Genomic DNA, 57,671 nt, shown 5'->3' with positions numbered 1-57,671 from the left:
AGCATGCCGACGAAACGGCCGAGCAGGCCGAAGTTGGCCAGCGTCTTCATTTGCGCCACCATTCCGTCTCTCGTATCGTTGAACCACCAAGCGGAGCCGAGTTGAATTTTGCCTGGTATGCCGTCGCCTTGGAAGCTGCCGATGATTGAGGCTAGCACTTCATTATCCCTGGCGTTCAGCGAATAAAGGATGGTGCGCGGCAGCTTGTCCGCAGACGCGAGCGCGTCCAGCAGCCTAACGAGCGGGCCGGCGACGAGGCCGTCACCGATCGAATCATGGCCGATATCCGGGCCAAGCTTCGCGAACGAAGCCGAATGATTGTTGCGGTGCGCGTTAATATGCAGCTGCATCGCCCAGTCGTGCTCAGCGTACAGCCTGCCTAGAAATACAAGCGTATACGTTTTATACTGCATTTCCTCCTCAAGCGTCACCGAGCCTCCGGCAAGCGCTTTGGCGAAAATAGCAGCGGCCTCCTCTTTTGTTGCTTTCGCATAAGGAACGTAGTCGAGCGCGTGGTCGGATACGAGACAGCCAGCTTCATGGAAAAAGCGCACTCTCGCTTCCAGCGCTTGCAACAGCGCATCATAACTATCAACGGCATTCCCAACGGCTTCCTCCAGCTGCGCCAGCCACGGCAAGAACGTCGCACGGCTAATTTCTAGTGCTTTATCCGGGCGGAATGAAGGCAGAACCGACACATTGAAGTCGGGCAATTCTTTTATTTTCAAATGGTATTCAAGCGAATCGGCAGGGTCGTCGGTCGTGCAAATCACTTCGACCTTCGATTTTACGATCAAATCGCGAGCCCGGAAGCCCTCTCCAGCCAGCTGCCCGTTTACTTTATCCCAGATAGCAGGCGCATTTTTCTCGTTCAGCACCTCCGTCACGCCAAAGTAACGGAGAAGCTCCAAATGCGACCAATGATACAGCGGATTGCCGATCGCCTGCGGTACTGTCGCAGCATAAGCAGTGAAACGATCATAATCAGATGCTCCCTCGCCGCCAGTCACATACCGCTCCTCCACGCCGTTCGCCCGCATTGCACGCCATTTGTAATGATCGCCGTACAGCCACGCTTCGGTTAAATTGGAAAAACGGATATTATCATAAATTTGCTCTGGGCTGAGATGGCAATGATAGTCGATAATCGGCAGCTCTTTTGCATGATTGTGGTATAAATGAATTGCCGTTTCGTTCGTTAAAAGAAAGTTGTCGTCCATAAACGCTTTGGCCATTTCGCTGCTTCCCTCCATTGACTCCTCGCGCTTCGCAAGAGCCGCTAAATTGCTTTGTCTCTATACGGTACCATTACTCCCGCTCCGCCTCAATACCGGGCGCTTGACTGAAAATGTTCATTTTCGGCCTCCATTTGCCTGTAAATCGCTCAGTTTCTCCAAGGCGCTAACGATGATATAATGAACGTCAATAGACGGCTTATTCCAGTCGACGAAACGGCTTTCGGCAGAAAGAGGAATTGAGATGAAAACGGAATTGCAGCTCATCGTCCGTCCAACGGAGATTGATGTAAACGGTCATGTGAACAACGCAAAATATTTGGAGTATTTAGAGTGGGGCCGCGAAGAATGGTATGAAGCTCATCAGCTTCATTACGACACGCTGCGGGAGATGGGCGTGCAGACGGTGACGGTCAACATTAACATCAGCTATCGGCGCGAATGTGTGCAAGGAGACCGGCTGACGGTGACGACAGCGCCAAAATCGGTCGGCAACAGCAGCTACGTGCTAGAGCAGCTTATACATAACGAGCGGGGCGAGCTATGCACCGAAGCGCTCGTTACGAGCGTTGCCATGGACCCGGCGACGCGAAAAAGCCGTGCGGTGCCGGACGAGCTGCGTCGTATTTTCGGCTAATGCAAGAAGCACTAAAAAAAGCTTTTCAAGACGAGCCGCGCGGGCGGACCGTTTCAGAAAGCTTTTTTGATACCATGGCTAATTATTAATCGTTCCGTAATTCCCGGCAGCCCTTGGGAACTTCTATGCATCCATTGCGACTCGAAAGCCACAATGACCGCTTGAGCTATCCGGTGTATTCGAGCTTCGAGCAGCCACCCTGTAGCGATTGCAGTAGGAACGGTGGCAAAGATAAGATCCTCCTCTCATCGCTTTATGTCCTGTATCGACGTTAAATATCGGATTCACATTTTGCGTCTGTTGGTGGTAAGCCGGGCTGAACCAGTCCATGCACCACTCCCAGACGTTGCCTGACATCTGATATAAACCATAGCCATTCGGTTCGAATGTATGAACCGGAGCTGTACCGATATAACCGTCGCTTGCATTGTTTTTAACAGGAAACTTTCCTTGCCAAATGTTGCACATGTGTTTGCCGTCAAGCTTCAGTATGTCTCCCCACGGGTATCTTTTCCCTTTCAATCCGCCGCGAGCTGCGTATTCCCACTCCGCTTCGCTTGGCAGCCTTGTCCCTGACCATTTGCAGAACGCTATTGCATCATTCCAAGTGACATGAACGACCGGATGATTCATTCGATCCGTGATGCCGCCCTCTACTCCTTCCGGCCTTCTCCAATCTGCGCCTTCTACAGCCAACCACCAGGGCGCCTGCTGCGAGGAACCCTTCACTTTGCTCCTTGTCTCTTCGGATACCAGAAGATGAAATACATAAGACCAACCGAATTTCTCCGCTTCCGTTATGTAACCCGTAGCCTCAACAAAAGCTTGATATTGCGCATTAGTGACTGTACAAGCCGAAATGTAAAACGGATGAATCTCAATCTTTCGAGCTGGCCCTTCCCCATCGTTCGGAAAGCCTTCCGAGTCATTCGTTCCCATCTCGAACGTACCGCCTGTTAAACTTACCCAGTCAAATCGGAGACTAGACGGAGCACCGAGAGTGCATGGAGTCGCAACCGGTTCTGCTGCTTGTATAAGTTTATCATTCATATGCTGTCTGCTCACCGAGCAGCATGCTTTGGGAATTGGATGGTTCATCTTTATCTCTCCTGTCGCAGTATTCAAATATGCAAAAGTTCCCTGGCCGTACAAACGGACAGGGAGCTTGAATTTAACTGTTATATAGCCGGTACACTTGGGCGCTGTTAAGCGCAGTATTGTATAGCTGGAAATCATCTACGCTGCCGTTCCAATAGGCGTTGGCATCGGTAGGCGATTTATGGGCCCCGATGCGGAACGGGGCAGTTTGCGATTCAATAGTGCGTGTTGCCGATCCGACTGGTTGTCCGTTTAGATAAAGCGTGACGGCTCCGCCCCGATTTACAACCGCTACATGCGTCCATTCTCCTGTAGGAATCGTCTCGGATGAGAGCAAGGCGCTTCCGCCAAGAAAAGTACCGAGTTGGCCGGTCGAAGTTACTCGGTATAGTAATGTGCGCCCCGAAGCGCCCTCCTGTTGAAAAATAACTTGGTTAACGCCAGCCGCAGTATCCAGCTTGACCCATCCCGCAACGGTAAAATTGCCTGAACCCGGATTCAGTACAGCCGGTACGCTCACGTAATCGCCGCTGCCGTTCAGCTTGAGCGAACCGCCGACTTTGCCATTGTTGTTCCAGACCGGGTTGCCTATCAAACTGCCGTTATTCGTACCTGCTGCATCAGTGGCCGTGACGCCGGTTCCTTCATCGAGCTTGAAATGAGCAAGCGGACTAACGATTGCAGGTGCAATTCCTGGCCCTTGATAAGCTCCGATATTCGGCGCTGTCGCAGAAGAAACAGCATTGCCAAAATAATCTCGGCCACCGTTTGCAGGGATCACAGCTCCTGCATTCAGTGCCGCCGAGCCGGCTCCCAGCTTGTAACCTGCCTGGTCGAGACTGCCGGGGCCGTTCAGCCAAGGGTCAGCGGTTACCGTATTGGTCGCCCATGCTAGAACCGGCACGCCGAAAAACGCGTTATTGTCGATAACGAAATTCAAATCGTCCAGCGTCCATGTAACCTGACCGCCACCCTCGTTGTAAATGAGGTTGTTCCGGAACTGAATCGCCTGCCGCTGATTCGTCGTCTCTTGATAAATAACGGGCGCAAGGCCGGAACCTATATACATTGTATTATTGTAAATATGGCTTGAAACCACCTCGCCGCCGCAGCTTTGGAACATACGCGCCCCGTCGTTGACCGAAATATTGTATCGGATCACGAAGTTGACCGCCTTACTGTTTCCCTGGGCGCAAATCAGAAAAAATCCGCCTTCGTTTCCATGGGAATAGTTGTATTGGAATGTGACGTTGCTTGTAGAATGATCGACGTCGTAGGCCATACCATCCTTGGTCGTTTTGCCGCCGGACGTGTCGTTGAATTGAAAGGTGACATTGTTTGCGTTCGCCGTCCACATGCCTGCGTTCGGCGAGTCGGATCGCATATTGAAACCGGTTAAGGTGTTGGATTCGACCAGCGCCCCGTCAACCGTCATTGGTGCGATTCCGTCTCCGCCGATATCCGAGAGCGTATTGCCGCTAATGTAGAGGTCGGTCATTGGCTTCCACGACCCGTTGCACAAACTCCCCCAAAACTCCACCAGTCCCGGTCGTTGGCAATAATTAGACCAAACGTAAATCCCTTGACGGTCTACGCTTGCAATCTGATTGTTCAACACTTGCACCTGATGAAAAGCGGTCGGCACCGCTGTGCCAAGCACCTCAATAACGATACCGCCTGAAGCGTTCGCGTATTTGCCTGTGCCGTGATAGTTGCCGCTGACCGTTGAAGGCATGTAGCCGCGAACGTCGTGAATATATAAGTTTCGCAACGTAATGCCGTACAAGTCGCCTGCGTTTTCGCCAAGAACGTGTACCCCACGTCTAGCCGTCTTGTTATCGCCAGAAGCTGTCAGTTCGAGGTCGCTTAACTCTATATATTGCAAATTACGCAGCAAAACAGCGTCGGTCTGACCATTCGCGTTAATAACGGGTCTTGCCAAGCCCGGACCGTAGGCGGCAATCGTGACAGGTGCGGCGAAACTCCCGCTTCCTACCGGCGCAAAAGTGCCGGAGCAGATCGACCCGCGTTTGAACAGAACAGAATCACCGGGGGTTAGTTGAACCGCGTTGATTGCGGCCAAATTGTGAAATGGAGCGGCCTCCGTTCCCGTGCCGGCTTTCTCAGCAGCACAATCCACATAATAGGAAACGCCGGCTGCGAAAACGGAGGGTACGCGCTCTATCGGGCCAAAGACGGGAATTAACAAAGCTAATAGAACCAACAATCGGACTAGTTGACGAATCATTTTGGAAAACAGCTCCTTCGTTCAGTGTAGGTTTAATCGCGCTGCGGCACTCTCTGCAAGGCAAACGAGAGATTTGTACCGCAGCTGCGGGCTTCACCGGCAGGTAGCGAAAGGCGCGCCCGTCACGGAAGGAGACCAGTACTGGTAATTAAGTTCAAGCGATGTGAGAAACGATCTGGCAAGAAAGACAGCGACCCTTTTCCGTTGTCAGCTCCGCGCTTCCTGCAACGAAACATGACGCTGGCCTCCCGGCACGGCAGGCGCCGGCCGGATGATCGGCACGCCCTCCCCTGCAGCCGCCATGCGGTGCAGCAGACGGCCTTGCAGGATATCCGCAGCCTCGCGATGCGAGTCCAGACCAATCAGGTTCGTTAGTTCATACGGATCAGCATCAAGATCGTACAAATAAGCCTCGATATACTCCTCTGAGCCGGCCTGCTCGCTGCCGTCCTTGCCCTCGGCGACGACACAATATTTCCATTTTCGCGTGCGGATCGCTCGAGCGATGCTGCTTTCGCTGATTTGCACGAGCACCTCCTCCTGCCAAGGCTGAGAAGAGCCCGCGCCGTTCAAGAGCGGCATTATCGAGTTCCCTTGCATCTGGGCAGGAACCTTAATTCCTGCGGCATCCAGCAGTGTAGGCGGCAGGTCGATCAGACTGACAAGCTGCCGCAGCTTGCGGCCATCGCTAAATCCAGGGCCGCTAAAAGCTGTAGGCACGCGAATCGAGCTGTCATGGCAAGAACGTTTGTATTCCTCGTTTCGCGTCTTGAAATGATTGCCGTGATCGGAGGTAAACAGTACAATGGTTTGCTCGTCCAGCTCCAAGCTTTTAAGAGCATCGAGCACCCGGCCGAGCGCTTCGTCTAGCCGTTTAACCATGCCATAGTAACCGCCGATATGCTGATGGACGGTGCCTCCTAGTGCCGCGAGGTCGGGCGGAATCCAGCGGCCGCCATATTGCTCACGGTAGCCAACTGGAGCCGGATAGTCGTCAATATGATTCTGATGATGAGGCTCCAAATAGGATACAAACAGAAAGAATGGATTTTCCCGATGGTTGTCGATGTACCGGATCGCAGCATCGGTAAGCGCATCAACCCGGTATCCCGGCAGCCGCACCGGATTGCTTTCATTATCGTACATAACCGTTCGGTAGCTGTCCGACGAAAACTCGAGCACGTTCGAGGCAAGCCAATAATCATAGCCACCACGTTGGGCCGCAGGCACCGGCTCCTCGTCCGCCAGATGCCATTTCCCAATATAGCCAGTCTGATAACCAGCCTGCCCGAAATATTGTCCGAGCGTCCCTAAATGCTCCGGCAATGGAATACCGTTCTTGTAGCAGCCGGATGTAGTGCCGTAAACACCGGTTTGCAGGCTGGAGCGTGCTGGACCGCATACGGGCTGGCAAGTGAAGGAATGCTCCAAATGCGTACCGTATGCAGCCATTCGGTCGAAATTAGGCGTCAGCCCCAGTGGATTGCCATGGATACCCGTGGTGTCCCAGCGCTGTTGATCGGTGAAAAAAATGAGGACATTCGGTTTGCTGACGGTTGTCATACTTCTTCTCCTTTCAAGCATTCTGCTTATTCTTTAACTCCTCCTGCGGTTAAGCCTTCCACCATATACCGCTGCAAAAACAGAAACAATACGAGCAGCGGAGCTGTAGCCGTGACAGCTGCTGCGGCCGCCCCAGACCAGTTGGTGCTTAATTCGCCAAGGAAGGTAAGGGACAGCCCCGGACTGAGAGTCCGCATATGGAGATCACGAACAAGCGTCATGCCAAACAGAAAATCGTCCCACGCGACGAGAAAACAATAGATGGTTACTGCCATGATCCCTGGTTTGGTCAACGGCAAAACGATATAGATAAGCGCCTTTAGGCGTGTCGCGCCGTCAACCTCCGCGGCCTCTTCCAACTCGCCGGCGATCCCGTCCATAAAAGTTTTCATCATCATAATAGAGAAAGGCAGCGCTGTCGTTGTTGCGGCTAGCATCAACGCAAGCAGGGTGTTGAGCAAATGAAGCTTGCTGTAAAGCGTGTACAGCCCGATCAATAACGTCACGGCGGGGAACATTTGCGACGATAGAAAGAAGACGAGCAGTAGACGGCTGCCCCGGAACCGGAAGCGCGAGAGGCCGTATCCGGCGAGAATCGAAACGGCGATTGAAAGCGCTGTTGATCCGGCCGCGACAATCGCGGTGTTTTTGTAAAAAGTAAGAAAGTTCGCCGAGAGCAGGACATCCTTATAGCTTTGCAGCGTCAGCTTGAACGGAACCCATTGGGGCGGAAACTGAAACAGATCGCCGTTTGTCTGCAGTGAGACTGATACCAGCCAGTAAACCGGAAATAGAAACAACGAGAGAATAACCGCAAGCAGGGCATAAACACCGATATTGCTCCGGTGCAGCGGATGACGTCGAACAGCGGGAAGCCGATATGCGCCCTTCATGACATGCCCCGATTCGCCACACGGTTAAGTGGAATAGCGATGAGCAGCAGCAACAGCATCCATATAACGCCGATTGCCGAGCCCTTACCTAGATCGTAGGACTGGAACGCCGTTTCGTACGTGTAAATAGCCAATGATTGAGTCGCGTCCGCCGGTCCGCCTCCGGTAAGAGCATAAAATAACGTGAACATTTGAAAGTTGGCAACGACCATCAACAGCGTCACATTAGCGAGTACAGGTTTCAAAGCGGGAAGAGTAATATACAAAAATGTTTTTAATTTGCTTGCACCGTCTATTGTTGCAGCTTCATACCAGTCGCGCGGGACGCCCTGCAGTCCGGCAAGCGTCATGACGGCGGCCAGCGGCGTCTGGCGCCAAATCGCAACGCCCATGATGCCATACAGCGCCAAGTTTAAATCATTCAGAACGTTCAGCTTCTTGTCCGTTAATCCGCTCTGGATAAGCAGGCCATTCAGAACTCCATAATCAGCCTGATAAATCAGTAGGAAGACAAGCGCTGCGACAAGTGTTGGGATCGCCCAAGGGATGAGCAAAATGCTGCGGAAGAACGCCCGAAATCGGATACGGCTGTTTAGCAGCAAAGCGCTCGCGAGTCCAAGAACAACCTCAATGCCGACCGTGCATGCAACATACCGAAGCGTAATGGAGAGCGCATGATAAAATTCTTGTCCCGATAACAGCGCCTTATAATTGGCCAGACCGATAAAGGGCTGTTCTGCCGACAGCAACGAAGCTCCCCGAAAGCTCGTCGAAATGGAACGAGCCAACGGGATAAGAATCGTCACAGACAACAGCAGGGTCGCGGGCGCGACAAGCAGCATGCCGAACGCCTGATTTTTAAGGGTGCGAGACCATTTGATTGACATAGCTTGCCTCCCCCCTTAGCTTATAAGTGTTTGAAATAAAGGTTTGCCATTGCTTACTTCGCAGCATACAGTTCTTGAAGCTTCGGCAGTATCTTGGCGATAATAGCCGGAATATCCTCGGATGTTGTAGTCGCCAGCACGGTCAAGTTGGACGTTTCTTTCATAGCCTGTTCGAACGCAGGGTTGCCTGTCGGGAATGGGCTGGCCGTTTTCATCTGCTCATTGAATACCTTGGCATAATCGTCCTCGTTCAGCTCAGGCAGCGATGCAACTGAAGCGCGGGAGGACATGACTCCGTTGAGTTTGTGGTACAGAATCATGGCATCCTTTGATACCAGATACTTCACAAACTCAGCGGCTGCTTCCGCATGTTTGGTCGACGATGAGATAAGCAATTGATGCTCGGTGAAGACGGTCTCGGAGCGTCCGGTCTCGCCGACAGGCACGGTTGTTACGCCCCACTCTTTATCGAAAGCCTCCCCAATGCCACTAGTGGTTCGGAACGTGTTTCGGCCGAAGTCGCCGTCGACGAGCATGCCCAGCGAACCCGTCCCGAACATGGCGCGCAAATCTTTGATCTCGGCGCCGACCGGGGCAACATTCTTATTGGCAATGTCGCGAAGGTATTGCAGCGATTCTGCGAGCGCCGAGCCTTGGTCGACGATCAGCTTGCCCTGATCATCAACGAACTTACCGCCATGAGAGAGCGTTATACGGAGCAGCATTTGGCCGGTGTAAGCTCCGGTTTTATTTGCTTCGCCGATACCATAGATCGGGTTGCCTTTATCGTCTTGCTTAAGCGCTGCGACCGCCTCCGCATATTTCAGAAGCTCGTCCCACGTCTTTGGCGGCGCATTTGGGTCGAGACCCGCTTTGGCGAACAGCGTCTTGTTCCAGAACAGCGCATTGGGATGCGGCGCCCACGGCATGGCGATCACTTTGCCGTTAAAGGTGACTCCTGCTTTGCTCGAAGGTAAAATATCGTCGATGATGTCATTGCCAAGCAGCGTTTCTAACGGCTGTACGATGTTTGCACTGCCGAATGCCGGCGTGAAGCTCTGGTTCGCCATCAGCACATCCGGCGTATTGCCTCCGGTAGAGGCAATGAGTACCTGATCTTTGTATTCGTTGAACGGGATGCCGAGTGACTTGATCTTGATGTTCGGATGGGCGTTTTCAAAACCTTCTACTAACTGGTTGTAGGCGTCCTTCGTTGCATCCTCCGTTGAAATCCAGTTAGCAAATGTTAGTTCAATATTTTCTTCCGATGAAGCTGGTTGTTGTTGATTATCTTTTGAAACGTTGCCTGCCTGATTGACTGACTTTACGCCGTTATTACTGTTGCCCGAGCAGGCGGTAACGGTGGCTAATATTGCGGCGGCGAGAGATAAAGATACTATTTTCCATAATTTCATGACATTCCATCTCCTTTGAATTTGTTAACGGCTGAGCAATATCTCATGGGTGTAGCGTTCTGGATTGCAATAAGACAAGGAATATTGCAAAGGCTGATCGCGGTTGTTGAACAACAGCGTCTGTATGACTAGCAATGCGGTGCCTTCGGAAACTTCGAGCAGTCTGGCGATGCGAGCGTCGGCATTGACTGCTGAGTAGCTTTGCGAGCCTTTCTTGACATTCACTCCGCTCTGTTCCAGCAGATCGAAGACCGTTGAGCGTCCAAGCCGCTCTTCCGTTATGACTCCGGATAAATTGATGTTGAAATAGTTTTCATCGACGATCACATGACCGCTGGATACCGCAATTCGTCTAACCGTACGGATCATCTGCGTAGATGCCGGAATGCCGAGTGCCTGTGATACAGCGGCCGGCGCTTCGCTGTGTCCGAATTCCGCGATTTCAATGGTCGGGTACAGTCCTTGGCTGCGAAGCTGCTCGACAAGTCCGACCAGCTTCGTCGTAACGGCGGCGGAAGTACGCTGCGCAACAAAAGTGCCTTTTCCATGTTTGCGTTCAAGCCATCCCTCCGCAACAAGTTCTCCAAGGGCCTGACGGATGGGCGTACGGCTCAATCCCAACAGTTTCTCCAGTTCCCGCTCGCTTGGAATCGCGATACCTGGCTGCCATTGGCCGCTCTCGATTTGTTGTTTGATATACGTTTTGAGCTGGTGATACAACGGTACCACCTCTTGCAACAGTTCCAAGACTATTCCCCCTTTAGGTCTCTCTCTCGATCAAGTGGTAATCTGGTAATTACCAGTAAACGAAAAAGAGACACTATTCGCATAAACGAATAAGTGTCTCCAGTGGTCTGGTCAACAAAGTAATACATATAAATCGAACCCGATTAGTTGGAATTATACGGGGCAATTGTATTTGGTGTCAATCTTTTTTTAAGTGAGGGGTATTTTATAAAGATAATGTGACTTAGAGAGAGGAATTGCTTCACGCTCTCGTATGGAGAGCGACATAGTATCAGCTATAAGTTCCAGTTCAGTATACCATTTCAATCAACGCTCTCGCATAGAGAGCGACCAAAACCACATTGACCCCGGCAGCACAGGGCTTGGAATTTCAATCCACGCTCTCGCATGGAGAGCGACAAGAAATGGAAATGCTGCAAGGTACATCGGTTTGATTTCAATCCACGCTCTCGTATGGAGAGCGACCAACGTCGACTGGCGGAGCTGTCGACGAAGCTGCATTTCAATCCACGCTCTCGCATGGAGAGCGACTTGGCAACCAAAGTCATACCCTTGATACCATCCATATTTCAATCCACGCTCTCGCATGGAGAGCGACGCATCGCTACGGCACGTATGCGGCTGGACATACAATTTCAATCCACGCTCTCGCATGGAGAGCGACAGGAAGAAGCGGACCCAAACGACTCTAACACGTACATTTCAATCCACGCTCTCGCATGGAGAGCGACCGTGAGTCAAGACCACGTTAAAAGATTGTGCAGAATTTCAATCCACGCTCTCGCATGGAGAGCGACGAACTCCTCGAAGAAATGCTCTGCCAACAGTTTGATTTCAATCCACGCTCTCGCATGGAGAGCGACTATGCGCAGATAAAACTCAGTTCAAACCGCGGCATTTCAATCCACGCTCTCGCATGGAGAGCGACGTAATAACGCCAGTCCAAGCAGGGCCAAGCATGGCATTTCAATCCACGCTCTCGCATGGAGAGCGACTTTAAACAATTCAGCTCATCGCCGCTTGGGCTAGATTTCAATCCACGCTCTCGCATGGAGAGCGACTACCCCTATGTCCGCTTAACCGTTGAAAACGGAATTTCAATCCACGCCCTCGTATGGAGAGCGACAGCATCGCTCAGAAGCCTTGTCCAGCAAGGCTTCTGAGCGCTAAAAGTGCGAATCGATTTTATTTACTCGAAAAGCAATAGACCATTCGCTCACCTAATACGTCCATCCCTTATAAATCAACTGGTGCGAATGTCCCGGGATTTTCATGGGAGCTTGGGGTTCGCACCAAGCCTCTTATTAAACATTTCCACATACGCCAAATGCGGAAAAAACATGGGATTATTAAGCAACATAAGCAATTGATTGAGTTGAAATGTTAGTGTCAGCAATGTAACTTCTTTATCCTTTGCTCCCTCGCTCTTTTGAGCAGGATCTCTGTCACCTTGGCTTACAACATACTTGTCAAGCCCCACAACCTTTCCTTCGTAATCTCTAATATATTCATTATACTGCTCTTCTGCATGATTCAACGTTTTGTACCAATATTTAGTATCTGAATTATCAGGAAGAGACCATAACTTCAATCGTTCATCTTTAGGGGCAATTACGAAGTCAAACCATGATTCCTCAGTTCCTGCATAACTTTCATTTAAATGACACAAAATTCGTAATGGCCGCGTTGACGTCTGTGTCAAACTTTCTTTCTTAACATTAAATCCCTCACTAACAACCATTCCCTGTGTTCGCGTAATCGACTTGTTGGAGGTTTTTAATGCTTGAATACTCTCCACCCACTTTTTCAAGTCACCATTGTCCAAACTCTTACTCTTGCACTGCACAACCACTGCTACAGCCTCAATCGGAATGTATTTCAACTTCCCAAAACGAAAAATGTAAGGCGTATATTGCTCATCAAAAATCGCTAAGTCCACTTCATTCGAGATGTTGCCGTTAGAATCGATGATAAAGACAGACTGTTCAACGGAAAATTTGCGCGGCACAATTTGTTCGAACATGTTCTTCCATATTTCCTCGCGAAAGCTGCCGGTGGTCAGATGATGCTGACTGCTAAGACGCAGTTGGGCAACCATCGCTTTTTCCAGTTGAATGTAGTTGTCCGCGATTTTTCGAATAATCTCATTATTAGTTTGCCTCACACGCTCATCATGCTCTGCTGTTGCCATTAGCCTGTCCCCTCCTCGCCAGAGACTCTCACGATTCTTCCGTAACCAGTATTCGTTTTACCGCCTATCCCCTCTTGCTCAAGCGCGTATAAAACGATTTGCTGTGCGACTCTCAACCAGTTTTGCGCCTCTGGATCGTCTTGCTCGCCTCCCCATCCCAAAGCCATTTGAAATTGGCCTTTCACCGACAGGAAGTGTACGGGAATTGGGGAATCGTCATCTCGCGGAGGATCGATCTCCCTACGGGCCCCAGCATGTCCAGCCTGATAGTATTTCTGGTGATGCGGCGTTAGGACATCCAATCGCAACGTTTCAGATAGCTTTTCTTTTAACGGCAATGCATCGTAATAAATGATTTTCGCCGCCGCTTCTTGACTGCCGAATAGCACCTTATGGTACAACCCTTTTTTCTTGAAATTTTCATCCTCACTCAAATAACGATGGCAATAGTGCGCAGCAACTCCTTTTATAGCTGTCCCCGGCAAATAAGGAACCCCATAGGTGTGATGCAGCGTCAAATGAGCTTCCAGCACAGATTGTCCCCCATTGCCAATTACCAATGGAGAAGCTGTTTTCACATAAAATATTTCAGTTTGTGCAGTATGCTGAAGCCCGCTATAATACCGGTCGAAGAAAGTGGAATAAATGCCATGGGCCAAGCTGCCTACTTTCCAATTCTGCACATATTCTTTTAAAGTCTCCTCGTAAAACTGCGCTCTCCTGTCACCGTTCTTCACGACTTCCTCTATTCGGCCCTTCTGGCTTTTCGTCAGCGCCAACCGCAAATTCATGTCTACCTCCTATTCTGCAGCTTCAAGCTCCTGCGCCTCTGTCACTCCAAGTATCGCTTCCGCGTATCGCTTATACCATACTGCCGCTTTCAACGCTTTTCTCGTCTGTTGACGGTATTGAACAGCAGAATCAAAATTTAGAGACTTCAATACCAATACCTCTTTTAAATCCTCGATAAATTGGTTATAAGCCTGCGCTATTGCAGTATCTTTACCAGCAGATCCCTTTGCTTCAAAAAATACAACCGTCAAGCGCAACCCATTCAGCAAAACCATTGAAGGAAACCGATGACACAAGGACCCATAGGCTCGCTGAAGTCCCGGATATTTCTGTTCCTTCTCTTTTATCTGTTGAACGTGGAGGTAGGCTGCAGAGGCAAATGTTTGATCGATCGATTTCACTTTTTATGCCCTCCCTCCTGTATAATAGGTGACCAAGCCTTTCCCGACGCTTGCGTTACCCCCGACTTGAAGAGTGCGTTCCCTTTGCAACTGATCCAGCAAGCTCTGCGGCGTTAGCTTAGAATTATTTCTATAAATATAATCACTCCACAAAGTACCATATAGGATCGCTTCGGCCGGAATATACTCCTCTTGCCAAAGCGCGCCATTAACTGTTGTTTTTAAGTTATCATCGATTCGAATACGCGGTACAATCTCGCAGCACATCGTCGTAAAATACTGAAAGGCGTCATCGGATATTATAACGAGCCGCTGCTTCAATCTTTCCGCCATATCCTGCTGTGAGCCTAGGCTGGCGCCTACCCACTCGGCAAACCTAGTCACCTGCTCATGCGGTACTGCATGAAACTCAAACTCATCGAGAGTTACTGTCTGAGAACCCGCATCATATGAATCTACCACTACTGCTTTGCTTATATCGGCAATCCAAGCTTCTCCTTCAGCCAGGAGGTCAAGCCCCGCTATATCCGGTGTCGGTAGACCTACAGCCGTGCAATCTTGTTGCAGTCGCTTGAGCGCAAGAGGGCACGTTACGTAGGCAAAGACTCCGAAAAAGCTGGCAACAGGGAAGGCGAGCATTTTTGCATCTGAGAATACAAGTGCTCCAGCATTTCCTTCCTCTTCATTGCCCTGTCCAGCTTCATTCCGCGTACCAAAAGCAGCCTTCAGCCATTCTTCTTCGCCGTTCCTCCGAAAATACTCCCGATGCACCCCTTTCGACGTGCTTCCCGGGATGTATGGCCATTCCGTTATTCGTTCCCTAATGATCGGCATATCAATAACGCCAATGCCTTGTCCCGCCCCAACGTGAACGGGAGATAAGCAGTGGACAAAAAAGAGTTGACTTGCGTTTCTCATTCCAATGGCTCCTCTCTAAATTAAACTTCGCTGCTCGATGGCTCCCATGTCCCCCACATCGCCAATCCAAACCCATCATCCTTGTCGAATGCAGCTTTACGACGGTTGTCATCCGAAACAGATGCCAGCCACAGCTTGTCCGCCAGCTCTTCTGCAGTTCCTCCGTCGATGATTTCAAAAAAATAAACGCTTCCCGCCGGAACCATCCGCCGGACTGATTTTTCCGACCCTTGGCTATAACTCCAGCCTGATACAGGCTGCCAACGCGGAACACAAGCCCATCTTAATTGCAGTCTTATATCACCTAAAAAAGTCCTCGCACGCTCATTCGTTATCAGATCCGTCCCTAGCCAACGCGGGAGCCAGCCGTTATCGAAATACGCAGGGGTTGCCAGTACCATTCGAACGTACTTTTTCTTGCCCGCTAACGCCTCTCTGATCTCTTCCGGACAGCTATCAAAAGTAGGCTGATCAACTGAATGAAACTGCGCCAGACGTCTTTTGCCTCCAATTGAATGTATCGTATAACCTTCGCTGCCCCATCCCAAATCAGCCTCCAGATCGTCGATCTGGACAATCATACTCATCCCTTTCGGAAAAACGAGCCCTTCTGTCGAATACAGCTTCGTTTCCTCTGCCCTATTCGTACCGGGCTTGATAGCAGTATGGGTCCGTTCTTCCTTGACAAGCGCAGGTAAAAAATGTAATTTATCTAATTCCGCCTCACGAAGCCGCGATTCGTAGTGGCACCAGTACGCAAGAGGCTCAGCCCAATCTCCCTCTTTCAATTCGCCTGCCAAATAACGAGTCATCCATTCTATGCTGATAAATGCAGGCATTTTCTGCGCAGGCTTGCCTCGCAGTTTGGGAGCAATTGCCGGCCACATATCCTCGTGTCGGAATTCATTTCCTGTACCAAGAAAACCTGTACCCGGAGGCAAAGCCTGCGGTCGTCGATAACAAGCCTGAAGCTCTCCATCCTGATTTTCATAAATAGCGACATCGTGAGGCATTGGAACAAATAATTTCTGGTGAAAAAGGTACAACGGGCCGCGAATTGGCAGTTTCGTCAAATCAGGCATTGACTCCGACTTCACAGCCATTGTCCGCAGCGTACCCGCTACAACGCTAGGCGGCACATAATCCAAGGAGTGCGCTCTAATACCAGGCGTCATGCGAAAGGTCCGGCCATCCCGCATCATCAAGGGCTCCAACGGAATAATCTCAATCATTTTCGCCAATGAGACCGCCTCCTTCCCGAAATAGTTCAGCCGCAATAATAGCCAGTTCCGCGATTATCTTCAAACTCTCCAGTGGCTCATTTTGCTGGGCAATATGATTCAACATATTAGTTACTGGCAAAATATTTTCTTCAGCCTGCTGTTTGTCCATCGTTTCTGGTCTTTTCTTGACAGCAAGCCGAATAATTTCCTTCACTAATAATTCAAGCAGCTCCGCTCCTTCAATCCAACGTCCATGTCTGAACATATGGTTGTACTGTAAATAGAGCTCGCGCAATTCGTAAGCATATTTATGAGATAATGATTTCGATCGAAACTTTTCTTGAAACAATAGAATTTGTTTATGAGGAGCAAGCTGGAAAGGGACGCTGATTTTCATTTGGCTGCCTCCACTCCGCTTTTGAAACCAGATGGCCAAGCTGTCCCGCTTCTCCTTTGCCAACTTTTCCACAGAGGCTGCTTGACTTCGAACTTGTTCCAATGGCTCGAACATATGAGCAACTGCCATACCGACAGAAAGCGTTACCTCAGCACCTTCTTTCCCATCATTCAAAAGAGCTTTAAATGTCTTCTGTAGTTGATCGATTGCCGCAAGACAAGTGTCGAGCGGCAGCAAAGCCATCACATCGTCGCCGCCGCTATAAATTAAAATCCCATTCTGCTGTCTGACAACATCTTCAGCTTGATCGGCAAACTCGGATAATTTCTCCGATAATTTCTGATGATTTTCAGGAGTCGTAATTTCCTGCAACCGCTTGTGCATATGATCCCCATCGCATAACACAAATGCATAGTACGGAGTTGGCTGAAGACCCGTTTTCGCATAGAAGTAGGCTAGTTCTGCCTCTATGCGAGTCATTAGACGCTTGAATGGCCCTTCGTCCAAGTCACCGACAATCTCTAATAAGTTGTCTTCCAGCCGATTGGAATAGAACATCCACGAATGATACTTTTGTGTTGAGAGCTCAATATCTTTTCCTGACTCAAGCTTGATAAGCTTCGCTACTCTCTGCTGATATTCTAATGCTGCGCTTCGTCGTTGTTCCTCTGCAGCTATTTTTCGTTGCAGCGGCAGAAAAGCGATGTCGCATACAGAAAGAAATCGCTCTGAGTCCCGCTCTACATAATGTGCCAGCCGCTTCACCAAGGAAATGGCGTCCAATTCTTCGTTTCGCTTGATGCCAAATCGCCCATATACAGGATGCTTGTCCTGCCATAATACCGATTCCCTTCCCGCATCAAGATCCGATTTTGACTCGCCGTACAATTTACCGGGTTCATTAGCTTTGAAATCGCGCATTGTTTTTCTAGCTGCCATTAATAGCTCTGCTTGTTTTAATGCCTCGCTATATCCTTGCTCCCCCTCCACATCGACCCATACCGCGTAAAATTCTAAAAAATCTTTGATTTGTCTCTCCCATGCCCCTTCGTTAATGCAAGAAACCAGCTCTTTTTTAGCGAGTTTTGCATATTCGTACCAGCAATTCCGCGCTGCGGTACGGGCCATAATCGCAAGATCCCGCTCTGCTCCTCTGTCAACCAGAGCAACGATTTTGTTCGCTACCTTCTTTTGTTCTTCGCGAAAATGGGGAAAAATCAGATTCGCTCCGTGCTCGTGCAATTTTTTTGCGGCCTCATAACTAAGCTTCGAAAGGAGATGGGAGCCAAACCATAAATCCCTCGTCCGACGTGCCTGAGCTATAAATTCTTGTACCGGACCCAGTGTGAGAAGCAATACCGATTGCTGCTTGCTGCCTATTGACGAGGATGTTTGTTCGTTTGTTTGTGTGAAGGCGGTGTCCCGATCGCATCTTGCCATTCTTTAACCCCCTTAGATACAAGAAATGCCTCAATTGCATTGCTATTCACTTTATTGGTATCTGGATGAGCAAGCGGGTTGTTGTCATATTTCTGATTGTTGTAGATCGCTTCATGATAAATTTTACGCCCTCTTAGCCTGTCGCGAATAATGCGAATACTTGCCTCATTCCCGCTCTTCTCAATAATCTCCAGCTTTACCTCTCTTATTTGGGGCTGATTAAGCCTAATAAATGCGCTGTAGCCTTGCTCTTTACTAACTGCTATCGTTTTCACGACCAACGGCGATGCCAGCCGGTCCCGGTTATTCGGAGTAAGCTGGCTATCGTAGGGATCGCGCCCATGATGATTATTGCTCTTGTTATCTTTGAAATGAAAAATAATCGGCATTCCGAATTGCGAGCGCGGGAAAGCGAGTTGCGCCTGTTTAGGAGGAAAAGGTTCAGAGTGATTTTTAATCGACATTTTTGTCATTCCGCGTATGGCATCCGCTTCCGGCCAGTAGCTGCGGCCCTGAGGTTTGCCGCCACGTAAAGTGGCCCGCCTACGAAAGTATTGATAAGTTGCTACCCCCGCTTTCCATGCCTCCAAATGATTCGTATATCCTCGCTGAACCATAATTCCCCCAAGAGTCGTCCATTCGCGGGTCACGTTGCTGAGTATTCCATTATTCCGCAACTTGCCGTAGAACCAGTCTATGAACGCTTTATTATCTGAAGCCTCTTTACTATTCGGTGAAAAGATCTCGCAGTACAAGCTTCCGAATCCCCTGCGTGTCCGTGCTCCGATTCCTCCGAAATTAACCCATGCCCATAACGCCGCACACATTTCTTCCTTCAATTGTTCAACAGATAATGCGCCTTCCTTTGTCTGCTGTTCATATTGAATATTCAGCGTGAACGTGAATCCCGTCTGCATTGGGAAATAGGTGTTATTCTCTTTCTTATCCTGAAATGGAAAGGCGACATAACTCAAGCTATTAAGTTCATTACACAAAGCCGATACAAGTCTCCCCTTCGAATTCACTATCATTTGTGCAGTAGGGGAGGATGCCTTCTTCTTAGAGTCGACCCAAATCTTCACGGGAGCAGGCTCGCTACTGCTGCCGAAAATTAGCTTTTCTTGGGCAAACAACTCCTTTGCGGTCGTATATTTCGTTCCTCTTGTTGCACGCCACCAAAACCGCAAATGCCCCCTTACAGAGGCACCTTTAATAGGGGCTTCCTCCTCCACCTTACCCGAATAGCTGCTTCCGCCAACCATATGGGTAACCACATGAATGAGATAATCCTTCTTCTCGACCCGCTTGTTTACATTGTCCATCCTTGTCTTTAAATCTACTAAACTCGGAGCCTCAGGGGCATAATATGTTCCTGCCAATTTATTCACCTTCTTATTTAATTCTAAGTGCTTAGTTCTAAAGTTCGACTTTAATCTCCTTAAACCTCCCAAATAACCCATAATCATTGTTACGAATTCAAGAATAGTTTAAGTATTTAGTCAGTATCCACCTCCACTTCTAACCCTAACGTAGTTGACCACTTCTATTGTCTTTTCTAAACACAAGTAACCCCTTTCTAAGAGGATGTTCTCTTGGGCCGTACGTCCTTTAGCTACGGCAGTATATAGCAAAAAAACAAGCCAACCATTAATCTCTGGCAAGCTTGTTTTACGAAAATGATGCTTTAATTCAACCTAAATAAGCTTTGAATTCGTTACTGCAATATAGACAGTCTATGAAAATCAAGCTTCACTCTCTCTTTAAGAGAGCAATTTAAGTCGGGTGACGCCGCTCTGGATCGTTGCGAGATTTAAATTCACGCTCTTCGTATTGAGAGCGACGAAAACCTCTTAATGAGACTATCGCACTCACCAGAATTTCAATCTACGCTCTCCGCACGGAGAGCGACCGATCAAACACAACATGAGCTATTTCAGCCTAGAATTTCAATCCACGCTCTCCGCACGGAGAGCGACGATATCCGCTACCTAGAGAGCAACACGCTCAAAGGATTTCAATCCACGCTCTCCGCACGGAGAGCGACAATCGACAACAACGGCAACATCAAGCTTTCGAAATTTCAATCCACGCCCTCCGCATGGAGAGCGACGCCATTATCTTTAGTCTTACAGCAATAAACTTCCTATTTCAATCAACGCTCTCCGCACGGAGAGCGACGTGTCGCCTGTATCGTGAGTACGGGCGTGGATTATTTCAATCAACGCTCTCCGCACGGAGAGCGACCAGGAGACTGGCACACGCCGGACACATACCCAGAATTTCAATCAACGCTCTCCGCACGGAGAGCGACGGTAGTTTTCCAACATGCGACGATGTCGCAAATCATTTCAATCAACGCTCTCCGCACGGAGAGCGACCTTGATGGACTGTTTGAGAAAAACGAGTTCTTGATTTCAATCAACGCTCTCCGCACGGAGAGCGACACGAGTAGTGGTTACGAAAACCTCGTCTTACCCAATTTCAATCAACGCTCTCCGCACGGAGAGCGACAGCACCACCTCAGAAGCCTTGCTCCGCAAGGCTTCTGAGGGCTAAAAGTGCGAATCGGTTATTTTAATGCTGAGATGAACAGAAACTTTAACAGCAAAGTGTTCGATTCCCTTACAAATCAACGGGTGCGAATGTCCCGGGATTTTCATGGGAGCTTAAGGTTCGCACCATCTGATACAGCTAATGCTTCTTCTCCAAGAATACCACAATATGTGTATTGAATTGCTTCTTTTCTTATTTATCGTTAACCCTATCATTATCTATCATTATACAGAAGCGGACGATTATTATATCGTCGTATACACGCCTTCCTCAAGCCATTACTCAATCTCTCACAGGTTCTTGCCCCCTCACCTCAAAAACCGGTATTCCAGCTCTTGCACCGACTCGCTGCTCCGATCGATCAGTATCGTTTTTTCATCGGTCATTTTCAAAGAGTTATAAGAAGAATAGCTCGTTCTGCCGATATCCATCCATCGTTTGACTGCCGGATCGTACCCTTTCAAAATCTTTTGTCTGCTTGCCTCGTCGTACTCACTCGTAAGGAACAGCTGTCGTTCGTCCTTGAAACGGAACGAATAGAGTTCAACTGCATCATAGTCCCATTCCAAGTACCGATCGCTACCGGTATCGGCAATAATAAAGCGGTCTCTGGCTATCGTCATCTGAGGCCGTTCCAACTCCTCTAGACTCGAAGCCTCCTTCAGCGGGTAAACCTTGCCATTCTCGACGTCTATACGCTCGTATGAAATCGCCAGCTTGCCTGGCTCCGGCCTGCCGTCGTCGGCAAGTGCAAGACGATAACGCCTGACAATGCCAAAGCTTTTTCCATGTTCGTCTTCGATCCACCCTGCCCATTCCATATGGTCGTTCGGCTTGTTGGCCGCAATTTTCGTTTGCCACACCAGCTTGCCGTTCTTATCCAGCACCTTAATGCCCTGCGGCGCAATGATATAAACCTCCGATTCGCCGACGATGTTGGACGGGCTAGTGTCCCTTGCATACTCGAATTCAGCATAACGTCCGTCCGGGCTCCATAGGAATGCCGGAAAACCATCAATTCCTCTGTAACCACTGTCGAACTTGCGGATAAGCTTCCCTTTTTCGTCGTGCAGCTTATATGTATCCTTCTCTTCAGCAGTCTCCCAATACCAGAAACGTTCGCCGGTCGGAGACGGAATCGTCATGAAAAAGGGCCAGGAGTTGCGGAACTCGCCGTCCGCACGTTCGATCGTCCCTTGAGCAATATCGGCAATCCAAAGCTGTCCTTCCCCGTACCCGTTCACATATAGCTTCCCGTTCCGCTCGTCTAACCAGCTTCTCCCGATACGGTTCGTTTCCGGCCCTGGCTGCTCCGCTGCTGCAATATTGGACAGCTTGTTGGTACGCAAATCCAGCGTTGCGACGCGGAAGCCGATGCCGCCGTCCGCTTTTTCGATACTAGGCACCGTCAACACGAGACGATCGGGATCAACAAACCCGTATCCTCTGCAACTGGTATCCACATCGATATGTTTTTGTACTTTGATATCAACAAGAGGGATGACCGTATACGTCCCTTTCTTCGAATCGGTCACAAGCAGCTCGTACTTGTAACGATCCAGCTCCCCGTCATTGCTATTGCGACGATAAAGATGGACGTCAGGCCTGCCCACTTCAGGGGAAGTATAAGTCTCCAAATAGATGGCGTCTGCGTTCTCGACCCGGTAAAGGATACCATCCGTCAATTGTTCCGAACGGATATCCAGTGGACGGTCGATCAAATCGAGCTCCGCTTCCGGCGCGGCCGTCGTTTCGATCTGCGGCGCAGACGGCGACGGCTGCAACGTCTGTCTTGTCTCCATAGATGATCCGCTGCTTACCCCCGCGCTAACGCCCGGACTTGGCGACGATCCGTCTCCTCCTGTTCCCGTGCATCCAGCCAACCCTACTATGGCGGCTCCTATCCAAAGCAAAGCCCATCCGCTCCGCATTTCTATTCCTCCCGATCAGCCTTTTCTTTGCGTTTCCAAATCTATCAATATAGACTAAATTTCCCTGAAAAGGTTGCATGCAGAGCCGCCGTCAAAAAAAGCCGCCATTCCTCGCGATTTTGTCGCGCGAAATAGCGGCCTTTCTACTGTTCGTTATATGGGACAAACAAACGAATTATTGCGATAAAATGCTTTCCTTCGATTCCTCTTGCTTTTTCACCGTATAGCGGTTCGCCGGAATCGGCAGCTCCAAGTGGCCTCGAAGCGTATCCGCTTCGTATTCCTTCCGGTAAATGCCGCGCTCCTGCAAAATTGGCACGACCAGATCGACAAACTCGTCGAGTCCCTTCGGCGTTGTCGCGGAAATGATAAAGCCGTCCGCCGCTTCTTCTTCATGCCATTGCTGAATCAAATCGGCGATTTTCTCCGGTGTGCCGATGAACGCTGAGCGCGGAGTAGCGGCGCGAAGCGCAACTTGACGCAGCGTCAAATTCTCTTCCTTCGCCTGCCGCTTGATTTTGTCGGTGCCGCTCTTGAAGCTGTTGCTGCCGAGATCACCGATATCCGGGAACGGCTCGTCGAGCGGGAACACGGAAAAGTCGAAATGCTCGAAAAACCTTCCCAAATACGCAAGCGCCTTATCAATCGTAACAAGTTCAGCCAACTGTTCGTATTTCGCTTCAGCCTCCTCCTGCGTCCGGCCGACAATCGGCCCAATCCCAGGCAGTATCGCGATCTCCTCCGGTGAACGGCCTAGCTCAGCGGCGCGCCCTTTCACATCGGCATAAAACGCCTTCGCCTCTTCCAGCGTTTCATGGCTGGTGAATACCGCATCCGCGCTTTTGGCTGCCAGCTGCTTGCCCGATTCGGACGAACCGGCCTGGAAAACGACCGGCTGGCCTTGCTTCGAGCGGGCAATATTAAGCGGTCCCTGCACGGAGAAATGCTCCCCTTTATGATTCAGCCGATGAAGCTTAGACGGATCGAAGAATACGCCGGATGCCTGATCGCGGACAAAGGCGTCATCCTCCCAGGAGTCCCACAGCCCTCTCGCCACTTCCAGATACTCCTCGGCAATGCGATAACGCTCCGAATGGTTCGGATGCTCGGGCTTGCTGAAGTTTTTGGCAGAGCCTTCAAGCGGCGAAGTAACAACGTTCCAGCCGGCGCGCCCGCCGCTAATATGATCGAGCGACGCGAACTGCCGGGCTACGTTGAATGGCTCGCTGTACGAAGTGGAAAGCGTGCCGACGAGACCGATTTTGTCCGTTACGGCACCAAGCGCCGATAGTATCGTAATCGGCTCGAAGCGATTCAAGAAATGCGGAATCGACTGTTCGGTAATATACAAGCCATCCGCAATAAAGACGAGATCGAATTTGCCGGCCTCCGCTTTCTGCGCCTGCTGTTTATAGAAACCAAGATTAACGCTGGCGTCGGTCAGCGCATCCGGATGCCGCCAAGCGCCGACGTGGCCGCCGACTCCGTGAATAATCGCCCCTAGCTTCAGCTTTTTGCGTGCTGTCATACTCTCTCCTCCTTAAATAACGAACCCGTCTCTCGGCTGCTGATAGCTACACGAGCAAGGCCGATTCCTTTAACTTCAATCGGTAGCACTTCACAAGCTTGTCGCCTTTTTGAATTTCTTTGTCATAGTCACGTTCAAAGCCAAGGCGCTCATACAGCTGAATGGCCGAAGCCATCATATCGGATGTATGCAAATGCAACGTCTCGGCGCCCAGCGCCAGCGATCTGCGCACGCTTTCGCGTATAAGGGCGGTCGCAACGCCTTTTCCTCTTGCAGCCGGCGAGGTTGCCAGCAGCCGGATAATCGGCGACTCGATACCGAGCTCCGGGGCTCCGTATGCCGCCTCGGAAGAATCAAACATTTGCACGCTGCCGACGATCTCGCCGTCCAGCTCCGCGACGATTCGCGCAATCGGCCGATCATTGTCCACCGAAGCTTCTATATCTTTCGCATATTGCTTCCAACCCTCTTCAGGCATAACAAGGGCGTATTCCCCATAGGCTTCGAGCATCACCTTCAAAATCGAATCGCGGTCTTCCCTCTCTGCTTCCCGGATTCGCAGGTCCGGCTTATTTTGCGTCATTCTAAAACGCACCTCCCGCTGAGTACCCAGCGACAAATAAAATTATTCCAATGAAAAAACTCTGCTTTATACCTGTAACGTTACCATAAAATTTGCAGCCGTGTACAATTAACGTTTTCTATATCGGTATCAAAGTTTTGTATAGGCGGTTTTAATTCGGTCGATTTGCCCGATATGGCGGTGAACATGGTCGGAGAACGAATCGACGATTTGCTTCACCGTAACCGTCTCGCCTTTTTTGTTAACACCCGTTTTCACCCAATCGGCATCAGTCAGCCGTTTGAACAGCAGGCTGTTGTAGACCAGCAGCGCCTGAAAAACATGCAGGATGTCTTCAGCCGAGCCTTCGTTCGCATACGCTCCGCTAACCCATAGGTCCTGATCGAACGCTGGCAGAACGGCCGTCGTATCGGCTAAAATATCGCGCAGCCGGAACGATACGATCAAATTATGGTCGGCCAAATGGGAAAGCACCTCCGTAACGCTCCAGCTATTCGGAGCCTGCTTCCACTTGAGCGCTTCCTCGTTTAGTCCGTTTATCGCTTGCGTCAAATCCTGATGCGTGTCCAAATAACGCTGCAGATCAATTGGCAACTGACTCATCTTGTATTTCCTCCCTATTATTAGATGATTTCAAAATATTCCGTTAATTTATTAGCGAGAACGGCGCCGTTAGGCGCGTTCCCCAAATCGGTTCAGCGAGAATGGCGCTATACTCCGTTCCGTGCTTGGTCTGCCTACCGTTACGAGATTGGCAAGCAATTCCCCGACGGCACTCGCAAACTTGAAGCCATGACCGGAAAAACCGCCGGCCAGCCATAAACCTTTCAGCCCCGGATGAGCATCGATAATAAAATCGTCGTCCGCCGTCATTTCATACTTGCAGACCGCTCCGTGTTGCAGGCGACCCGCAGCTTGCGGCGCATAGCGCTCCAGAGCCCGGCGAATGTCACCCTCATCGGCTTCGAAGCTCCCGAAAGGCTGCCATTCCTGTCCAGGCTGCCATGGGACTCCTCCGTCATGACGGCCGATCTTCACCCCGCCGCCCCCGATGCTAGGAAAACCGTAATAGCTTTCCGACCCGCTTCCAAACGTGAAACCGGGAAAACGGCCTTCGCCGAACAACTGCTCGTCGGCCTCAAACCACCCGACCGTCTTCCGAATCGGACGAATCGGCAGCGAGATCGGCGGATCGATCGACAGCGAGGAAAACCAGGCTCCTGCACTGACGATTACTTTATCGGCGCGGTAAACGCCTTGGTCGGTATACACCGCTATCCCATCCCCATCGGCTGCGACTCGCCGAACGGGCGTATTCGCCTTCAGCTCCGCTCCTGCCGCGAGCGCTTGCCGCTTGCTTGCCGCAACGCAACGCTCGCTGTACAAATAACCGGCTCTCGGCTCGTATAAGCCAGTGCTGCCTTCCGGCAACCGCCAGCCCGGCCAGCGTTTTTCGATTTCCTCGCGTTCCAGCAGTTCAATCGATAGCCCTGATGCCTCTGCATTGAACTGCTTTTCCGCCAGTACATGATCTCCGGGAAGCGCGATATTCAGCACGCCCGATTCGACGAGCAGCGTTTCGCCGCTCTCCTCCTCCAACTCGCGCCACAGCTCATGGGAGCGTAGCGCCAGCTCCGTGTAGATTTCCGCTCCCGGGTAGGCGTGCCGAATCAATCGGGTCTCACCATGATGGCTACCGCTCGCATGGGGCGGATCGAAAGCGTCCAGCAGCAGCGTTCGAACGCCTCGCTTGGCGAGATGATAACCAGCGCTCATGCCCATCGAGCCCGCTCCGGCAATAATAACCTCGTATGACTTTTCCATCGCTCCTGCTCCTTCTATGTTGAACTGAACGTAAGCTCCATCGCCCTAGCGCGCCAATTCGTCCAATGCCGCAACAGCAAGCTCGGTGAAATAGCGTGCGCTAAGCGGCAGCGCCCGTTCGTCCAGATCGAAGGCCGGGTGATGCCATTCCTGCGAGCCTGAGGTACCCATAAATACGAATACGCCAGGGATCGCTTTCTGGTAAAAAGCAAAATCTTCGCCAGCCGAAGACGGCACCGGTACGATAGTCTTCAGTCCGACAGGCGCGGCAGCGGCGGCAGCAATATCGGCTAGCCGTTTGTCGTTAATGACTGCCGGCGGTCCTTGAATCCATTTGACCGAGGCGCGGAGACCAAGCGCCGAGGCGACGCCAACGACCGTTTGCTCGAAGCGTGCAAGCACTGTCTCACGCACTTCGTCGCCAAATGTGCGCACCGTTCCTTCCATCACTGCCTTTTCCGGAATGACGTTCCACGTCGTTCCGCCGATGATTTTCGTCACGCTGACGACCGCGCTCTCAAGCGGACTTACGTTGCGGCTGACAATTGATTGAAGCGCCGTCACGATATGCGCCGAAGCGACGATCGGGTCAAGCCCCGCTTGCGGCACCGCGGCATGAGAGCCTTTGCCATTCACTTCGATAATGAATCCATCCGCCGCCGCCATTAGCGGCCCTTCCTTGACGCCTACCGTTCCGACCGGCAGATCCGGCTTATTATGCATGCCGAATATCGCCTGTACGCCCGTAAGTGCACCGCTGTCAATAACGCGCTGCGCTCCGACCGCTTTCTCCTCCGCCGGCTGGAAGATGAAACGAACGGTTCCGTTTAATTCCTGTTCCTTGCTTTTCAGCAGCAGAGCAGTCCCGATAATGGCTGACGTGTGAAAATCATGCCCGCAGGCATGCATTTTTCCCGGAATGCGGGAAGCGTAAGGAAGCCCGGTTTCCTCCGTAATCGGCAGCGCGTCGATATCGGCGCGAATCGCCACAATCGGCCCGTTGCCCGGCAATGCGCCTACCTCTGCGATTACGCCTGTAGCCAGACCGTAATCGACGATGCGGATGCCCGCTTCCTCCAGCTTGCTCTTTATAAATGCAGTCGTTTCGAATTCTTCGTTCGACAGCTCCGGATATTGATGCAAATGACGCCTATATTCCGTAAGAATGAAGTCCAGTTGCTGCACATCGGCAACACTCGATTGTTGTTCGGCCATATGCCGATCCTCCTCTTTCGATGCCCGCCCGGGCCGCATCGGCTAAGTTTGACGGCTCACTTCTGCGAACGCTTCATGCAGCAGCTCATAGGAATGGAGCCGCTGCTCGAACCTTTTCAACAGCGTCACGACGATAAATTCATCTACGCCGTATTCCTGCTGCTTCTTCAGCAGTTGCGCGCGAACCGTCTCTTTCGAGCCTTTAATGATTTCCGGAGTGCGCTCCGTAATGGTGTACGCTTGGCCCGATTGTTTGCCGAATTCCTCGGCCTGGGCGATGGTTGATAAATTAAGCGTCCGGCCGTCCGCAAGCGTTACGCGTATATTTTTGATATCGATTGCGAGCCTTTCCGCCTCTTCATCAGTATCCGCTACGACGACAGAGATTGCAACAATCGGCTGCGGACGAGCGCCCGCCGTTCTCGGCTTGAAACGCTCGCGATACAGCGCAAGCGCCTCTTTGACCGCAGCCGGATCACCGTTAATAAATTCCGCAAAAACATAATTTACGCCCTGATCGGCAGCCAGCTCCGAGCTTCCTACCGTCGTGCCGAGCAAGTAGATATCCGCCGGCTGAGCGGCAGGCGGCGAAGCCTGAATGCCGGCAAGCGCGTGGTCGTCCGGCAGCGTGCGGTTGACGTGATGCGCCAGCTCATCCAGCTTCTCGGCCAGCGATTGCGGCTCTGTCACTCCTCGCTGAAGCGCCTGCGTCGAGCGGGGCAGTCCGCCTGGCGCGCGTCCGACGCCAAGGTCAATCCGTCCGGGAGCGAGCGTCGCCAGCACATTGAAATTTTCCGCAACCTTATAGGGGCTGTAATGCTGAAGCATGACGCCGCCCGAACCGAGCCGAATCCTTTCCGTCTTATCGATCAAATAGGCGATCAGCACTTCCGGCGAAGAGCCTGCGAGCGGCCCGTCATGATGCTCGGATACCCAGAACCGGTTATATCCGAGCTTATCAGCCAGCTGCGCCAGCTCCACCGTATGGCGGAACGCATCAGCGCCTGTTTCCCCTTCTACAATTGGACTTTGATCGAGTATGCTCCATTTCAATGTCATCGTTCTTCTCCCCCTTATGACCAGCGGCTATGCCGCAGCTAAATATCGTAGCTCCATTCCGGCGTTATCCGCTTCAGAAATTGCTTTGTCCGCTCTTCCTTCGGCGCGCCAAACAGCTCGTTTGGCTTGCCTTCCTCCACAATCACGCCGCCGTCCATGAAGACGACATGATTGGAAACCTCTCTCGCGAACCCCATCTCATGCGTCACAACGATCATCGTAATGCCTTCGCTGGCGATTTTGCGAATAACGTCCAGCACTTCGCCCACAAGCTCGGGATCGAGCGCGGAGGTCGGCTCGTCAAACAAAATAACCTCTGGGTTAAGCGCGAGCGCCCGGGCAATGCCGACTCGCTGCTGCTGTCCGCCCGACAGCTCGCTCGGATAAGCATCCAGCTTATTGCCGAGACCGACTTTTGCCAGCACCGCCGCGCTTCTTTCTCTCGCCTCTTCCTTCGGCACCTTCTGAACGACAACCAGCCCTTCCATTACGTTCTCAATCGCCGTTTTGTGCTTGAACAAGTTGTAATGCTGGAATACCATCGCCGTCTTTTGGCGCAGCCGGTGAATATCCTTCTTGCCGGGGTGCTTGCAATCGACAGCGAAATCGCCGATGGCGATCGATCCTTCGTTCGGCCGCTCCAAATAGTTGATGCAGCGGAGCAGCGTTGTTTTGCCGGAGCCGCTTGGCCCTAGAATAACGACCACTTCGCCCTTGTTAACGGTTAGTGAAATGTTTTTCAGAACAGCTTGTTTGCCAAACGACTTGGATAAATGGTTTAGCGCGATCATGCGACACCTCCTCGGTTATAGGCTTGAATTCGCCGCTCCAACAGCGCTGTTCCGCGCTCGATCAGAATCGTCATTCCCCAGAACAGAATAGCGGCAGCGATATAGGCTTCGAGAAACTTCCAATTGCTCGCGGCGACAATTTGCGCCTGAGCGTTGATTTCCACGACGGAAACGGTAAAAGCAAGCGTTGAGCCGTGGAGCATGCCGATCAAGTTATTGGACAAGTTCGGCAGGCTGACCGCGAACGCTTGGGGCAGCACAATCCGCCGCAGCGCTTGGCCCGTCGTCATGCCGACCGAATAAGCAGCTTCGATCTGGCCACGGCTGACAGCGGTAATGCCTGCGCGCACGACTTCGGACATGTAGGCGCCCGCCGTAATCGAGAACGAGATGTAGGCAAAGCCGATCAGCGGAATGGCCGCCGAACGAAAGCTCCAGCCAAATGCTTCAGATGCGCCGTCGATCACAAGCGGCAATCCGAAATAAATAAGGAGCAAATGCATCAGCATCGGCGTCCCGCGAATGAATAGCACGTAGCCGGATGCGAACCGGTGCAGCACCGGTACACGGTATACGCGAAGCAGTGCGATAGCCGTACCAATTAGAAAGCCGGAGAACACCGACACGACAGTGATGCGAATCGTATTCGGCAGCGCCTTTAGCAGGCTGAGAAAAGCCGTTCCGATAAAAGCGAAATCAAGTTCCATTCGTCAGCCTCCCTTCCTAATATCCGCTACTAGCTGCCTTCTTCCGAACCGCCTGAAGGACTTCGGTTCATTCTGCGTTGCTTGATCGGTCTTCTCGTGCCGCAGCAGCCTGCGCTCAGCTGACCGGAATAACCGCTCAAGCCCCATGCTGATTACAAAATAAATGAGAGTAAGCGAAATATACGTTTCGACAAAATGCTGCGTTGCCGCGCCGAGCGTCTGCGATTTACCGGTCATCTCCATCGCTCCCAGCGAAAAAGCGAGCGATGTATCTTTCAGATTTGCAATGACCAGATTGGCGAAGACCGGCACCGATACAGCCAACGCCTGCGGAAGAATGATTTTGCGAAACGCCTGATAGCCGTTCATTCCTATCGAATACGCTGCTTCCACCTGTCCGCGGTCCACCGCATTAATTGCCGCCCGAATCGCTTCAGAAATGAATGCACCGCTGTTCATCGCATACGTCAGGATGACAAATACAAGAACGTCGGTCCGGCTCAAATCGATGCCAATCAGCTTGAACAGCTCAGGAACGCCGTAGTAGACGAGAAAGAGCTGGATTAAGATCGGCGTTCCGCGGAAAAAGGAAACATAGACTTGCGATATCTGTTTCAATGCCGGTACGTTGTACAGACGAGGCAGCGCCACCAGCAAGCCGATAACGAGTCCGAGCAGGATCGAGGCCGCTACGATGAATAACGTAACATGCAAATAGGACAACAATTTCGGAATAAAGTCGATAACGTAGCTGATGTCAAATTTTCTGCCCATGCTTACACCTCATCCTTGGCCGCTTATTATTTTCCGGCGGTCGCTTCGTCCAACGTTTTCGTATAATCCTGTCCAAGCCACTGCACACTAAGCTTGGCAAGCGTTCCGTCATCCTTCACCTCTTGAATCACCTTGTCGATGTTGTCCGCCAGCTCCTGGCTGTCTTTGCGGAATACGAACAGCACTTCCGATTGGATAAGCGGATCCCCGACATTTTTCAACGCCGGCTTGCCGTCGGCTCCCGGATAGAAGTTAATAGAGAAATCGGTTTGCATTGTCGCGTCCACCCGTTTGTTCTGAATCAGGCTGACCAAATCATTGGCCCCTCCGCTGGAATAGACGATGTTAAGCGCGTTATTGTGCTGTTTGTTGTACTGTTCAAGGAAATACGCTTGATTGCTTGTTGGCGTCGTGTAGATCTTTTTGCCTTTCAAATCATCAATAGAGTTGATCGTCGTATCGTTTTTATCAACTGCGATTCTGGATAGGAAAATGTTATAAGGCACTTTGTTGAACAAGAACTTCTCCTCGCGCTCTGGATTTTTCTCCATTTGATGCGCGATAAAATCGATTTTATTCGTTTCCAGGCTCAGCTGCAGGTTGGTGAAATCGAGCGTTTTGAATTCAAATTCGTATTCCGGCAAACGTTTGTCCAATTCTTTGACCAGTTCGACGTCGAATCCGGTCAGCTTCCCGTTCTCATCAATAAAGCAAACGTTAGGAAACTGTGTGCCGGTGCCGACGATAATTTTCTTCACTTGCACAGCGCCATTTCCGTTCCCCGACTTGGCAGGCTCGCTTGATCCTTTATCGCCTCCGCCGTTTGAGCCGCAAGCCGTAACCGCCAACGCAAGCAGCAGTGTCGCTGAAAGTAATCCCCACTTTTTCATCTCAAACTCCCCCATCCACTCTTGTTAAACCAATAATTCCTACTGTTTTTATAAGAATTATATTGACACTAATTTATCACCGCTGTCCTTCCGCGTCTAATAGAGTTTTTCTATAAGTAAATTACACAATCCAATACTATGCACTAACGGCGCTTGGAAGCTTCTTCGAGAGCTCGAGCAGCGTATCAAAAAACGGATTGGTCTCTCCGCTAAGCGCGATCATATTCGTTTTCAAGGAAATGCCTTCCGCCTCCGGGAAGTCGATTGGATGCAGCAGCCCTCTACTCACCTCGTCGGATGCGCACAGACTTGGCAGGAACGCGATGCTGGCCTTCTCCAGCACAAGTTTTTTCGCCGTTTCCAGGTTATCGGATTGAAAAATCATTGCCGGCGGCTTCTCCAGCCCTTCAAAGAGACGGTGAATTCGAATCCAGTCCAGCGCTCCGCATTCAAAAAAGACAAACGGATAATCGCCGATCCTTTCAATTTCAACGTTCTGTTCCTGCGTGAACGGATGGCCGTCGTACACATGCAGTCGTATCGGATCCTCGTACAGACTGACTGAACGCAGGCCGGGATGGCTCGTATTCCGCACAAAGCCGATATCGAGCTCCTTGTTGAGCACCTTGGTGACAAGCTCGTCGGTAGAAGCGGTGACGAGCTTAAAATGGATGTCGGGATACCGCTTCATTAAAGCAGGCAGCCATAGCGGCAAAACATAATTGGCCACCGAAACGGTTGAGCCGATACGAAGCTCGTTTGGCAGCGCCTTTTGCTGATGAAGATTAAGCTTGCCTTTTTGCAGCGTATGCAAAATTTGCTGTGAATACGGCAAAAAACGCTTGCCTTCCTCAGTCAGCTGAATTTGCTTGCCCAGTCTATCGAACAGCTTGCAGTCCAGTTCCCGCTCCAGCGATTGAATGCGTGCAGTAACCGATGGCTGCGACAGAAATAAGATTTCAGCCGCTTTGTTAAAGCTTCCGTAGTGGGTGACGTATACGAATGCCTCTATGTTCTCAATGTTCATTCGCCATTCTCCTATCCCGATTATCATTTATATCCTTTACCGACTCAAAATCGAAATCAGTGCATGACTTGAAGTGAAGAGAAGCGCTGCGGGTCAGAGGGTTCTTCCGATCGCCATTAAAGCCTGATTCCTTTATTTAATAGAGGTTTGCGGTAGAAATCATGCTTTAAAAGCGACCACTATCGTTTCTCCAGAATCCCTCTGCCCCTTCGCTGCTCTCTTCTTCTCCGTCTAGAACTGATTTGGATGTTGAACCCTTTTCCGGCCATAAACCAGAATCAGTGCTTGGCTTCGCGTCCATCACTGTTTTCAAGTTTAATTGACTTTTCCAATTCGTTAACTAGGAATAATTGTTTTCTCTTATCGTAATGGAGGTTATGACAGGTGTCAACCGTTTCCAGCCGTTCACTGCAACAGGCATGAATCGCTCAAATAAGACTGACACTAGCTCGTGCAGCAGCGCCGGGGAGAACCGGAAAAACGCAAGAACCGCGCAGCTTCAGCTGCGCGGTTCTTCGGCATCGAAAGGCATCTTCTCAAGCGGAGCAATTCCCTACTTGATAACGCCTTTCTTCAATATGATATTTGCATACAGCGCACTTTCGCCGGTGGCGATAATCGCATACGCTTTTTTTGCCCGCTCATAGAAGGCGAATCGTTCTACTTCCTCGAACGGCTCAGCCAGACCGGAACGGCGCTCAATAATTGACTTGTATTCGCCCCAAATCGGCGTTTCCGCCGTATCGCCCGGCATTACTTGCATGAGTGCAACCGGCTTCTCGACATATTGGTCGAGCGGAAACAGCTGGAGAATCGCGTCCAGCAGCTCGGGAACGTTATGCCCGTCGGCGCGAACGAGCCGCTGTGCATGGCTCGCCCCCGGAAAGTTGCCGTCAGCGATGACGATTTCGTCGCTATGTCCCATTTCCATCAATATTTTCAACAGCTCAGGCGAGATCAGCTTCGATATTCCGTTCAGCATCAATTCGCACGCTCCTTGTTCATTTCGTTAACAGCCGCTTATAACGGCCGTACGCTTCATTCCAGGCTGCCGCCTCTTCCGCCACTGGCTCATAGACGTCAACAGGGAAAGCCGCCGCCGACAGCTCGCGCGCTTCGGCCAGGCTGCCGCAATGTCCTTGCGCAACGAGCTGCATCAGCATATTGCCAATTGCGCTCGCTTCGACTGGACCTGCCCAAACCGGTCGTCCGAGCGCGCCTGCGGTCAATCGGCAAAGCAGCCGGTTTTGAATGCCGCCCCCAACCATATGCAGCCCTTCGTAGCCGATGCCGGTCAGCTGTTCCAACTGATCGATCGCATGCCGATATTTTAACGCGAGACTCTCATAAATACATCTGGCCACCTGGCCCTCTGTTTCAGGCACCGCTTGGCCGGTTTCCTCGCAATACGACTTCACTTTGCGAACCATATCGGAAGGACCGTAGAAACGAGCGTCGTCAGGATTAATAAAGCTGCGGAAAGGCTCGGATTGTTCAGCCATAGCAGCCAACTCTGCGAACGAGTATTCCTTCCCCTTCTCGTCCCAATCGCGCTTGCATTCCTGTATAATCCATAAACCCATTATGTTCTTGAGAAGCTCGTATTTGCCGTACACGCCGCCTTCGTTCGAGAACTCCAGCTCCAAGGCCTCCGGCGTGAGCAGCGGCGCGTCAAGCTCCGTGCCGAACAGCGACCAGGTGCCGCAAACGAGATAGGCAAACGGCTTGTCGCCAGCCGGAACGGCGGCAATCGCGGACGCCGTATCATGCGTAGCCACGGCAACTGCTTCGATCGGCGGCACGTCCAGCTCTTCCCTCACTTCGGCCGACAACGGGCCGATGACCGCGCCAGGGTAGATCGGCTCTGGGAAAATGCCGGACGGGATGCCCAGCTTTTCCATCAGCTCCGTGTTCCACGCCTGCTGCCCGGGATGATACAACTGAGTCGTCGTCGCCATTGTAAATTCGCATACTTTGCGTCCGGTCAAGAAATAAACGAGCAAATCCGGCGTCAGCAGCAGCGTTCTGGCCGCATCAAGCTTCGGCGAAGCTGCTTTTCTCATCGCATACAGCTGGTAAATCGTATTAAACGGCATGAACTGCAAGCCGCCTTGCTCGAACAGCGACTCTTTGCCGAATAGATCGTTCACTTCCTCGATCAGACCCTCCGTCTGCGGATCACGGTAATGATAAGGGTTGCCGAGCAGCTCGCCGTTCACATCCAGCAGACCAAAATCGACGCCCCACGTATCAATGCCGAACGTCTTTGGCGCGTGCCCCTCTTGGAACGCTTTACGAATGCCCTTCTTCATTTCGTGCAAGAGTCGCAATATATCCCAATGCAGATGGTCGCCGACGTGAATCGCATGGTTCGGAAAACGATGGATTTCCTCCACCTGCAGCTCCCGCCGTCCGTCCTCGTTCCGCACGAGCTTGCCGATCAGCGCTCTGCCGCTGCTTGCCCCCAGATCAAAAGCCAACACGGTAGACAATAGCACGTTGCCGCCGCTCCTTTCCGGTTAAACCGCCATTATTTCATTTTTTGCAGTAATTGAATCCGATAAGCCTCGCTCTCCAGCGATGCGATTTCTTCAAACTCTTCCTTCGTCAGCACCTTCGGCTGCTCCTTAATCTGTTTAGCGATCAGGAAGATTTTCGTGCTTTCCTCGACAACTTCGGTCCGGTAGTACGCTTCGCGCAAATTGCGGCCAGTCGTTACCAGTCCGTGGTTGCCGAGCAAGATCGAGCTGGCTTCATTGACCTTTTCCACAAGCGCGTCAGCCAATTTGTCCGTAGTTGGCAGTACATACGGCACGTAGACCGTTTTGCCAACAAGCGCCGCTTGGTCAGGGAACATAATAGGAAGCTCCGTCTCCACCAATGTAAACGCAATGCAATAAGGCGGATGCGTGTGCACAATCGCGCCAATCGACGGATTCACGCGGTACGCGTATAAGTGCATCAGCACTTCAGAGGACGGCCGCAGACCAATGTCCGTCACTTCGCCGGACTCGATATCCACTTCCACCCATTGCTCGGGCTGAATCTCATCCAATGCAAAGCCGCTTGGCGACAAATACATTTTCCCTTCATGCTTTGCGCTGATATTGCCGCCTGGTCCTACAACCAGTCTGTTCTCTACTGTTTTCTTCGCATATTTGCAAAGCTCCTGCCGAATTTCCATACTCATGATTAATGTCCTCCGTTCAAAATGCGGTTTAAAGCCGCTTGCTCCTTGTGCCGGAGCAAGCGGCTTGCAGTCTTATTTATAAAGCGGTCCGAAGTTTTGGCAAGCGCGGTAGTCTGCGCCTTCCTTGCTTTCCGTTCCGAACAATCCCCAAGCGCGAGGACGGAAAATCTTCTCTTCCGCCACGTTGTGCATATGAACCGGAATACGCAGCATCGCAGCGAGCGTGATCAGGTCCGCACCGATATGGCCGTAGCTGAGCGAACCGTGGTTGGCACCCCAATTGTCCATCACGTCGTATACGCTTGTGAATACGCCCTCGCCCGTCAGAATTGGAGCAAACCAAGTCGTCGGCCAAGTCGGGTCCGTACGTTTGTCCAGCGCGTCATGCACTTCAGACGGCAGTTCAACCGAGTAGCCTTCGGCGATTTGCAATACAGGTCCAAGACCCTTCACGATATTCAAACGGGACATCGTCATCGGCATGCCGCCGCGAGTCAGGTAGTCGGAGGAGTAGCCGCCGCCTCGGAAATATTCGACCGAGGCCGGTCTCCACGAAGTCGCCGCTACGCAGTTATCCGCTTCTTTTTGTGAAATTTCCCAAAACGGTTTCATAACCGGCTTGCCGTCACGTTGCTGCTCACCCGTTCCGTCCAGAGCCGCCGAACCGGAGTTGAGCATATGCAGAATGCCATTAGCCGCTAGGCCGCTGAGTTCATGACCAGTAACTCGTTTTACTGATTCCGGGCTCCAATACGTACGAACATCGGCGAATACTTGCGCCGTATTCGTCAGCAGGTGACCAAACAACATAACCACGCCATTCAGCGCGTCGTTCTCCGTCGCTACGATGAATGGAGGACGAGTGCCGTTCCAGTCGAACGAGGAATTGAGGATGGCTTCCATAAAGTCGCCGTTCGGGAAATGGTCCGTCCATTGCCGCTGGCCTTGGAAGCCGGACACGATCGCGTTATGCCCCATAGCCTCTTCTTCGAAGCCGAGCTCGGCGAGACGCGGATTGCCGATCATCAAGTCGCGGGCGATTAGCGCCATTTTAACGACCGTTTCCCAATCCTTATCCTTTTGCTCGCGGCTCATCTGAATGGCCGCCGGGTTGTTGTCCGGACCTTCAACACAATTCTCTTTCGTCCAAGCAAGCGCTTTCTCAAATTCCGCAGGATCGTAAATTTGTTCTTCGAAGCGGCGAACGAATTCGGACATATCGATATATTCATTGCGCATGCCGAGATATTCTTGGAAGAAGACGTCGCTTACGATCGAGCCGGCGATACCCATCGATACGGAACCCATCGCCAAATACGATTTTCCACGCATGTAGGCAACAGCCAATCCCGCGTTAGCGAAGCTGAGCAGCTTGCCTTTCACGTCTTCAGGCACTGTCGTGTCGCCAGCTTCCTGTACGTCGTGGCCGTAAATACCGAAAGCCGGAATGCCTTTTTGCGCATAAGCGGAAAGAACTGCTGCCAAATATACAGCTCCCGGACGCTCCGTTCCGTTAAAGCCCCATACCGCGTTCGGGATACCCGGGTTCAGATCCATTGTCTCTGTGCCATAACACCAGCAAGGCGTTACCGTTATCGATACCCCAACATTTTCTCTTGCGAATTTATCTGCGCATGCAGCCGCTTCCGCAACGCCGCCAATCGTGCTGTCCGCAATAACAACCTCAACGCGCTCCCCGTTCGGGTAGCGAAGATGTTCCGAAAGCAAATTAGCGACCGACTGCGCCATCGCCATCGTTTGAACCTCAAGCGACTCCCTTACGCCTCTGCGTCTGCCGTCGATTGTCGGACGAATGCCGATTTTCGGAAATCCACTTTTAAAACGATAAGCCGTATCTGCCACAATAATCCCTCCAAATGATGTGTTATGTTATGAAAGCGTTTTATAATGTTACCGATAACTCTAATTTAACAACTCAATGGGTTGCTGTCAAATGTTTTCTTTAGTAAGATAGAATCAAGATTTAACAAGAGGAGAAGCCATCTATGGTTACCATATACGATATTGCTGAACGAGCCAATGTATCTGCAATGACCGTTTCGAGGGTTATCAATAACACCGGCAGAATTAGCGACAAGACGAGGGCAAAAGTCAAGAAGGTCATGGAAGAAATGAACTATGTGCCGAATCAGATGGCCCGCAGCCTGGTGCTGCAGCAGACGCGAAGCTTATTTCTGCTGATCACCGATATTACCAACCCCTTCTATACGACGCTTGCCCGCGGGGCCGAGGACGCGGCTACAAAACTCGGCTATCGGCTGCTGTTCGGCAACAGCGATGAAAATCTCGAAAAAGAAGCGGACTATATGAATACAATTCTGACGACGCGCGTCGACGGGGTCATGATTGCGCCGACCGGCGATCCTTCGCTGCCGAATCTGGAGCAGCTGCGCAAGCATAACACGCCGTTTGTGCTGCTCGACCGTGATGTACCCGGCATTGAATGCGATATCGTGCTAGGCGACGGTAAAGTGGGCGCCCGCCAGCTTGTCGATCATTTAGTCGCCAACGGTCATACGAGCATCGCCATGGTAAACGGCTCCAAATCGGTTTCAAGCGCCAGAATGCGGCTGCAAGGCTATGAGGAAGCGATGAAGCTCAACAATTTACCGGTCAATGAACAGTACCTGTTCGAAACCAGCTTCGGTCCACGTGCTGATCTGACGGCAATGGAGAACTGGATCGACAGCATGGACCCGCTTCCGACAGCGATCGTGGCCGGCAATAACGTGCTTGCGGTAGAAGTTATTCGCCTGCTGCGCAAACGCAACATTTTCATTCCTGAGAAAATGTCGATTGTATGCTTCGACGATTTCGGTCCTTATTCCGAAGCTGATCCGTTTATAACAGTTGTCGCGCAGCAGGCCTATCAGTTCGGTTATCTTGGCATGCAAATGCTCGTGGACCGAATTCAATATCGCGAGGAAGCCGGGCCGTGGAAAAAGGTCGTGCTGCCGGCCGAGCTCGTCGTGCGAAATTCGGTGAAACGATTATAACAACAATAGGACGTTAAAGAAGCAAGCGGCTGAGCCGCTTGCTTCTTTAACGTCCTTTTCCTATTAAACATAAAACAGCCAGCCGAAGGAGCAATCCCAACGGCTGGCTGCTTTTCAATTATTGGACTTTGATCGAATCGAAGAATTTCTCTTGCGTCAGCTTAGCCGCAGCGTCGAGCAACGCTTTTGGATCAGCATCTTTCTTCGAGAATACTTCTTGGATGACGTTCGTCATAGAGCCATAGTAGTCTTGCGTATTGAACTGAGCTTCAGCTTTGCCGTCAAGCAGAGCGTTCGACTCTTCGCTGTATTTGTATACGTTGTCGTACTTGTCGAAGATCGCTTGCAGCTTTTTGCCGTATTCGGAATCGCTAGCAAAGTAGTTGATGTGCGGCGGAATGAAGAATTTGCCGCCCGCTTTACGAGCTTGGATTTCTTTCTCGATGGAAGCCAGATATTGATCTGTGAAGTAGTCGAAAGTAATGTAACGGAATGCCATGTCTTGCTCATCTTTCGTTGCATTAGGGTTGATTACCAGGTAATCGCCGCCCAGTACGCCCGTATGTTTGCCGCCTTTTTCAGCTGCAGGCATAGGGAACGTCAACAGATCTTCGATTTTCATGCCGCCTTGGTTGAGAGCGGAATCCAGAGGACCTTCTGCGCCGGCCATAACCATTGCGATACGGCCTTGCGAGAATGCGCCTACAGCGTCGCCCCAGTTAAGTGCCCAGTCTTGCGGAACAACGTTTGCTTCCCATCTCAGCTTCTTGTAGAAATCAAGCGCTTTCACACCAGCATCGGAGTTGAATTTAGCAACAACTTTTCCGTTTTCAATCGTTTGAATTTCGCCGCCTGCTTCGAACAAGAAGTTCGTCCAGTTCCAGCCGCCGTCATTCGTTTTCGCCATTGGAGCGATACCAGCGATGCCTTTCTTCGGATCAGCTACGCCTTTCGCCGTATTCAGCAAATCGTCCCAAGTCCAGTCGTAAGCAGGTACTGCTACGCCTTTTGCGTCGAGCATTTTCTTGTTCACGATTGTCGTTACAACATAACCTTTTTGAGCAACGCCGAATACTTTGCCGTCAATGTTAAACGTGTTTTGCAGGACCGGGTTGATTTGGTCTTTGAACTCATAATTGTTATAGAGATCAGTAATATCAGCAGCCCAGCCTTTTTCTACAAGGAATTTCGCTTCTGTAGCGAAAGTGTTGTAGAAAGTTGGCGCTTCATTAGCAGCCATTTTGATACCGATTTCGTCTGGTCTATAGTGCCAATCGCTCTTCTCGATTTCAACGTTAGGATATACCGCCTTGAAACGAGCGATTTTGTCGTCTTCCAGTTCACGAGCTTCCACTTGGTCAGGCAACGGGTAATAGATGCTGATTTTAATCTTTTTGTCTTTAATGTCATCTTTCGGCGCATCAGTCGCTGCTGCAGTGTTATCGGATGGCTTATCCGTTGCCGGAGGATCCGTAGCTGCTGGTTTGTTGCCGCCGCTGCAAGCTGCGAGCATGGAGACCATCAGAGCTAGACTGACAAAAAGCGTTGCGGATTTACGCATTGAAACTCCCCTTTTCCATTCGTTATTAGTAGTTGCAATCTCATCATATAGGAGATATGACCCATTGTACGAGGTGTAAAACTATTCCGATCATGTGTATCTTTACGATTCGCCCGAAGAAACGACCATCGCCGCCCGAAGGCGGCGATGGTCGCGTCACGAGGCGATGTAAGCGCCTCACTGACGAGGAAATGCGTGTGCGATTCTATGACAGAATGTGATAAATTATCCTTTAACGCCGCCCAAGTGAAGTCCGCGCATAATGTATTTCTGGAACATCAGGAATACGAAAATCGGCGGAATCATGACGAACGTAAGTATAGCGAATCTAATATTCATGTTGAGCATTCTCGCTTGAATAACGAATTTATAGATGGCAGTTGCTAACGGATAAGTTTTCTCATTGTGCATAATGAGCGACGGCCAGAACCAGTCGTTCCAAGCTGCCGAGAAAATGAAAATCGCCAGCGTCGAGAAAATCGGAATCGACAGCGGGAACGCGATTTGTGTAAAGTTGCGCAATTCCGACGCGCCGTCGACCCGCGCCGCTTCGAACATTTCGTTATTAATATCGTCGAAGAAGGTTTTCAACAGCAGCAGATAGAACGCATTCGCCGCCGCCGGGAACCAGAACGCCGCGAAGTTGTTCATCAGGCCCAAATCTTTAAGGTTCAAGAAGTTCGGGATAATGTACGTCGTTGGCGGAATAAACAGGGTCATCATAAAGAAAAATTGAACATAGCGTTTATACGGAATATCCAGCTTCGACAAACTAAAGGAAGCAAGACCCAGTACAATAATGATCATCAGCATATTTCCGCCGAAAATAATAAGCGTATTGCGAAGGAACATCGGCAGCTTGATATAGTCCCACGCCGCGCCGTAATTCTCAAAATGCCACGATGTTGGGATAAAGGTCGGCGGGAAGGTGTTGACCTCCACATTTTCCTTCAGTCCGTTGAAAATCGTATTTAAAATCGGATAAATCATCGTTGCCGCCATTACAATAATGGCAAGAATCATAATCACATAACCGAATTTCGTTCGGTTTCTCTTCAAGTCATAAGGGGATAGTATGCCTCTTTCGCCAGCTTTCATCGCTTAATTCTCCTTTCTGCGTTGCATTGTAAATTGCAAAACCGCTAAACCGCCGAGGACGATAAACATGAGTACGCCCATAGCCGAAGCCGTGCCGTAGTTTAACTGGTTGAATGCGCTCTTAACAATATGCAACGAGTAGGTAAGCGTCGCTTTGTTCGGACCGCCGTCCAGCATCGCCATTTGCGATTGGTAGCCTTGGGACGTTGCGATCAGCTGCAGGATTAACTGCAGAACGATTAGGTTGCGAATCGAAGGCAGCGTAATATGCCAAATTCTTCTCCAGACGCCAGCGCCGTCAATTTCCGCCGCCTCGTACCAGTCGCGCGGCACGCTGAGCACGGCCGCCAAGTAAATGAGCATAGCCGCTCCGAATTGCTGCCACGTTTCCATGAAGACGATGGAGACCATCGACCAGCGTGTATCGGTCATAAACAGAATCGATTCGCCGCCGAGAGAATTAACAACGCCGTTGATCGGACCGACCGGATCATAGATCCATCTCCACAGACCGTACAGTACGACGACCGGAACGACGTTCGGCAGATAAGCCGCGATACGAGCGAGACCTTGAAATCTGCGAAGCTCCGAGATGGCAATGGCGAATGCAATCGGCACCCAAAAGCCCATAATAAGCGCCAAGAATATATAATAGAGCGTATTCTTAATTGCGATTAAGACGTCGGCGTCATTAAACACGCTCTTAAAATTGTCAAATCCGACAAAAGTGTTGCCTTTTACAAAGTCAATGTGGTAGAAGCTGTACACAAAACCTTTAACGATTGGCACCCATAGGAATGTTATGAACACAAAAAATGCCGGCAGAAGGAACAAGATGCCCCACAAATACTTTCTTGCCGGCAGCGCCAGACGTTTCTTAGGTTGCGGCTGGCTGGTTGCTGCTGCTGTTGAATACTCCATTTGTCTCCCTCTTTTCTTTTTCTAGAACTCTAAGTGTTTGCAGCATTATTGCGGCTTTGCCTAGAATATGGCGAAACGTCTGCCAGTACTAACGGACAGCCTGAATCGCCTGCTTCATTTTATTTTAGAAAAAGACTGATCGTAGAGTAATGTGCGTATCCAAGCAAATAGTGAGCAATATTACTTCTTTAGTTCGCTAGGGCTAAATCCATAGTACTTCTTGAAAATTTTGCTAAAATGCTCGGGTGACTCATAGCCTACTCTTTCCGAAATTTCGTAACGTCTCAGGTCGGTTTGCAGCAGCAACCGCTTACTTTCCTCCATGCGCAATTTAATAACATATTCCCATAAATTAATGCCGGTTTCTTTCTTGAACAAGTAGCTTAAATAGTTCGGACTGACATGATTGCTCTGCGCCACCTCATGCAGCGTCAGCCCTTTCTGGGCGTAATGGTCATGAATGTAGGCTTTCGCCTTCTCCACAATCAAGCTGGTTTGCAGATGGAGATCTTCCTCGGTCGGCTGCTGCTGAGGATAGTGGCTCCAGTTAAAATCACCGTAATAAAACACAAAATGGTCCAAATGCTGCGTGCTGCACAGTCTTGCTTTGTGCGCCTGCTCGTTCAGCACGTCCAGGAAGTCAATACCCTTTAATATTTGAGAGAGCCCGATTGTGCATGAAATACCCAAATATTTCTGTATGTTGAAATAGAGGCTTCTGCCGATCATATCCAGCTCATTCACGCGATCGGCTCCTGCTTCCTCGTACTGTCCTTCGTTCCACTGCAAAATAACGGTTATTTCGTCGTTTGAACTGTAAAATGCCGTATGGTTCCATTGACCCACCAGCAACTCGTTCGTAATGTTCAGCGCGGCATACCGCAACAGCTTCAAGTCGTTCGCGCTCAAATCGCCCTTTTCTTCGATTTTTCCTGACCGCATTTCGAGCTTCATCCGGAGCAAGGAGAAATATGGACCCGGCAACCAAATGCCGTAATTGCGCCCTAATTTCTCCGTTAGCTCCTTCGTCCCTGCCGGATCGGCTACCAGCCGGTTCAGCCAATCCACGCATTGCGGCTGCGGATCGCGCATTTGGAAATGCTCTCTCATCCCGGCGATTAGATCTTCTTGAGCGGCCGGATCCGGCCTTTTCATTTTCAACAAGACATTGCGCACCGAATCGAGAAACTGCTCGCTGTTAAGCGGTTTAATTAAATAGTCCTTAGCGCCCAGTCGAATCGCCATTTGGGCATATTGAAACGTTTCGTGCGCGGAAATAATAATCGTTTCTACCCAAGGCTTGATCATTTTCGCCTGCTGCATCAGCTCGATGCCGTTCATCGTCCCCATCTGGATATCGGTGATTAATAAATCAATTTCCTCGGAACGCAAATAATCCAACGCTTCATAACCATTGTTAGCCATATGAATGGTATCGATATCGATGCCCGATGCGGCAAGCAGGCTGCTTAGTCCTTTACAAATAAGCGGCTCGTCGTCAACAACCAGTACCGTGTACATGTCTATTCCTCCGTTTCTATCGCAGTCGGCAATACGACCGTTACAACCGTGCCGCCCCTTTCGCCTCCGCTGTATTGCAAACCGTACGTATTGCCGAAATGCAGCTGCAGACGCTGGTGAATATTCCGTATGCCGTAGCCCGACGTCGAGCTGCTCGGCATTTCTTCGCCGATCTGCCGCTCGATTTCTTTATAATCGACTTCCTTATAGCCGTTGTCGATAACCCGAACTAACAGTTTGTCTTCCCCGTAATCTGCAGAAATTTCGATTTCGCCTTCGTCGCCCATATTTTTCACGCCATGCAAAATTGCATTCTCGATTAGCGGCTGCAGCGTCACCTTCGGGATCAGATGATGATGCATCGCAACCGGCACCGACCACGTCACATTAAATTCGTAGTCGTACCGCCTCAGCTGCAGCTGCACATAAGCGGCCGCATGCTCCAGTTCTTCGGCAAGCGTTATCAGATCCCTGCCGCGGCTCAAACTGATCTTCATTAGCTTTGATAAATCTTTAATCATTTCAGCGGATTCAGATTTACCTTCAAGCGAGCTTTTCCAGTAGATGCTTTCCAGCGTATTGTAGAGCAAATGCGGATTAATTTGCTGATACAAAATTTGCAACTGCGTCTCCTTCTGTTTCAGCTCCATTTTGTAATTATTATGAATCAGCGCGTTTAATCTACGGGCCATGTCGTACATCGCTCCAATCAGCACGCCTACCTCGTCGTTTCGTCCCTTCCCCGGCGTTTCAGGCACGCGCTTACCCGGTTCGTAGCTTCGAACGAAGGATGCCATCTTTTGCAAAGGACGCATGAGGGAACGCCAGAAGTATACAACTACGATACAGCCGAACAGCATATAAGCGATTGATATAAGCTGAATAACGCGTTTCAGCTCGTTTTGCTGCTGCAAAAGATCCTTAACCGGTATTTTGTATATGAGCCTGTGCTTCAAAGCCTCGTTGAAATGGGATACGTAAATATAATCCTCTGTCATGATCGGCTTATCATTGTGATTGTTCGAGTGCAGCACCCCATCGGGAAGTTCCAGCTTTGTGCCCATCATTCCCGGCACGGTTGAGGTCAGTACGGTTCCCTCTGGATCGGTAAAATAAATCTCGCCGCCCGGCAGATCGACCGACTGCATCGATTCATCGATTTTTTTATCCATTTTGGTCGCAATCAATACGCCGATCACGCTATTGCCTTCTGAAATCGTATTGACGGCACGGATATAAGCGAGAGTCGTTTTCCGAATGAGCATATCGTCGCTTTCGGTCAGCTTCAGAAAGCCTTTCCCTTTTTTGCGGATAGCCTCGTCGTACCATTCCGGCTTGTTATGATCATTGAAAAAATAAACGCCGCTTTGCACCATCTGATATTTCGGAGCGAAGAAGTAGTAATTGTTCGGATCGTAAATGTAGAGCGAATAATAGACGGCTTCGCCGCCATTGAGAGGGGTCGAGTAGCCCGCGAGCAGCTTATCCATTTTGTCGTACTTGCGCACCCGCTGAATGACCGATTCATCACCGGACGGAATAAGTGCTTGCGTCGTCGGATTCTGAATGATTGTATTCGTAATTCGATTCACGGTGTCGATATCGCGATCGATCAGCGTATGGTTCTGCTTGTTCAGCTCGTCGTAAGCGTTGGTCACATGGCGCTTTAAGATCTGCTCGGCTTTAAAATTGCCGTACATATGCAAAATGAACGTGGGGAAGACCATAATGATAAACAGCAAAATCAACTGTTGTCTTACCTTTAAGCTCGTCATCGGATTTTTTAGGCCAATCCGCATCGGCGCTGCACCCCGTCTCTCTGTTTTAAATATAGCAAAATAAACCGCATTCAGTATGACAGATATTAAGTTTATTATATCTGTTATTACCGAATTCGCAGTCGAAAGTTTAAGTCATAATTCGACACAAATCGAATAGCCTTATGCCTTTTGTCCCTCTACTTCAGGAATATTGACATATATTACCTATAAAAAGCATAATTGAAAGGTACATACACTATTTCCAATCCAAATCATTGAGGAGTGTGAGCCCATGTCGAACAAAAAAGTGCTGATTGTGACTGGCGACGGCGCCGAGGTTCTGGAGGTCTATTATCCTTATTACCGCTTGTTGGAGGAAGGCTACGAGGCTGTTATCGCTTCCCCTACGAAAAAGACGCTGCATACGGTCGTTCACGATTTCATCGACGGTTGGGACACGTACACGGAAAAACCGGCTCATCTACTCCCTTCGCATATCGGCTTCGCCGACGTGGAGCCTGCCGATTATGCCGCTCTCGTCATTCCAGGGGGCCGGGCTCCCGAATACATCCGGCAAAACCCTGAGCTGCCGCGAATCGTCCAGCATTTCCTCGACGCGGACAAACCGGTCGGCGCAATATGCCACGGTGCGCAAGTCTTTCTTGCGCTCCCTGAAACCGGTTACTTTAATGGGCGCACTTTGACCGCCTACAACGCGTGTAAGCTGGAAGTCGAGAAGCTCGGCGCAACCTACGCCGACGGCACGCTCCATGTCGACGGCAAGCTGGTCAGCGGCCATGCCTGGCCGGATCTGCCCGGCTTCATGCGCGAGCTGCTGAATCTGATCCGTGCAGACGAAGGCCCCGTGCAGACGGCGAAAGACGGCGAAGCCGTCTCGCTGTAAAGTATGCTCGGCTCCCCTAGAGCCGGCATATGAAAACGGCTGCCAGGACGGAAGGAAGGCTTGTTGTGCTTCCTCCCGTCTTGCAGCCGTTTTTTTCATGCGATGCGAATCTCTCTTCGGTTGCGGCCCGCTAGCAAATGCATGTTTTTCGCTTGTTGCCGATTTTTTCAGCCTTCTCGATTTTCGCGATATAATCCGTCGCAAGCGGCACTTTGCATGCCGTATTCCCGACATTCACATGCACTTTGCCGATCGCTTGCGCTACGTCTTTTGCTTCTTCCGTCAGTTCGGTCACATAAGCGCCTACGGAGATGACGAAACCGTTCATCACATACCGGACACGATTCCGCTCATCGTGCACCGTATCGCGTACGCGGCCCAGCAACGCCCTCAGCTCTGTCATATCCAGCTTGTCGTCTGCCGTGATGGAGACATAATTGGCATAGGTGCTCCAGCCGCAGACGGCGGCCATCTCTTCCGGCGAATCGATCCATTCCATCGCCAGCTCGCGGGCAAACGGACTTTCCGCAGCTACTCCCGCCACCGTATACTCGGCCAGCGCATGCCAGTAGGCTTTCGATACCCAATGGCGGAGCCGCTCTTCCGTCATCGTCTTCGGATTGACGGTCAAGCCAGCCAAGTACATCGCATCGTGATTGCCTGATTCATAGAGCTCAAGCGCGAGCTGCTGGTCTTTCTTGACCGGCTTGACGAGCTTCTTCATGTCGCCGATTTTGATGCCGAAGAACGGCTCCTTCGCGCCATGTCTCAAATACGTGTTCTTCGTTTGTTCCGTGCCCATTCCTTCGAGCGCTTGCATAACCTCGCTGTATGTCAACGTCATCGTCGTCACCCGGCTTTCTTCTATCCGTTGCACTATTGCTACTGGAGGCCGTGCTCCTCGCGAATTTTATACAAGCCTTGTATGAGCAGCTCCGCTGGATCCCGATTGAGCATCATATGCGTATACAGAAGATGAAGCGGAACCGCACAGACGTTGTTGCCGTCGCGAATAGTCGGGAAGCCGGTCTCAAATACCGGGCCGAACTGCGGGTTAAAATCGAGTCCCGCATGCACCGTTTCCGGCTCAAATTCGCTGCGGACGGCGTTAATGCATAATGGCACAAGTTGATTGTCGATAAAAGCCTTGGCCCCTTCTTCGTCCGCAGGAGGAGTTGGGAGCGGCTTTCCGCCGCCGTTTTTCATCATCTCGAAGTAGAAGGAAGCCATCCACTGCGCTGGATCGCCGCCCGATTGAAATTTGGCAACGAGCTCGTGCAGGAAAAACCCGCAAGCATAGCTGTCATTCGCTTCGTCCTTCACTTGAAAAACAAACACAGGTCCATAATTTTCCTGATTGAGCACTTGTCCTTCGACCTCGTCGAAAAACATCTTCAAAGCAACGGTACCGTTATGATAGACGGCTTTGACCAGTTCCATCATTTGCTCAGGGGTAGCTTGCTGCCCTTTTTCACTGTTATTGTCGATATTTGTATTCGTTGTCTCTTTATTCATTCCATATCACCCGTTACCATCATATCATCCCGCCGAAAGAAGCGTCTATACCGACGAGCGGCCGGAATGATTTACATGGCCATTTTATGCAATAAATAGGGCTCAAAACCGAAATTTGTGCTTGACTATAAGAGAGGGCAAGCGGTGTGGGGTCAGAAGGTTCTTCCGATCGCCATTTAAGCCTGATTTCTTTATTTGATAGAGGTTTGCAGGAGGATTCTTGCTTTAAAAGCGATTCTTGCTTTAAAAAGCGATCACTAACGCTTCTTCACAATCCCTCTGCCCCTTCGCTTTTTCTCCTTTTCCGCTGCGGCAGACTGCCAGGAAACCAGAGGTTCGCATAGAACGGATAGACTTCTCTTTATTTGCGGGTTATAGTTCTAGTCACCAGGATCATAATCTAATGCCTAGTTAGCGCGGAATTATTATAGATGGAAATTGTGGAGATCCTTCTCGCTAAAGTGCCAGAGAGTAGTACATGTGATCGTTGAAACGCAGCTTGGAGTAAATACAATATGCCACTAACTCTCCACGTCTTGTACGCAAATAGCGGCGCGACTGAAGCAATAACTGCAAAAATGCAGTTATTTGCTCTACTTCGAGCAAAAAGCGAGACAATAACTGCTAAATGGCAGTTATTGTCGGCAGTTTGCTCGCAATCGCCGCGCGACTGGAGCAATAACTGCAACAATGCAGTTATTTGCTGTATTTCGGCCAAAAAGCGAAACAATAACTGCTAACTAGCAGTTATTGTCGGCGACCAGCAGCAATCGCCGCGCGACTGAAGCAATAACTGCAACAATGCAGTTATTTGCTCTACCTCGGCTAAAAAGCGAGACAATAACTGCTAAATGGCAGTTATTGTCGGCAGTTTGCTCGCAATCGCCGCGCGACTGGAGCAAATAACTGCAAAAATGCAGATATTTGCTCTACCTCGGCCAAAAAGCGAAACAATAACTGCTAAATGGCAGTTATTGTCGGCGACCAGCAGCAAACGCCGTAGAGCTAGATTACACAGCAGGACAATTACCTAGCGGTGCCTATCTCAGAGATAGCGATGCGACGAATGTGATGGTGATAATCAATCAAGCAGTCTGTCGAAAAGCTCTCGACAGACTGCCGCCTCCATTCCCCTTTAAAACGCAACGACGGCAGGCCTTGTCGGCCTGCCGTCTACAAGCGGTTCAGTCCCCAATGGGGAACCATCCCGGCGGATTGTTAATTGTGTTCCATTCCAAGTCCGCTATTGTCGGACGCTCTTCTATCACGGCGCAAAGCGTTTTGCCCGCTTCCCGCCCCTTATCGAATATCGGTTCAAGCGGGCGGCTTGCGCCACCGAGTTCTCCCTTTGCCGTATGTTGCTTGCTCAGCCTTGCAGCCGTCGGCCCATTTGCCGGAAGGAACGTTTTGCGGAAACGCACCCGGTCAAATATAGGTCGATAATCGGGATGCATGAGGCCGGCTTCCTCCTTTACTTTCAAACCCGTTCACGGCCATTTCCTTTAAAACGCCGCTTAATTCCATAAACCAGGCTTCATCTTGTATCGAAAGAGCGATATCGATCAGGCTGCGGATCGACCCTTCGTCCGTAGTCGCTTGCTCAGGCTGCTTCTTCATCCGATGCGCGTTCGCCAATGCGATCCGGCCAACCGATTCATCATTATCGGATTTCACAACGTTCACATGGACGATTCCTTCCAGCCAATCACATTGTTCCACATAGCCGAAAATAAATTCGCCGCTGATGGTTTTGCCTTGTACCCAATCCCCAACTTCCATCTTCACGGTCCTCACCGCCCTTTATCGTAATGGACAAACTGTAACTCTTTTTGTTACTGTAATAATAAATTACACAGTTAAAAATGTCAAGCGGGCATCTATCCCTAATTCGCCAGCCGCATCATACGACGTTACAGCGCCAATCTGGGAGCAGCAAGTGATGCGATTCCACTCACCGCAGTCTATTTTGCAACAACAAAAACCGCCTGAGAGGCCTCTTAAGCCCCTCAGGCGGTTCGTCATTAAAGCGGGTACTAACTCAATCAAATCGGTACGTCCAAAAGCGTTCGATGCCGAACCGCTCGCGCGCCTCTTTGCTCTTCCATTTGTCCTTACCTTGCAGCTCAGGCACGTTGAACTGCGAGCGGTGCGCAAGCACGGAGGCCACCTTCTGCTCCAGATAGCCGGCTATGTCGTGATGCACGTCCGGTTCGCCGATATCTTGTATCGTATTATTGGAAAACGCCATGCACAGCACAGGCGGGCGTTCGGCGGCGGAAAGTCTGCCTACTACACGAACGACGGCCTCTCCGGTCGCGTCATGATCGGGATGGACAGCATAACCGGGATAGAACGTCATAATAAGCGTCGGATGTATCTCTTCGATTAATGCAGAAATTGCACCGTCCAGCTTCTCTTTATCTTCGAATTCAATCGTTTTATCGTGAAAGCCCAGCAATCGCAAATCTTGAATGCCGATCGCAAGGCAGGATTCCTCCAATTCCTTTCTGCGGAACTGCGGAAGCGTCACTCGATTGGCAAAAGGCGGAACGCCCATGTTACGGCCCATTTCTCCAAGCGTTAAGCAGGCGTAGGTGACATGGGCGCCTTCCTCAATCGCCTTTGCAAGCGTCCCGGACAGCCCGAAAGCTTCGTCGTCCGGATGGGGCAATACGACCAGTATGCGTTGTGACATCCGTTTCTCTCTCCTCTCTTAAAAAGGGTTAACGCTTAGCTGCAAGGAAACCGCCAGCTTGCCCTGACCGTCGTGACCGGCTAGAATAAGCCGTTCTTCGTCGTTCGGGTCCCAGTGCGTAAGACCTTCCGAGTAAACCCAACCATTCCCCGTTTTCAAACCTACGCGGTAAGGCCCGCTGCCGGCAATGGAGCCGGATGTATAATGAATGACGGCATTTGTAATAAACGTTGCAGCCGGATGCTTCGAGCTGTCGAAATGAGCGGCATACGCGCCGCTGGTCATCTCTACGTGGACGTAAAGCTCCCGTCCCATCCAGCTGTCGATCCGCTGCTGTACTTGTTTCTGATCGATAGGCTGCATCATGGCTCCCCTCCCTGAATGAAAATACGGTCTTCTTCATCATACGCTTTCTAGCGGCGAAAGAAAATGGCGTCATCTTCTTCAGATGCCGCCATCGCCCAGTTTCTGTCTTTCCGCTCGCTTATTCCGTAACAAGCTCGACCAGCGTCCGCACCATCACGCCTGTCGCGCCCTTCGGCTCCCAGCCTCTCGCACGGTCAAGAAACGCCGTTCCGGCAATGTCCAAATGCACCCACGGCAAATTTTCCGCAAAAGCGCCAATGAATAGACCGCCGGTAATCGTACCGGCATGACGGCCGCCGCTGTTCTTCATATCGGCAGCGTCGCTGCTCAGCAGCCGCTTGTATTCCGGATACGCCGGCAACTGCCACACCCGTTCGCCCGATATCTCGGACGCACGGCTTACTTGCTCCATTAGGCTGGCGTCATTCGTCACCGCGCCAGTCGCTTCCACGCCCAACGCAACCAGCACTGCGCCGGTAAGCGTAGCTACGTCCACCAGCTTGGTAGCACCGCGGCGAATTGCCGTCGTCAGGCCGTCGGCGAGCACCAGGCGGCCTTCCGCATCGGTGTTGACAACTTCGACCGTAAGCCCATTCATCATCGTAATAACGTCGCCTGGCTTGTAGGCGCGATCAGACGGCATATTCTCGGCCGTCGGAATAACCGCAATCACATTCACGGCAGGCTTCGTCTCACCGATAACACGCATCGCGCCCAGAACGGCGGCCGCTCCTCCCATATCGGAAATCATCGCTTCCATACCCTGCGGTTGCTTGAGCGAAATGCCCCCCGTATCGAATGTAATGCCTTTACCGATCAAGCCCCATGTTTCTTCCTGATCCGGCGCTCCTTTATAATGAAACACGATCATACGAGGCAGATTAACGCTGCCCTGACCGACCGCAAGCAAGCCTCCCATGCCCTGCTCGGCAGCGCTCCATTCGTCAATGACTTCAATATCAAGGTCCAGCTCCCTTGCCATATCTTCGGCATGCGCGGCGAGCCCTTCCGGAGTCAGCTTATTGCCTGGCAAGTTGGTAATATCTCTTGCAGCCATTACGCCTTCCGCCATCAATTGTCCTTTGCGAATGCCGGCATTCCACTGCTCGGCTGTGTCCGGCGATTCGTTCGAACCGGCCGCAGGGTTAACGATGCTGAGTTTACGGATAGAGTAGCGCTGCTTTTCTTCGCGAAGCTCCGGCTGCCGATCGTATACCGCCAGCAGCAGCGCTTCCGTCAGCGTCTGAGCGGCCCGCTCCGCCGTATAAGCCTCGTTCCCTGATACAATCTCCGACGGAAGCTGCAGCTGCGCCGTCAGCGCTTTAACCCGCTTTAACGCTTTTGCCGCAGTCGCCCCTGCGACGCGCAGCCCATTCAAGCCGTCTTCAGGCGAATAGCCGACAAAAATGATCGTGCCGGCCGAATGGAGACCAAGCGATGGAATAACTTCCGCTTGCCCGGACTCTGCTTTGAACAGCCCCCTTGCATATTGCTCCCGAACCGCCTCATCGATCTGCGGCTGCACCCAATGAGCCGCTTGATTTTGCAGCTCCGCAGCGCTGATAAGCCTAACGACCGCATCCGCCGAACCCGCCGTCAAATAAGACTCGTATGTAAAAGATGGATTCATAAATAAAAACGCCTGCCTTTCATTCCTAAATGCCGGCCCTATGGTTTTCGGCCCGGCCGCGTCCCATTAAAAAAAATCGGGGCGCATACCCCGATTCTAATCGTTTATTCCGCCAATGGCAAATAGATGATGAAAGAGGTGCCGCTGCCCTCCGTGCTATCGACTCGAATGGAGCCTCCGTGATTGCGCACGATTTTGTAGCTGACCGACAATCCAAGACCGGTCCCCGCCTCCTTAGTCGTGAAGAACGGATCGAACAGCCTCGACATTGTCGCCCTGTCCATTCCTTTACCGTTATCCTTAAGCGTAATTTCCGCGTATTGACCATCCGATCGTGTAACCACGTCAATTCGCCCCCGGCGCCCCTCTTCTCTTGCTTCAATAGCGTCGAGCGAATTTTTCATTACATTTAAGATGACTTGCTTAATTTGCTTGACGTCGATGGAGACCATGACGTCGGTATCATCCTCGTACGATTCCACTTGAATTTGGCAGTTTCGCATCAGCGCTTCGCTTTCAGTCAGCAGTACAACCTCTTGAATCAGCTTATTCATGGAGAAAGCCCGCTTCATCGGGGCGGATGGCTTAGAGGAGTTAAGAAATTCGTAGATGATGTCATTAGCCCGATCAATTTCCGCCAAAATAATGCGCGCATACTCTTCCTTTCCCAATTGCAGCAGCAGCGGCCGCAATAACTGAATAAATCCTCGAATGGAAGTTAACGGGTTGCGGATCTCGTGAGCAATCGCGGCCGAGATTCGTCCTAGCATCGCCAGCTTATCGTTCTGAAGCGCCGTTTGCTCAATCATTTTAAAGTCGGATACGTCCTTGACGCTGAACAGAAAATCGCCGTCTAACTGATCGCCGTATGTAACCGTGACAAGCAAATGTTTGCCGTCCTTGTCCTGAAACTCGAAATAGCGGCTTCTTCGAAGAAACATTTCCCGATACAGCCTTAAAATAATCCGCTTGGTCGAAATGGTGAGCTGCTGGTGCAGCAGCAGCTCACGCAAGTTGCAGCCAATTAACGTTTTTCTCGGAATATCAAGCAAATCGGCCATTTTCACGTTAATAAAAGATAAAATACCTTCGCTGTCAAACAAAGCAATACCGCTGTCCATATGCTGGAGCACGTTCTCGTACTTATTTTTCACCATTTCGAATGAACGGTTGGAATGAAACAGCATCTCGCGCATTTCGGTAAATCGTTGCTCGGCGTCCTGCACCGGTCCGGACTGGAATCTAAAACTGACCATCAGTTCGATCAAAAAAATAAATGAACGATTGTAAAGTCGGATCGCTTCATCGGAATCCACATTCGCAACGATGTCCTGCATGCACTCCTCGTGAATGGCAATTACATCCTCCGGATGTATGCCCCCCATTTCAACTCCGAGTTCCGACGCCTTGTAAAGGGATGTTTCCTTTCCGCTCCGAACAAATTCGGCAAGCGCCGGGAAATAGCGCTTACGAATTGGCTGCATGAATGACCCCTCCCGGCAACAGCTATTTACAATAAGTATTCATTTTTATCATAAATATTGTTAATAATTGCTGTCAATGGGAACCTTTGTCGAATGGTGAAGGCGGCTGACCGACTTTAGAACCGTTTTTTCGAAAGGGACTGACTGGAGTGATTAAACCATTCTTCACCCTATCGTCAATCGTCGTTGCCCTTCCAGCCGCCGCTCCCGTTGCGGTTGCCCCGTGATGATCGGCTATCGCCATCGTCGTGTCCATAACGGCCATCCCGGCTCGAATGGCCTCCCCGGCCCTTCCGATCGTCATCGTTTCCGCCCTTATCCCGGCCGTCCCGAGAGCCGCCACGCCGATTATCGTCCTTATTCGATTTGTTTTTATAGCGGGAATCGTTGTCCCGGCCCTTATCCTTGTCATTCTTATGGCTGTCTTTCCGTAGTTCTTTCGGCCTATCTGGATGTTTAGGTCGATTAGGCTTTTCACCGCCGCCATGTCCTTTGTCTTTATTGTCCTTCCAACGGCCATCAGCCTTCCCCGGTGACGGTTTAGGCTTGGCGGATGCTATCGGTTTGTTCGGTGAGACAGGCTTGCCAGTCTGTACCGCTGTCTTCGTATTATTCGTCGCGCCAAGCCCAGGCTTCGGCGTAACGGAGCTGCTGCGCTGCAGTTTCTCGGCTTTTTCCTTGGCGACAAGCACCTTCAGCTTTTCCTTGCTGGCATCGCCGGATTGTCCAACGATCGTCTTCACTCCGCCGACCGCTTCCGTCGCCTTGTCAATCGATTGCTTCTTCATCGATTCCAGCTCGATCTCGTACCCTTCATCTTTGGCAAGCAAGTACACAGCCATTTTACCCGAAGAGATGCCGTTTAAAGCCGCTTCCGCGCGCAGTTCCTCCGGTATCGACAGCAGCGTCACGTTCGCTGTCTCGTCCGCCAGCAATTTGCTGAACGTCTGCTGAATCGCCAGGTCCACCGCGATGGAGAGAGCAGATTCGAGCTCCGCCGTCTTTGCAGTAGGCTCATTAAGCATTAAGCTCGTGACGACGATATCTTTATCCTTTTCGGTAAGGTAATCGGCTACTGCAATTCTCTCCATTATCGTCTGCGCAACCTGATTCAACGGCTGTCCTTTGTAAGCAACGCCCGCGATAATCTGTTCGCCGGAATCGTTCAACGCGCGCAGCTCCCTTACCCGCTCCTCCTGATCGACGCCGATCTCGATGCTCGGATTAACGTCCATGCTTACATAGGCAACGACCGGATGATCCTTGCTTTGGACGAAAAAGAGCACGGGCAGCAGAATAAGCAGAATGGCCGCCGTTGCCCCCGCATACCAGTAACGGCGAGGACGCTTTCTGCGGTTTACCGCTGCAGCCGAATCAAAAACAATCTCTTCGCCTACTTTAGCCCCCGCAGGATGCGGAACGGAAACGAAGCCGCCGTCCTTCGTCATAACGATCGCCTTGCCTTTATTCACTTCCATTACGATGCCGCGTTTCATCGTCCCGCCTCCTTTTTTCCTTTCTCATGCTGCATATCGGGGATATTCAAGTAATCCAATAAGTAGGGATAATTGCCGTTTATAATGATCGCAACAGCGATTATGTATTTACGGTTACGCTCGATTGTTTTGCGGGATACGCCGCATAACTCCGTCAGTTCCTTTACCGGAAGCTTGCCGGTCGAGCGCAATTGTGCGTATAGCTGAAACTGCTCGCTTAGCGTCATAGAGATGCCCAGCAGCAGCTTTCGCGAGTCGGCGTGCTTCGGAGAATGCTCGCCAAGCTCCTGAAAAGAAATGCCGAAGCCTACAAGCTCTTTCGCGTACTCGGCAATTTCCATTCTTCGCTCGTCGGACAGCTGCTTCAGCTCATAGGCTTGCAAAGCCTGCTTCGTTTCAAGCGGGTTATACGGCTGTTCCTCCTCGTCGTTAAGCTCGAAGGAGCTGTACGGCACCGACTGCAGGTGACGCTGCTCCTTCCTTACATAGTCGATTAGACGCCTTCGTATAACCGTTTCTGCGAAGCCTAGAAAAGACCTGCCGGATTCGGAGGAATACTGGGTGATCGCTTCGTTGAACGCCGTCAGCGCAACGCTGAACTCGTCGCTTCGCGAAGGATCGATATATCGCTTGCAAAATCTGCTGGTCACCTTGGTGACGAACGGCTCATAGTCCGCGATAAATTGCTCCCGTAGCAGATTGTCGCCATCTTGAATTCGGGCAATGATGTTTTCGGGAGCTATTTTTTGTTCAGTACGGTCGGCTTCGGCAGAAACGGATTTCCGCAAAAACCGTTTGAACAATACAAGCAGCAAATGCTCCACCTCTTCGATGATAGTTTTCGATGCCAATAGCATGCTTTAGGGGGTGATCCCACACTTTTTCTGAGAAAAATGAAATTCATCTAATAAAAATGAAAATGCCTCCAAATGGAGGCATTGTTATCTTCTCTTTCCATTAGACCGAGGTTCTTCTTTGCTTCAGCTTTTTGCGGCGTCCGCTTAATATAACGAGACGGTTCTTGAGCTCGCGCTGCCATTCCTCGTCTCCAATTTGCTTGGCGAATGAAAGCAGGTCAAGCGCCATGTCGATCTGATTGAGCGCGACGTCCATCGGATCCTCGTTCTCGTGATTGACGCAGTTTTCTAACAGCGCCTTCCCTTGCTGCTCCACATAATCTTGAAAATCGACTTCGTCGGCGCCGTCTCCGTGCGCGTACTCTGCCAATATTTCATATTCGTTCTCAATCAAGTAATGGATATCTACACGATGACATACCGGGCAAAACAATATCGGCACATTATGAATATGAGTACGGATATGCTTTAGCGTTCCCTTCGTTCCGATCATGCTGGCTCCACAGCAAAAACTCATGGCAGATACCTCCCTTGAAAGGTCGCTCGCGCAGGCGGGCAACGATCATGAATCGCATGGAATAACTTATTCGCCCCCCGTACTCGAAATTCCTGCTTTACAACTGTATTCCGCTCCCGCCCTGCCTAAATTATGAGAGAAGCTGACCGCTTTCACAGATACATGAAAAGAA

General features: G+C 50.9%; 50 protein-coding genes and 2 CRISPR repeat arrays (1 of these 52 only partly in view). Of the genes, 3 read left to right on the top strand and 47 right to left on the bottom strand.

Translation table 11 applies throughout. The features are described 5' to 3' along the window. A protein-coding gene (gene uxaC / locus ACFVTB_RS13085) for a glucuronate isomerase (protein WP_387749294.1) crosses the window boundary here: on the bottom strand, positions 1–1,235 show its 5' portion. 175 nt of this gene lie to the left of the window's left edge; 1,235 of the gene's 1,410 nt are visible here — the first part of the coding sequence; the start codon lies at positions 1,233–1,235; the stop codon falls past the left edge of the window. 244 nt (positions 1,236–1,479) lie between these two features. Here uxaC and ACFVTB_RS13080 point away from each other — a divergent pair, with 244 nt between their 5' ends. Next, positions 1,480–1,872: an acyl-CoA thioesterase gene (locus tag ACFVTB_RS13080; RefSeq protein ID WP_387749291.1), complete on the top strand. Its 393-nt coding sequence runs from the start codon at positions 1,480–1,482 to the stop codon at positions 1,870–1,872. Between the two features lie 123 nt (positions 1,873–1,995). Here ACFVTB_RS13080 and ACFVTB_RS13075 read toward each other — a convergent pair whose 3' ends face one another. The 30 genes from ACFVTB_RS13075 to ACFVTB_RS12930 form a co-directional block, all read right to left on the bottom strand. After that, positions 1,996–2,970 carry a formylglycine-generating enzyme family protein gene (locus ACFVTB_RS13075; RefSeq protein WP_387749288.1) on the bottom strand — a complete coding sequence of 325 codons (975 nt, stop codon included), beginning with the start codon at positions 2,968–2,970 and terminating at the stop codon, positions 1,996–1,998. A gap of 73 nt (positions 2,971–3,043) precedes the next feature. Continuing rightward, on the bottom strand, positions 3,044–5,218 hold the full coding sequence (locus ACFVTB_RS13070) for a LamG domain-containing protein (protein WP_387749285.1): 2,175 nt from the start codon (positions 5,216–5,218) through the stop codon (positions 3,044–3,046). Positions 5,219–5,425: 207 nt separating this feature from the next. Next, positions 5,426–6,781: a sulfatase family protein gene (locus tag ACFVTB_RS13065; protein WP_387749282.1), complete on the bottom strand. Its 1,356-nt coding sequence runs from the start codon at positions 6,779–6,781 to the stop codon at positions 5,426–5,428. Between the two features lie 26 nt (positions 6,782–6,807). Next, complete coding sequence (locus tag ACFVTB_RS13060; protein ID WP_387749280.1) at positions 6,808–7,674, bottom strand: carbohydrate ABC transporter permease; 867 nt, start codon at positions 7,672–7,674, stop codon at positions 6,808–6,810. Beyond that, a complete protein-coding gene (locus ACFVTB_RS13055; RefSeq protein ID WP_387749277.1) occupies positions 7,671–8,561 on the bottom strand; it encodes a carbohydrate ABC transporter permease in 891 nt (296 codons plus the stop codon). The genes ACFVTB_RS13060 and ACFVTB_RS13055 overlap by 4 nt, the downstream gene beginning before the upstream one ends. Before the next feature lie 53 nt (positions 8,562–8,614). Further along, positions 8,615–9,976 carry an ABC transporter substrate-binding protein gene (locus tag ACFVTB_RS13050; RefSeq protein WP_387749274.1) on the bottom strand — a complete coding sequence of 454 codons (1,362 nt, stop codon included), beginning with the start codon at positions 9,974–9,976 and terminating at the stop codon, positions 8,615–8,617. A 24-nt stretch (positions 9,977–10,000) separates the two neighbouring features. Beyond that, entirely contained in the window at positions 10,001–10,723 is a 723-nt protein-coding gene (locus ACFVTB_RS13045; protein ID WP_387749271.1) for a GntR family transcriptional regulator, read from the bottom strand. Between the two features lie 299 nt (positions 10,724–11,022). Next, a CRISPR array of direct repeats spans positions 11,023–11,849; the repeat unit is 32 nt; unit sequence ATTTCAATCCACGCTCTCGCATGGAGAGCGAC. Between the two features lie 144 nt (positions 11,850–11,993). Further along, positions 11,994–12,914 (bottom strand): DUF6602 domain-containing protein, encoded by a 921-nt coding sequence (locus tag ACFVTB_RS13040; RefSeq protein ID WP_387749268.1) that lies wholly within the window; start codon positions 12,912–12,914, stop codon positions 11,994–11,996. Then, the gene (gene cmr6, locus ACFVTB_RS13035; protein ID WP_387749265.1) at positions 12,914–13,705 is read right to left on the bottom strand and encodes a type III-B CRISPR module RAMP protein Cmr6; all 792 of its coding nucleotides are present in this window, start codon (positions 13,703–13,705) and stop codon (positions 12,914–12,916) included. The genes ACFVTB_RS13040 and cmr6 overlap by 1 nt, the downstream gene beginning before the upstream one ends. A gap of 9 nt (positions 13,706–13,714) precedes the next feature. Then, positions 13,715–14,107 carry a type III-B CRISPR module-associated protein Cmr5 gene (gene cmr5, locus ACFVTB_RS13030; protein ID WP_387749262.1) on the bottom strand — a complete coding sequence of 131 codons (393 nt, stop codon included), beginning with the start codon at positions 14,105–14,107 and terminating at the stop codon, positions 13,715–13,717. A gap of 3 nt (positions 14,108–14,110) precedes the next feature. Next, on the bottom strand, positions 14,111–15,025 hold the full coding sequence (cmr4, locus tag ACFVTB_RS13025) for a type III-B CRISPR module RAMP protein Cmr4 (protein WP_387749260.1): 915 nt from the start codon (positions 15,023–15,025) through the stop codon (positions 14,111–14,113). Positions 15,026–15,045: 20 nt separating this feature from the next. Beyond that, complete coding sequence (gene cmr3 / locus ACFVTB_RS13020) at positions 15,046–16,257, bottom strand: type III-B CRISPR module-associated protein Cmr3 (RefSeq protein ID WP_387749408.1); 1,212 nt, start codon at positions 16,255–16,257, stop codon at positions 15,046–15,048. Continuing rightward, complete coding sequence (gene cas10 / locus ACFVTB_RS13015) at positions 16,250–18,085, bottom strand: type III-B CRISPR-associated protein Cas10/Cmr2 (protein ID WP_387749258.1); 1,836 nt, start codon at positions 18,083–18,085, stop codon at positions 16,250–16,252. Before cas10 ends, cmr3 begins: the two co-directional genes overlap by 8 nt. Further along, positions 18,022–19,464: a type III-B CRISPR module RAMP protein Cmr1 gene (gene cmr1, locus ACFVTB_RS13010; RefSeq protein ID WP_387749255.1), complete on the bottom strand. Its 1,443-nt coding sequence runs from the start codon at positions 19,462–19,464 to the stop codon at positions 18,022–18,024. Before cmr1 ends, cas10 begins: the two co-directional genes overlap by 64 nt. A gap of 497 nt (positions 19,465–19,961) precedes the next feature. Next, positions 19,962–20,596: direct repeats of the CRISPR family, unit length 33 nt; unit sequence ATTTCAATCAACGCTCTCCGCACGGAGAGCGAC. 350 nt (positions 20,597–20,946) lie between these two features. Next, positions 20,947–22,569 carry a YncE family protein gene (locus ACFVTB_RS13005; protein WP_387749253.1) on the bottom strand — a complete coding sequence of 541 codons (1,623 nt, stop codon included), beginning with the start codon at positions 22,567–22,569 and terminating at the stop codon, positions 20,947–20,949. Positions 22,570–22,744: 175 nt separating this feature from the next. Then, positions 22,745–24,097: an LLM class flavin-dependent oxidoreductase gene (locus ACFVTB_RS13000; protein WP_387749250.1), complete on the bottom strand. Its 1,353-nt coding sequence runs from the start codon at positions 24,095–24,097 to the stop codon at positions 22,745–22,747. Between the two features lie 46 nt (positions 24,098–24,143). Then, positions 24,144–24,680, bottom strand: a complete 537-nt coding sequence (locus ACFVTB_RS12995) for a GNAT family N-acetyltransferase (protein ID WP_387749247.1) — start codon at positions 24,678–24,680, stop codon at positions 24,144–24,146. 129 nt (positions 24,681–24,809) lie between these two features. Then, positions 24,810–25,283, bottom strand: a complete 474-nt coding sequence (locus tag ACFVTB_RS12990) for a DinB family protein (RefSeq protein WP_387749244.1) — start codon at positions 25,281–25,283, stop codon at positions 24,810–24,812. A 69-nt stretch (positions 25,284–25,352) separates the two neighbouring features. Beyond that, the gene (solA, locus tag ACFVTB_RS12985; protein ID WP_387749241.1) at positions 25,353–26,504 is read right to left on the bottom strand and encodes an N-methyl-L-tryptophan oxidase; all 1,152 of its coding nucleotides are present in this window, start codon (positions 26,502–26,504) and stop codon (positions 25,353–25,355) included. Positions 26,505–26,549: 45 nt separating this feature from the next. Then, positions 26,550–27,719, bottom strand: coding sequence for an amidohydrolase (locus tag ACFVTB_RS12980; RefSeq protein WP_387749238.1), 1,170 nt, complete (start codon positions 27,717–27,719; stop codon positions 26,550–26,552). 42 nt (positions 27,720–27,761) lie between these two features. Then, positions 27,762–28,778: an LLM class flavin-dependent oxidoreductase gene (locus ACFVTB_RS12975; RefSeq protein WP_387749235.1), complete on the bottom strand. Its 1,017-nt coding sequence runs from the start codon at positions 28,776–28,778 to the stop codon at positions 27,762–27,764. Positions 28,779–28,816: 38 nt separating this feature from the next. Next, positions 28,817–29,569 (bottom strand): amino acid ABC transporter ATP-binding protein, encoded by a 753-nt coding sequence (locus ACFVTB_RS12970; RefSeq protein ID WP_387749232.1) that lies wholly within the window; start codon positions 29,567–29,569, stop codon positions 28,817–28,819. After that, positions 29,566–30,276, bottom strand: a complete 711-nt coding sequence (locus tag ACFVTB_RS12965) for an amino acid ABC transporter permease (RefSeq protein ID WP_387749229.1) — start codon at positions 30,274–30,276, stop codon at positions 29,566–29,568. The genes ACFVTB_RS12970 and ACFVTB_RS12965 overlap by 4 nt, the downstream gene beginning before the upstream one ends. A 3-nt stretch (positions 30,277–30,279) precedes the next feature. Beyond that, positions 30,280–31,050 (bottom strand): amino acid ABC transporter permease, encoded by a 771-nt coding sequence (locus ACFVTB_RS12960; protein WP_387749226.1) that lies wholly within the window; start codon positions 31,048–31,050, stop codon positions 30,280–30,282. 26 nt (positions 31,051–31,076) lie between these two features. Then, a complete protein-coding gene (locus ACFVTB_RS12955) occupies positions 31,077–31,940 on the bottom strand; it encodes a transporter substrate-binding domain-containing protein (protein ID WP_387749223.1) in 864 nt (287 codons plus the stop codon). A gap of 136 nt (positions 31,941–32,076) precedes the next feature. Then, positions 32,077–32,967: a LysR family transcriptional regulator gene (locus tag ACFVTB_RS12950; RefSeq protein ID WP_387749220.1), complete on the bottom strand. Its 891-nt coding sequence runs from the start codon at positions 32,965–32,967 to the stop codon at positions 32,077–32,079. A gap of 553 nt (positions 32,968–33,520) precedes the next feature. Continuing rightward, positions 33,521–33,949: an L-fucose mutarotase gene (gene fucU / locus ACFVTB_RS12945; RefSeq protein ID WP_387749217.1), complete on the bottom strand. Its 429-nt coding sequence runs from the start codon at positions 33,947–33,949 to the stop codon at positions 33,521–33,523. A gap of 19 nt (positions 33,950–33,968) precedes the next feature. Next, complete coding sequence (locus ACFVTB_RS12940) at positions 33,969–35,465, bottom strand: rhamnulokinase (RefSeq protein ID WP_387749214.1); 1,497 nt, start codon at positions 35,463–35,465, stop codon at positions 33,969–33,971. 32 nt (positions 35,466–35,497) lie between these two features. After that, positions 35,498–36,151 carry a class II aldolase/adducin family protein gene (locus ACFVTB_RS12935; RefSeq protein WP_387749405.1) on the bottom strand — a complete coding sequence of 218 codons (654 nt, stop codon included), beginning with the start codon at positions 36,149–36,151 and terminating at the stop codon, positions 35,498–35,500. A 78-nt stretch (positions 36,152–36,229) separates the two neighbouring features. Further along, positions 36,230–38,020 (bottom strand): L-fucose isomerase, encoded by a 1,791-nt coding sequence (locus ACFVTB_RS12930; RefSeq protein ID WP_387749211.1) that lies wholly within the window; start codon positions 38,018–38,020, stop codon positions 36,230–36,232. Between the two features lie 143 nt (positions 38,021–38,163). Between ACFVTB_RS12930 and ACFVTB_RS12925 the strand changes: the two genes are divergently transcribed. Next, the gene (locus tag ACFVTB_RS12925; RefSeq protein ID WP_387749208.1) at positions 38,164–39,174 is read left to right on the top strand and encodes a LacI family DNA-binding transcriptional regulator; all 1,011 of its coding nucleotides are present in this window, start codon (positions 38,164–38,166) and stop codon (positions 39,172–39,174) included. A gap of 118 nt (positions 39,175–39,292) precedes the next feature. Here ACFVTB_RS12925 and ACFVTB_RS12920 read toward each other — a convergent pair whose 3' ends face one another. The 5 genes from ACFVTB_RS12920 to ACFVTB_RS12900 form a co-directional block, all read right to left on the bottom strand. Then, complete coding sequence (locus tag ACFVTB_RS12920) at positions 39,293–40,735, bottom strand: ABC transporter substrate-binding protein (RefSeq protein ID WP_387749205.1); 1,443 nt, start codon at positions 40,733–40,735, stop codon at positions 39,293–39,295. Positions 40,736–40,960: 225 nt separating this feature from the next. Next, a complete protein-coding gene (locus ACFVTB_RS12915) occupies positions 40,961–41,833 on the bottom strand; it encodes a carbohydrate ABC transporter permease (RefSeq protein WP_387749202.1) in 873 nt (290 codons plus the stop codon). Between the two features lie 3 nt (positions 41,834–41,836). Further along, entirely contained in the window at positions 41,837–42,754 is a 918-nt protein-coding gene (locus ACFVTB_RS12910; RefSeq protein WP_387749200.1) for a carbohydrate ABC transporter permease, read from the bottom strand. 180 nt (positions 42,755–42,934) lie between these two features. After that, on the bottom strand, positions 42,935–44,275 hold the full coding sequence (locus ACFVTB_RS12905; RefSeq protein WP_387749197.1) for a response regulator transcription factor: 1,341 nt from the start codon (positions 44,273–44,275) through the stop codon (positions 42,935–42,937). A gap of 2 nt (positions 44,276–44,277) precedes the next feature. Then, a complete protein-coding gene (locus ACFVTB_RS12900; protein ID WP_387749194.1) occupies positions 44,278–46,074 on the bottom strand; it encodes a sensor histidine kinase in 1,797 nt (598 codons plus the stop codon). A 253-nt stretch (positions 46,075–46,327) separates the two neighbouring features. On the opposite strand from ACFVTB_RS12900, the gene ACFVTB_RS12895 reads away from it, so the two are divergent. Then, positions 46,328–46,939, top strand: a complete 612-nt coding sequence (locus ACFVTB_RS12895; RefSeq protein ID WP_387749192.1) for a DJ-1/PfpI family protein — start codon at positions 46,328–46,330, stop codon at positions 46,937–46,939. Positions 46,940–47,069: 130 nt separating this feature from the next. Here the strand turns inward: ACFVTB_RS12895 and ACFVTB_RS12890 are convergent, their stop codons facing one another. The 11 genes from ACFVTB_RS12890 to ACFVTB_RS12840 form a co-directional block, all read right to left on the bottom strand. Next, positions 47,070–47,777, bottom strand: a complete 708-nt coding sequence (locus tag ACFVTB_RS12890) for a DNA alkylation repair protein (RefSeq protein ID WP_387749403.1) — start codon at positions 47,775–47,777, stop codon at positions 47,070–47,072. Positions 47,778–47,821: 44 nt separating this feature from the next. Then, positions 47,822–48,454, bottom strand: a complete 633-nt coding sequence (locus ACFVTB_RS12885; RefSeq protein WP_387749189.1) for a hypothetical protein — start codon at positions 48,452–48,454, stop codon at positions 47,822–47,824. 1,184 nt (positions 48,455–49,638) lie between these two features. Further along, entirely contained in the window at positions 49,639–49,908 is a 270-nt protein-coding gene (locus ACFVTB_RS12880) for a hypothetical protein (RefSeq protein WP_387749186.1), read from the bottom strand. Next, positions 49,880–50,239: a hypothetical protein gene (locus ACFVTB_RS12875; RefSeq protein ID WP_387749184.1), complete on the bottom strand. Its 360-nt coding sequence runs from the start codon at positions 50,237–50,239 to the stop codon at positions 49,880–49,882. Before ACFVTB_RS12875 ends, ACFVTB_RS12880 begins: the two co-directional genes overlap by 29 nt. Before the next feature lie 253 nt (positions 50,240–50,492). Beyond that, the gene (bshB2, locus tag ACFVTB_RS12870; RefSeq protein ID WP_387749181.1) at positions 50,493–51,149 is read right to left on the bottom strand and encodes a bacillithiol biosynthesis deacetylase BshB2; all 657 of its coding nucleotides are present in this window, start codon (positions 51,147–51,149) and stop codon (positions 50,493–50,495) included. An 18-nt stretch (positions 51,150–51,167) separates the two neighbouring features. Then, positions 51,168–51,512, bottom strand: a complete 345-nt coding sequence (locus tag ACFVTB_RS12865) for a YojF family protein (RefSeq protein ID WP_387749400.1) — start codon at positions 51,510–51,512, stop codon at positions 51,168–51,170. 121 nt (positions 51,513–51,633) lie between these two features. Further along, positions 51,634–53,145 carry a leucyl aminopeptidase gene (locus tag ACFVTB_RS12860; RefSeq protein WP_387749178.1) on the bottom strand — a complete coding sequence of 504 codons (1,512 nt, stop codon included), beginning with the start codon at positions 53,143–53,145 and terminating at the stop codon, positions 51,634–51,636. A gap of 104 nt (positions 53,146–53,249) precedes the next feature. Further along, positions 53,250–54,629 carry an ATP-binding protein gene (locus ACFVTB_RS12855; RefSeq protein WP_387749175.1) on the bottom strand — a complete coding sequence of 460 codons (1,380 nt, stop codon included), beginning with the start codon at positions 54,627–54,629 and terminating at the stop codon, positions 53,250–53,252. A gap of 176 nt (positions 54,630–54,805) precedes the next feature. Next, entirely contained in the window at positions 54,806–56,125 is a 1,320-nt protein-coding gene (locus ACFVTB_RS12850) for an anti-sigma-I factor RsgI family protein (RefSeq protein WP_387749172.1), read from the bottom strand. Further along, positions 56,122–56,982, bottom strand: a complete 861-nt coding sequence (gene sigI / locus ACFVTB_RS12845) for an RNA polymerase sigma factor SigI (protein WP_387749169.1) — start codon at positions 56,980–56,982, stop codon at positions 56,122–56,124. Before sigI ends, ACFVTB_RS12850 begins: the two co-directional genes overlap by 4 nt. Before the next feature lie 100 nt (positions 56,983–57,082). Beyond that, positions 57,083–57,499: a hypothetical protein gene (locus tag ACFVTB_RS12840; RefSeq protein WP_387749166.1), complete on the bottom strand. Its 417-nt coding sequence runs from the start codon at positions 57,497–57,499 to the stop codon at positions 57,083–57,085. Positions 57,500–57,671 lie beyond the last annotated feature (172 nt).

The organism is Paenibacillus sp. NPDC058071, assembly GCF_042885235.1.
In the GTDB taxonomy this organism is placed as follows: domain Bacteria; phylum Bacillota; class Bacilli; order Paenibacillales; family Paenibacillaceae; genus Pristimantibacillus.
The sequence above is the reverse complement of the archived record's forward strand: the minus strand, read 5'-3'. Positions and strand labels throughout refer to the sequence as shown.

Excerpts from the sequence above, each read along its gene's own strand:
- ACFVTB_RS12990 (WP_387749244.1), bottom strand. The coding sequence starts at position 25,283 with ATGAGTCAGTTGCCAATTGATCTGCAGCGTTATTTGGACACGCATCAG.
- ACFVTB_RS13000 (WP_387749250.1), bottom strand. The coding sequence starts at position 24,097 with ATGACAGCACGCAAAAAGCTGAAGCTAGGGGCGATTATTCACGGAGTC.
- bshB2 (WP_387749181.1), bottom strand. The coding sequence starts at position 51,149 with ATGTCACAACGCATACTGGTCGTATTGCCCCATCCGGACGACGAAGCT.
- ACFVTB_RS13060 (WP_387749280.1), bottom strand. The coding sequence starts at position 7,674 with ATGAAGGGCGCATATCGGCTTCCCGCTGTTCGACGTCATCCGCTGCAC.
- ACFVTB_RS13075 (WP_387749288.1), bottom strand. The coding sequence starts at position 2,970 with ATGAACCATCCAATTCCCAAAGCATGCTGCTCGGTGAGCAGACAGCAT.
- ACFVTB_RS13080 (WP_387749291.1), top strand. The coding sequence starts at position 1,480 with ATGAAAACGGAATTGCAGCTCATCGTCCGTCCAACGGAGATTGATGTA.
- ACFVTB_RS12860 (WP_387749178.1), bottom strand. The coding sequence starts at position 53,145 with ATGAATCCATCTTTTACATACGAGTCTTATTTGACGGCGGGTTCGGCG.
- cmr4 (WP_387749260.1), bottom strand. The coding sequence starts at position 15,025 with ATGAGAAACGCAAGTCAACTCTTTTTTGTCCACTGCTTATCTCCCGTT.
- ACFVTB_RS12920 (WP_387749205.1), bottom strand. The coding sequence starts at position 40,735 with ATGCGTAAATCCGCAACGCTTTTTGTCAGTCTAGCTCTGATGGTCTCC.
- ACFVTB_RS13005 (WP_387749253.1), bottom strand. The coding sequence starts at position 22,569 with ATGCGGAGCGGATGGGCTTTGCTTTGGATAGGAGCCGCCATAGTAGGG.
- ACFVTB_RS12865 (WP_387749400.1), bottom strand. The coding sequence starts at position 51,512 with ATGCAGCCTATCGATCAGAAACAAGTACAGCAGCGGATCGACAGCTGG.
- ACFVTB_RS12850 (WP_387749172.1), bottom strand. The coding sequence starts at position 56,125 with ATGAAACGCGGCATCGTAATGGAAGTGAATAAAGGCAAGGCGATCGTT.
- ACFVTB_RS12970 (WP_387749232.1), bottom strand. The coding sequence starts at position 29,569 with ATGATCGCGCTAAACCATTTATCCAAGTCGTTTGGCAAACAAGCTGTT.
- ACFVTB_RS12895 (WP_387749192.1), top strand. The coding sequence starts at position 46,328 with ATGTCGAACAAAAAAGTGCTGATTGTGACTGGCGACGGCGCCGAGGTT.
- ACFVTB_RS12950 (WP_387749220.1), bottom strand. The coding sequence starts at position 32,967 with ATGAACATTGAGAACATAGAGGCATTCGTATACGTCACCCACTACGGA.
- ACFVTB_RS12910 (WP_387749200.1), bottom strand. The coding sequence starts at position 42,754 with ATGGAGTATTCAACAGCAGCAGCAACCAGCCAGCCGCAACCTAAGAAA.
- ACFVTB_RS12960 (WP_387749226.1), bottom strand. The coding sequence starts at position 31,050 with ATGGGCAGAAAATTTGACATCAGCTACGTTATCGACTTTATTCCGAAA.
- ACFVTB_RS12935 (WP_387749405.1), bottom strand. The coding sequence starts at position 36,151 with ATGGAAATTCGGCAGGAGCTTTGCAAATATGCGAAGAAAACAGTAGAG.
- cas10 (WP_387749258.1), bottom strand. The coding sequence starts at position 18,085 with ATGGCAAGATGCGATCGGGACACCGCCTTCACACAAACAAACGAACAA.
- ACFVTB_RS13065 (WP_387749282.1), bottom strand. The coding sequence starts at position 6,781 with ATGACAACCGTCAGCAAACCGAATGTCCTCATTTTTTTCACCGATCAA.
- ACFVTB_RS13040 (WP_387749268.1), bottom strand. The coding sequence starts at position 12,914 with ATGGCAACAGCAGAGCATGATGAGCGTGTGAGGCAAACTAATAATGAG.
- ACFVTB_RS12980 (WP_387749238.1), bottom strand. The coding sequence starts at position 27,719 with ATGGCCGAACAACAATCGAGTGTTGCCGATGTGCAGCAACTGGACTTC.
- ACFVTB_RS12880 (WP_387749186.1), bottom strand. The coding sequence starts at position 49,908 with ATGCATCCCGATTATCGACCTATATTTGACCGGGTGCGTTTCCGCAAA.
- ACFVTB_RS12900 (WP_387749194.1), bottom strand. The coding sequence starts at position 46,074 with ATGCGGATTGGCCTAAAAAATCCGATGACGAGCTTAAAGGTAAGACAA.
- ACFVTB_RS12905 (WP_387749197.1), bottom strand. The coding sequence starts at position 44,275 with ATGTACACGGTACTGGTTGTTGACGACGAGCCGCTTATTTGTAAAGGA.
- ACFVTB_RS12885 (WP_387749189.1), bottom strand. The coding sequence starts at position 48,454 with ATGAATAAAGAGACAACGAATACAAATATCGACAATAACAGTGAAAAA.
- ACFVTB_RS12855 (WP_387749175.1), bottom strand. The coding sequence starts at position 54,629 with ATGCAGCCAATTCGTAAGCGCTATTTCCCGGCGCTTGCCGAATTTGTT.
- ACFVTB_RS12915 (WP_387749202.1), bottom strand. The coding sequence starts at position 41,833 with ATGAAAGCTGGCGAAAGAGGCATACTATCCCCTTATGACTTGAAGAGA.
- fucU (WP_387749217.1), bottom strand. The coding sequence starts at position 33,949 with ATGCTGAACGGAATATCGAAGCTGATCTCGCCTGAGCTGTTGAAAATA.
- ACFVTB_RS12925 (WP_387749208.1), top strand. The coding sequence starts at position 38,164 with ATGGTTACCATATACGATATTGCTGAACGAGCCAATGTATCTGCAATG.
- ACFVTB_RS13050 (WP_387749274.1), bottom strand. The coding sequence starts at position 9,976 with ATGAAATTATGGAAAATAGTATCTTTATCTCTCGCCGCCGCAATATTA.
- cmr6 (WP_387749265.1), bottom strand. The coding sequence starts at position 13,705 with ATGAATTTGCGGTTGGCGCTGACGAAAAGCCAGAAGGGCCGAATAGAG.
- sigI (WP_387749169.1), bottom strand. The coding sequence starts at position 56,982 with ATGCTATTGGCATCGAAAACTATCATCGAAGAGGTGGAGCATTTGCTG.
- ACFVTB_RS12965 (WP_387749229.1), bottom strand. The coding sequence starts at position 30,276 with ATGGAACTTGATTTCGCTTTTATCGGAACGGCTTTTCTCAGCCTGCTA.
- ACFVTB_RS13055 (WP_387749277.1), bottom strand. The coding sequence starts at position 8,561 with ATGTCAATCAAATGGTCTCGCACCCTTAAAAATCAGGCGTTCGGCATG.
- ACFVTB_RS12840 (WP_387749166.1), bottom strand. The coding sequence starts at position 57,499 with ATGAGTTTTTGCTGTGGAGCCAGCATGATCGGAACGAAGGGAACGCTA.
- ACFVTB_RS13070 (WP_387749285.1), bottom strand. The coding sequence starts at position 5,218 with ATGATTCGTCAACTAGTCCGATTGTTGGTTCTATTAGCTTTGTTAATT.
- cmr3 (WP_387749408.1), bottom strand. The coding sequence starts at position 16,257 with ATGATTGAGATTATTCCGTTGGAGCCCTTGATGATGCGGGATGGCCGG.
- ACFVTB_RS12995 (WP_387749247.1), bottom strand. The coding sequence starts at position 24,680 with ATGACGCAAAATAAGCCGGACCTGCGAATCCGGGAAGCAGAGAGGGAA.
- ACFVTB_RS12975 (WP_387749235.1), bottom strand. The coding sequence starts at position 28,778 with ATGACATTGAAATGGAGCATACTCGATCAAAGTCCAATTGTAGAAGGG.
- solA (WP_387749241.1), bottom strand. The coding sequence starts at position 26,504 with ATGGAAAAGTCATACGAGGTTATTATTGCCGGAGCGGGCTCGATGGGC.
- ACFVTB_RS12955 (WP_387749223.1), bottom strand. The coding sequence starts at position 31,940 with ATGAAAAAGTGGGGATTACTTTCAGCGACACTGCTGCTTGCGTTGGCG.